The organism is Streptomyces sp. T39 (assembly GCF_008042045.1).
In the GTDB taxonomy this organism is placed as follows: domain Bacteria; phylum Actinomycetota; class Actinomycetes; order Streptomycetales; family Streptomycetaceae; genus Streptomyces.
Genome location: NZ_RDBP01000034.1, coordinates 12,526 through 67,019, shown reverse-complemented (window position 1 = coordinate 67,019; position 54,494 = coordinate 12,526). Strand labels below are relative to the sequence as shown.

The following is a 54,494-nucleotide window of genomic DNA, read 5'->3' as shown; positions in this document are numbered from 1 at the left end:
CCGGCGCACCCCGCCGGCCCGGCACGTCCCCGCGATGCGCCGGCTCTGCGCCGCGTCGGAGGGCGTCACCTCGTCGCAGGTGACCCGCCTGTGCCGCAGCGCCTACGGCCACTGACCGGGCGGTCGCCCTCCCGAGCCGGTCAGGCGGGCGCCGCGAGCGTGGCAAGCCCCGGCCCGTCGAGCTCGTCCAGGGCCACCCGCCGCCCGGAGACGGCCAGCAGCAGGGAGAGTGCGGGGCCGCGCACCTCGGGGCCGTCGCCGGCCAGGACCTCGGCGTCCGTCGCGATCAGCCGTACCCGGGAGGCCAGTTCCTTGGCCCCGCCGAACGACGCGGGGGTGCGGAGCTGCAGACGGAGCCCTCGTACCACCGCCTGCGGCGGATAGGCGCGGGTGAGGCCCAGCGGACGGCGGATGTCCTCCCCGTGCACGACCTCCTCGACGAGGCGGCTGTCGAGGGGCGCCGGGGGAGTGGACCTCCGCGACGCCACCCGCCGCAGCCGCTCCAGCGTCTCCCCGGGAGAGCCGGCGCGCTCCCGTTCCACGCCCCGTGCGTTCTGGCGGTCGAAGTCGAACCGGGCCCGGGCCAGTCCCGCCACGAAGCCGAGCCGTGTCGTGCGCGCCGTGTCGACGAGATGGGCGGCCACGTCGTGCACGGTCCACCCCGCGCACAGCGACGGCTGCCGCCACTGCTCGTCGTCGAGCCGGGCCAGGTCCTCGATCAGCGCCGCCCGCTCGGCGTGCACCATCGGCCATACGTCGTCGTTCACGGCTTCTCCTCGGCCCGCTTCCGGGCTCCGGGCGCGTCCCGGAGTCCGTACGAGGTGTGACCGGCCGCGCCGCCGGAACTCATCGGGCACCGCGCCCGTTCACCCGCCGGGGCCGCACCCGGCCGCGCCGCCATTCGCCGGGCCGCTCCCGCCGGCGTGCTCCGGCGCCGCGCTCCCGTCCGGCTACCCGTGCGGCCCGGGACCCCCCGCCCCCGCGACCACCATGCGCACGAGCAGCTCGTAGCTCTCGTCCAAGCTCTCCGGCAGCCCGAACGCGCCGTCGGTCTCGAGGACGGCGAAGCCGTGCACGGCGGCGCGCAGACAGCGGGCCATGTGGACGGCCGCCGAATCCGTCATGCCGTACGAACGCAGCGCGGCGCGGATGATGTCGAGCAGACGCTCCCCGGCCTCGGCCGTCCGCGGCTCGGGTGTCTGGAGCATCGCGGCGTAGCGGTGCGGCTCGCGGAGCGTGAAGGTCCGCCAAGCTCTCATGAAGGCGCGGAGCGCGTCCTCGCCCGCGCGGCCGAGCACGGCCCGTCCGACCTCGTCCGCCATGTCGTTCATGATCCGCGCCGAGACGAGGTCGCGGAGCTCGGCGAGGTTGCGCACGTGCTTGTAGAGGGAGGGGGTGGCGACGCCGGCCCGGCCCGCCACGGCCGAGAGCGTCAGGGCGGCGGGGCCCCCTTCGTCGACCGTCTCCAGGGCGAAGGCGACGACCGCGTCCGCGGACAGCGAGGCCCTAGGCACGGGAGGTGTCCTTCAGGAAGGCCAGGACGGCGGCGGCGACCTCGGCGGGGGCCTGGACGTGCGGGTAGTGGCCCGCCCCCTCGATCATCTCCAGCCGGCCGAGCCCGGAGGGCATCATCCCCACGATGCCCTCGCCCTCGGCCCTCGGGTCCGCCCAGTCGGGGTCCGCGGTGCCCTCGACGACCAGCGCGGGGCAGCGGATGTCGCCCAGCCGGGCGCCCGCGTCGGTGGGGGCGGACATGCCCATCCTGCTGACGACCGCCATCCGGCCCGGCCTGCGCAGATCGGCCTCCAGCGCGGCCACATGGGCGGCGTACCCCTCGGGCTTCGCTCCCGGGCAGGCGTGGTCCAGGTAGCGCTTCCACAGACCGACGCTGCGCAGCAGCCCCGTCCCCAGCAGGAGCGCCATGCCCTTGCGGTAGCGGGCGTCGGACAGCAGGGCGCGCGTGTCGATCTTCTGCGCGCGGGTGAACGGGCTGATCTCCACCACGGCGCTGACCAGCTCGGGCTCCTCGGCGGCCGCGACGGTGGCGGCGCCCCCGGCGAACGAGTGGCCCACGACGACGGCGGGGCCGCCCAGGTGGCGGATCACGGCGAGCAGGTCGGCGGCGGCGTCGGTGCGGGTGTAGGACGCCCAGCCGGTGCTGGACTCGCCGTGGCCCCGCTGGTCCACCGCGGCGACCCGGTGGCCGGCTTCCACCAGGAGGGCCCCCAGGGCGCGGAACGCGGCCCGGTTGTCGCCCATGCCGTGTGCGAGCACGATCAGCGGCCCCTCGCCGGTCACGTCGTACGCGAGCCGGCCGCCGTCGGTCTCCAGGAACTCGGTCATGATCCACCCCAGGGAGTCGATGTCCGCAAGTTAATGTTGTTAGCCATAAAGCTAAGGTCATTAGCCTCGGGTGTCAACGGTGCCACCGCGGCCGTCGCGGACGGTCCCGCGCACCGCACCCGGCGGCGTGCTCAGCGGGCGGGCGCAGGGCAGAGGGAGACGGTGCGGGCGTGGAGCGTGACACGCCCGCCCTTGAGGTCGGTGCGGGCGCAGACGACGAAGTCACGTGCCAGCACGTGCCGCTTGACGCGCTCCCCGGGATCCGTGTCCGGCGGCTGCCCCGCGGGATCGCCGAGCACGACGACCACGCGGGAGAGCGCCAGACGCCGCCCGATCTCCGTCGGCGCCGCCTCGACGCCCTGCAGCGTCCCCGACGCCGCGGGGGACCGCGCGAGCGCGATGTCGGTCGTCCCCCGGAGGCGGCCGGGGTACGACAGCGTCCACTCACGGCGCCTGGCCGGGGTGAACAGGACGGCGTCCGCGCCGGCCGACAGCCGTCCGGCCTCCTCCGCGATGGCCGTCACATCGTCCTTGCGGCTCTCCGGCGTCCTCATCTGCACACTGACCGGCAGCAGCGCCGCCCCGCACAGCAGGGCCGAGGCCCCCACGGCCACCGCCCGGGCGGCGCGGCCGCGCACCACCCGCCCCGCGGCGTCCGCCGCCCGTACGAGCGCCGTACCGACGAGCAGGGCGAGACCGATGTGGGAGTAGAGCACATAGCGGTCCACGTAGACCGGTTCGTGCACCCCGGCCGACAGCAGCACCGCGGTGGGCAGCAGCGCCAGCGGCAGGGCGAGCCGGCAGACGGTCGCCGTCCGCCCCGCCCGCCCCGCACGCCGGGTCAGCCACCATCGGCAGCCGAGGGCCAGGGCCGCGAACCCCGCGATCTCGCACCACTCGCGCAGGCTCGGGCCGCTGATCCAGGAGACCTGGCCCGACTGGGCCGTGCTCCACACGACCAGCGGCGCCAGGGCCACGACGACGGCCCCCGACGTGACGGCGAAGCACCGCCGCGTGCGGGAGGTCGCGTCGGGTGAGAGGAGGAGCGCGACGCCGTGGGCGAGCAGCGCGAGGACCGCGAACTCGTGCAGCAGCGACGCCGCCAGCACGACCGCCCCGTAACGGCACCAGCGGGCCACGGGCGCGTCCGGGCCCAGACCGGTGAACTGCCAGGTGGCCAGCGCCACGAGAGCGCACACCAGGGCGTAGGAGCGGCCCTCCTGGGCGTACATCTGCACCTCGGGCGTCACCGCGAACACCAGCCCGCTCACGACGCCCACCGCCGGGCGGGCCGACAGCCGCAGCCCGGTGGCGGCCACCAGCCCGGCGGCGACGGCGGTGGCCACCGCCGACGGCAGACGCAACGCGGGCAGACCGCCGTCCCACACCCCGAACAGGGCGTGCATGAGGAGGTAGTGGAGGCCGTGCACGGCATCGGCATGGCGCAGCAGGTCCACGATCTCCGGCACGCTCCGGTGCGCGACCTGGTACGTGACGGACTCGTCCCGCCACATGGTCCCCTGCCGGGTGATGCCCCACAGCCCGAGCGCCAGCCCGACAAGGGCCGGCGCGAGGACCACGCCCCGTCCCGCCGGCGGTGTCCACGGCGGCTCGCCCGGCACCGCCGTCGCGCGGGAGGGGTCGCGGTCCTGCTCCTGAAGCTCGATGACTCCTCCGTCGAACGGGCGCGCGGCCGCGCCTTCTCCGTGGCCGAATCACCCTATGCGAGCGGCGGTTGACGCACAGGCGTGCCGACCTCCGCGCGCCCGCAGTGGGCCCCGCTCACGCTCCTGCGGCGTCCGCCAGGATCGCCCGCAGCCGGGCCGTGCACTCGTCGACGAAGGCGGGGAACGTGTGCCGGTAGTACGCGATGCCGCTGACACCGACCGCGACGGCCCAGGCCCGCGCACGGGCACGGGTCGCGTCGTCGAGGCCGAGGGCGTCCCAGTACGCGTGCCGGGCCGCGGCCGGAAGGTCCCAGACCGTGGAGTGCTCGGCGTCCGGCAGGCCCACGGACAGTGCGCCGAAGTCGATGACGGCGTGCAGACGGCCTCCTCGTACGAGGAGGTTGGTCGGTTTCAGGTCGCCGTGCAGCCACACGTGCGGCGCCCGGGAGTCGGGCAGGTCCAGTGCGGCGGTCCACAGCCGTTCCAGCGTGTCGAGGTCGAGCCCGGTGTCCCCGCCGGCGCGGCACGTGCCGAAGTCGCGTTCCACCCACCCGGCACACGCCCCGAGCGTCCCCCCGCGGTACCAGGCGAGGTCAGCGGTACGGGTGGCCTCCATCAGGCCGATGGCGTGCAACTGGGCGACGAACGCGGCGAGATCGGCCCCGAAGGCGGCCCAGTCCCGGACGGTGCCCGGCCCGGCCTCCTCGCCGTCGATCCAGCGGTGGACCGACCAGGGCAGCGGATAGCCGGGGCCGGGCGCCCCGGCGTGGACGGGCTCCGGCACGGCCCGCCCGAGCAGGGGCGCGAGGCGGGGGAGCCAGTGCCGCTCCTTGGCAAGTGACCTCGCCGCCCCCGCGGTCCGCGGCAGCCGGACGAGCAGGTCGTCACCCAGCCGGTACATGGTGTTCTCCGTGCCCGCGCCCGCGGGCGACAGCGACAGCGCGGACCACTCCGGCCGCTGCGCGCGCAGGAGTTCGCGCACCAGCGCTCCGTCGACCGGGACCTCGTTCTCGTGCAGCATCACACGGTGAGTCTCGCGGGGACCGGCTCCCCGGGGCCACCGGGTTTCCGCCGCGCCCCCGGCCCGGAGCTCCCCGCTCGCCGCGCGAACCCGCTCACCGCGCGAACCCGCTCACCGTCCGAAGAGGAAGTACTCCGCAGGGACGAAGACCTCGTGCCCGGTCCGGAAGCGGACGCGCACCCCCGCGACCGTCCACACCGTGGACTCGACGCCCTCGACGGCGTGGAAGCCGCCGACCTCGACCCAGTGCCCGTAGGAGAGGCCGGGATCCCTGCCGATGACCAGCCGGTAGGTGTGCCGCCCCGACCGCGTGTACTCGTGCACCAGCCCCAGGAAGTGGCGCGACTCGTCCTCGTAGACCACCGAAGAGGGCGCCTCGGTCCGGTGCACCACCTCGTGACGGGGCCACCACATCACGGTCATGAACACCGCCGTCAGCAGGATGCCGCCCACCATCCCCAGCAGCACCCTGCCGACACCGTCCCACCGGTCCGGCCGCACGGCCCGACCGGCCGGCTCGGAAGTGATCGCGGTGATGACGGCCTCCCCGTTCGCACACACAGCTGACGGCGACGAGGACGCCCGGCCCCGCCCGGCGGTTCCCGCCGGGCGGGGCCGGGGGCCCACAGGGCGCCCGGGTCCCCGCGTCGTCGCCGACGCCTGCGCACCGGAGCCCTGTCCGCCTGCCCGGTGCGGCCCGGAGGCGGCCCCGGTCCGGTCCGCTCAGGGCGCCGTTCCCGTGCTGTTACCCTGGTCGGCAGCGAAGGGGAGTAGTCCCGAGAACCGCTGGTCGACACACTGGGTGCCCCTGGGTACCCCGGCCACCGGGCCGCCCGCACACGATGCGGGGGCGGACGAGACCTTCGGCCATGCATGATGCGGCCCCACCTGTGTGCGGGTCACTCCGTCGTGCCGGGCCGAGTGGTTCCTCCCGTCGCCCCTGGGTGCCGTACGAGCCGACGGCCCGGCCCCAGCAGAAAGCAAGGGAATGACCTTCGACCCCCTGGCGATCCTCACCGCCTTCGGGCTGATCTTCCTCGCGGAACTCCCCGACAAGACCATGTTCGCCTCCTTGGCCATGGGCACCCGGATGCGGCCGCTGTACGTGTGGTTCGGCACCTCCACGGCCTTCGTCGTGCACGTCGTCATCGCGGTCGGCGCCGGCAGTCTGCTCGGCCTGCTCCCCGAGATGGCCGTCAAGCTCGTCTCGGCGGCCCTGTTCGCGTTCGGCGCGTTCGTCCTGCTGCGGGGCGGGGACGACGAGGACGAAGAGGGCGGGGCGAAGACCGTCACCGGGTTCTGGCCCGTCTACACCACCGCCTTCACGGCCGTCTTCATCAGCGAATGGGGCGACCTCACGCAGATCACCACCGCCAATCTCGCCGCCACCAACGGCTGGCTGTCGACCGCGATCGGCTCCGCGCTCGCCCTGATGTCGGTCTCCGCCCTCGCCCTGCTGGTGGGCCGCTTCATCGCGCAGCGCGTTCCCCTGAGGACCGTCCAGCGCATCGGCGCCCTGTGCATGGCCGGACTCGCCGTCTGGACCCTCGTCGAGGCCTTCACCGTCTGACGCACCGGGCACGCACCGGGCACGCACCGCGCACGGCCGGCGCGCCCGCCGCCCCGCCGGGGGCGGCGGGTGCGGTGGCCCGCCCCGGCGGTCGCGGCGCAGCCTGGGACGTATGAGAACTGCGCCGATCATCGTGCACAGGCCCTCCGGGTCGGGGGGCCGGCGGGTCACCGTCCACACCCAGGGGCGCGACGAGATCCTCGGGACCGCCTACTCGGACCACGATCTGGTCGTGTTCCTGGAGGCCGCCGGGATCCTCGATCCGGAGACGGTGCTGGACGACCCGCGCTGGGTGGAGTGGCGAGGCGGCCGCGCACACCACTGGAGCGCTGCCTGATCCGCTCCCTCGCGGGCCTGGCACCGGCCCACCGGAGCCACGGCCGGCGACGGGCCCGCAGCGGGGCCCCACGGCGGTGCCGGGCGCGGCCCTCCGCGCACACCGGCCCGTGGCGGCGGGGGTCTACGCCGCGCGGAAACCTTGTGAGAGGCTGCTGATCATCGGGGCCGTGCGACACGGCCGTCGGGGACACGGCAGGGGGTTTCCATGATCATCGGTCGGCGCCGGCATGTGCTCAGGGGCGCGTTCGTGGCCACCGCCGCAGCGGTTGTCCTGGCCGCGACGGCCGTGAGCGCCCTCGCCGCGGGCGGGGCACCGGGCGGAGGGGCGGAGACCCCCCACTTCTCGATGAAGGGGGTCCACCGGCAGACCTCTGAGCCGTACCTGTACGTCCCCGACCGCGAGGGCGGCTTCGAACCCCGGGAGCACGTGGCCGTCGGCTACGGCACCTTCGCCGATTCGATCGACGTGGACAACGACGGGGACGGCTGGAGCGACGGCACCTGGAACCTGTACAAGGACGGGACGCTCGACTACGGCTGGACCGACGACCGGCTCGCGTACCACAGCAAGCAGGTCGGCACGGGCTGGGACGTCTACACGGCGGTCCTGTCCCCCGGGGACCTCGGCGGCGCCGCGGAGGCCGACCTCGTCGGCCGTGACGAGGACGGCGTCCTGTGGGTGCACCTCGCCCGCCCGGACGGCTCCCTCACGGCACGCACCCGTGTCGGCGGGGGCTGGGGCGTGTACACGCAGCTCGCCGGCCAGGGCGACCTCACCGGCGACGGCAGGGCCGACATCGTCGCCCGGGACGCCTCCGGCGTCCTGTGGCTCCACCCGGGCACCGGGGACCGCAAGGCCCCCTTCGCGCCCCGCACGCCCGTCGGCGGCGGCTGGAACGCGTACGACCGGCTGCTGTCGGTCGGCGACCTCGACGCGGACGGCACGGCGGACCTGGTCGCACGCAAGCCGAACGGCGAGCTGTACCGGTACCCCGGCACGGGCGAGGCCCCGGCCGTCCTCGGGAAGCCGGTCAGGATCGGCCAGGGGTTCCAGATCTACGACCTGCTCTAGCCGGCGCGGCGCCCGCCCCTGGGGACGCAGGACTACTTCGCCCGAATCCGGACACTGCATACGAGAGGCAGGCAAAGGGGGCGTTCCGGAAGGGAGCAGGTGAGGACATGTCCCACCAGTCGAAGTCATCCGATTCCTCGCACGGCGAGGGGCCGAGCAGGCACGGAGGCGCCCAGCACGGCTGGTCGCCGGACGTGGACGAGACGCGCCGGCAGGACAACCCGAGCGCCCACCGCTCCTTCCACCCGGAGCGGCACGCCCCGGAGAAGGGCCCCGGCAGGAAGGTGTCCGAGGAGGAGAGGAAGGGCGTCCCCGGGGACACCGTCCCGAGCACGAGCGAGCGCGGCGAGAACCAGGAACAGGGGTCCGGCGAGAAGGGCATGCACTCCACCGGGCGCCGCGGCCGCTCGCAGCGGCCCAGCGGGACGAAGGACGCCTCGGCGTCCACCGGCGTGGACCCCCAGGACCCGCCCGGCACACGCAGCGGCGGCTGAACCCCGCGCACCGGCGGGCCCGCATGCGCGCGGGCGGGCCGGGAACCCGGGAAACGCAAGCGGTCACAGCACCGGACGGAGCGATCACATCGGAGGCCGTCATGCCGGCAGGATCGAGCGCCAAGAGGGAACGGCAGTACGAGCACATCAAGGACAGTGCCGAGCAACGGGGCGAGTCCACCGGCCGCGCGAAGGAGATCGCCGCCCGCACGGTCAACAAGGAACGCGCCCGGTCCGGCGAGTCGAGGACCGCGAGCAGGACCTCGACGAAGGACCCGAAGTCGGCCTCGCAGCGCGGCGGCGAGCGCTCCCACCGGGGCGCCCAGGGCCCCACCAGGGACCAGCTGTACGAAGAGGCGAAGAAGAAGAACATCGAAGGGCGCTCCTCGATGAACAAGCAGGAGCTGCGCAAGGCACTCGGCCGCTGACCGCCCGGGTGCGGGGCCGATCGGCCGTCCCCGCACCCGGCGCCCGTTCCGCGACGCCGACGCCCGTCCGGGGCGCCGGCCCGGCGAAGGAGACCCCATGTCCGACGTGTACACGGGCCGGCGGGTGGCGGTCGTCACCGGGGCGGATTCCGGCATCGGCCGCGCCTGCGCCGTCCGGCTGGCCGCCCTGGGGATGGACGTCGGCATCACCTTCCACTCCGACGAACGAGGGGCGGAGGAGACCGCCCGCGAAGTGGGGGAGCACGGCCGGCAGGCCGTCGTCGAGCACTGCGACCTGACCGTCCTGCCGGACGCGGCGGACGTCGTGGACGTCTTCGCCCGCGAGCTGGGACGCGTCGACGTGCTCGTGAACAACGCCGGCACGGGGACGGCCACCCCGTTCCTCGACCTCGAACTCGCCACCGTGCAGCGGGTGCTGGACGTCGACCTCGTCGGGCCGCTGCTCTGCTCGCAGCGGGCCGCCCGGCACATGATCGAGCAGGGGGACGGCGGCAGGATCGTCAACATCACCTCGGTGCACGAGCATGCGCCCCGCGTGGGCGCCGCCCCCTACTGCGCGGCGAAAGGGGGCCTGGGCCTCCTGACCCAGGTGATGGCACTCGAACTCGCGGAACACGGCATCACCGTCAACGCGGTCGCGCCCGGGGAGATCGCCACGCCCATGACCGGACAGACCGACACGGACGTCCGCGGCGAGGAACGCCCCGGCGTGCCGCTGCGGCGCCCCGGCGACGCGCGCGAGGTGGCCTCGGTCGTGGCCTTCCTGGCCGGCGACGACGCGTCGTACGTCACCGGCGCCTCATGGCCCGTGGACGGCGGCATGCTCCGCATGGGCCCGATGGCGGGATCCCATCTCGGCGACGACACCTGGCGGACGCCGTAGGGAGGCCGTCGCGGCAGCCCCCGCCGGCCGGGGCGGGGCCGGCGCCCTCACCCCGCGGCTGCGCGACGACCTGCGCGCCCACCGCGACGACCTGGTGGCCATGCTCCGGATGTCCGCGGCGCCCGCGGCGCCCGCCCTGGTGCCGCGCCCGGAGGAACGCCACGAGCCCTTCCCGCTGACCGACATCCAGCACGCCTACTGGGTGGGGCGCGGCTCCGCCGTCGAACTCGGCGGCGTCTCCACCCACATCTACTTCGAACTCGAACGCACCGGACTCGACACCGACCGCCTGGAGCGCAGCCTGCGCGCGGTCATCGCCCGGCACGACATGCTGCGGGCCGTCATCGCGCCGGACGGCCGGCAGCGCGTCCTCGCGGAGGTGCCCGCCTACCGGCTGCCCGTCGCCGACCTCAGCGGGCTCGCCGAGGAGAAGCGGGAGCAGGAGATCCTGCGCACCCGGCAGGAGATGGACCACCAGGTGCTGCCGGCGGACCGCTGGCCGCTCTTCGACATCCGCGCCACCCGGCTCGACGCCGGACGGCTGCGGCTGCACATCAGCCTGGACACCCTGATCCTCGACGGCTACAGCATGTACCTGCTCTTCCAGGACTGGCGCCGCTTCTACGAGGACCCCCACTGGTCGCCCGAGCCGCTGGAGCTGAGCTACCGCGACCATGTGCTGGCGGAGACGGCGGCCCAGGACTCGGACCGCTACCGTGCGGCCGAGGCGTACTGGCTGGACCGTCTCGACAGCCTGCCCGCCGCGCCCGCGCTGCCCCTCGCCGTGCAGCCCGCCACGATCGGCCGTCCCGAGTTCTCCCACCGCGGGGGCAGGCTGGAGCCGGAGCGGTGGACGGCGCTGAAGGAGCGCGCCCGGCAGGCGGGGGTGACCCCGTCGGCCGTGCTCATGACCGCCTACGCCGACGTGCTGCGGACCTGGTCCACCGAGCCGGACTTCACCCTGGACCTGACCCTCTTCAACCGTCCCCAGTCCCACCCGCGGATGGGCGAACTCATCGGCGACTTCACCTCCGTGTCGCTCCTCGCGGTCACCGCACGGGCCGAGGAGTCCTTCGGCGACCGGGTGCGCCGTCTCCAGCAGCAGCTCATGCGCGACCTGGAGCACCCGGAGTTCAGCGGGGTGCGGGTGCTGCGCGAGCGGACCCGCCGGGGCGGCGGCGGCCCCGGCGCGTCGATGCCCGTGGTCTTCACCAGTGCCCTGGTGCTCGGCAGCGGGGGAGCGGACCCGTCGGAGGGCATCCGCTTCTTCGGCGACGAGGTGTACGGCATCACCCAGACCCCCCAGGTCTGGCTCGACCACCAGGTCACCGAGGAACGCGGCGCCCTGCTGTACAACTGGGACGCCGTCGAGGCGCTCTTCCCGGCCGGTCTGCTGGACGACATGTTCGCCGCCTACCGCACGCTGCTGGACCGGCTCGCCGCCGACCCGGACGCCTGGACCCGCACCGGCCCGGACGGCCGGCTTCCCGACTGGCAGCGCGCCGAGCGGGACGCCGCCAACGACACCGCCGAGCCGATCCCCGCCCGCACCCTGGGCGATCTCGTCGTCTCCCGCGCCCTCGGCCGGCCCGACGCGGTCGCCGTCGTCGACGAGCGCGGCTCCCACAGCTACGCCGACATCCTGGCCGGCGCCTCACGGCTGGCCCGCCGCCTCGTCCGACTCGGCGCGCGCCGCGACACCCTGACCGCCGTCGTCATGGAACGCGGCGCCGGGCAGGTCATGGCCGTGCTCGCCGTCGCCCTGTCGGGCGGCGCCTACCTGCCGATCAGCCCCGACTGGCCGGCTGCCCGGCGGCACCGGCTCATCGAACGCGGCGCGGCACGGATCGCCGTGACGGACCGCGCCGGCCGGGACGGGCTCGACTGGCCCGAGGGCGTCCACGTCGTCACCCCCGACGACCCCGAGGTGCGCGCGGCCGACCCGACGCCTCCCGAGGCCGGCGTCGCGCCGGGCGACCTGGCGTACGTCATCTTCACGTCCGGCTCCACCGGCGAGCCGAAGGGCGTGATGATCGACCACGGCGCCGCCGCCAACACCGTGCAGGACATCAACCGGCGCTTCGCCGTCGGCCCGGCCGACCGGATCCTCGCCCTGTCGGCCCTCAGCTTCGACCTCTCGGTGTACGACGTCTTCGGCGCACTGGCCGCCGGCGCCGCCGTGGTCTTCCCGTCCCCCGGCCAGGCACACGACCCGCTGCACTGGGACGCCCTCGTGCGCCGCCACGGCGTGACCGTCTGGAATTCGGTCCCGGCCCTGATGCAGGCGATGACCGAGGCCCGCGCCGCGGCGCCGGACGGGGCACCGGCCGGCTCCCCGCTGCGCCTGGTGCTCCTGAGCGGCGACTGGATACCCGTCACGCTCCCGGACGCGGTCCGCGCCCAGCACCCCGGGGCGCGGGTCGTCGGCCTCGGCGGCGCCACCGAGGCGTCGATCTGGTCCGTGCACCACCCCATCGGCGAGGTGCCGCCGGAGTGGACCCGGATCCCCTACGGCAAGCCGCTGGCCAACCAGACCCTGTACGTCCTCGACGCGCATCTGGCGCCCTGTCCGGTCTGGACCACCGGGGAGATCTGGATCGGCGGCAGCGGTGTGGCCCGCGGCTACTGGGCGGCACCCGAACTGACCGCCGAGCGCTTCGTCGTCCACCCGGCGACCGGCGAACGGCTCTACCGGACGGGCGATCTCGGACGCTACCTGCCCGGCGGGGACATCGACTTCCTCGGACGCGCCGACTTCCAGGTGAAGCTCAACGGCTACCGCATCGAACTCGGCGAGGTCGAGGCCGCGCTGCGCTCGGCGCCGGACGTCACCGAGGCGCTCGCCGGGGTGGAACGCAACCCCTCCACCGGGCGGCGCCAGCTCGTCGCCCACGTGGTGCGCCCCGCCGGGGCGCCCGGCACCGCGGACGCCGCCGCCGTCCGCGCCGCCGTGGAGAAGCTGCTGCCGGACTACATGGTCCCGCAGCACATCCTCTTCGTCGACGCGGTGCCGCTCAGCGCCAACGGCAAGGTGGACCGCTCCGCGCTGCCGGTGCCGTGGGCCTCGCTGGCGCCCGAGGAGCAGACCGCGCCCCGCGACGAGCTGGAGACGCGGCTGATGCGGATGTGGACCGAGGTGCTCGAACGGGAGGACTTCGGCGTCGACGACAACTTCTTCGAACTCGGGGGCGACTCGCTGCACGCCGTCCTCATCCTCACCAGGATCCGGGAGGAGATCGGGCTCTCGGACGACACCGAGGACGACCTGGGGCTGCTCTTCGAGTGCCCCACCATCGCCGAACTCGCCGGCCGGCTCGCCGCCGGGCGATGACGCCGTGCCGGACGACGCGACACAAGGGAGGGCGAACGCCGTGGACACCGTCGAGGGCCACTGGGACGAGGTGATCGTCGGCGCCGGCTCGGCCGGCGCGGCCCTCGCGGGCAGGCTGTCCGAGGACCCCGGCCGCCGGGTGCTGCTGCTGGAGGCCGGGCCCGACGGGCGGGTCGCCGGCTCCCCGGACAACCCGGTGCTGTCGGGGGCCAACTGGGACCATTCGGCGTACGTCGGCCTGCGGGGCGGCGACGGACGCCGCTACCCCTACGCCGTCGGCAGGGCCGTGGGCGGTTCCTCGGCCGTCAACGGTGCCCTCGCGCTGCGCGGCCTGGCGTCCGACTTCGACGCCTGGGCGGCCGCGGGCAACCCGGACTGGTCCTGGGAGAACGTGCTGCCGCACTTCGTCCGGCTGGAGGCCGACGCGGACTTCAAGGGTCCCGCCCACGGCGTCGAGGGCCCCGTGCCGGTCCGCCGGCTTCCCGAGGACGCCTACGGGCCGCTGTCCCGCGGCTTCCTCGCCGCCTGCCGCGACCTCGGCGTGCCGGCCGCCGCCGACCTGAACGACCCCGGCTGCACGGCCGGCGCCGGGCCGATACCGCGCAACGAGGCCGGCGGCCGGCGCGTGTCCACCGCCGAGGCCTACCTCGCGCCCGCCCGGTCCCGGCCGTCGCTCACCGTCGCGGCGGACTGCCAGGTGAACCGGGTCCTCTTCGACGGCGACACCGCGGTCGGCGTGGAGGCCGTGCGGGACGGGCGGCCCCTGCGCATCGGCGCGGACCGCGTCACGCTCTCCGCCGGGGCCGTCGGCACCCCCGCCCTCCTGCTGCGGTCCGGCGTCGGCCCCGCGGGCGACCTCGGCAGGCTGGGCATCCGCCCGGTGGCCGATCTGCCGGGCGTCGGCGCCAACCTCATGGAGCATCCGCTGGTCGCGCTGTGGGCGCTGCCCGCCGAAGGCGCCACCGGCGCGGGGGAGGCCATGCACCAGGTGCTCGCGCGGGTGGCGGACGCCGACGGCGTCCCCGAGCTCAACCTGACCCTGGTCAACGCCGTCACCGGCCTCGACGTGCCCGGGATGGCCGGCGTGCTGCGCGGCCGCACCGCCTTCTCGCTGCACGCCTCGCTGCTGTCGCCCCGCTCGCGCGGACGCGTCACCCTCGGTGCGCCCGACGGCCCGCCGGTGATCGAACTCGGGCTCGCCGGCGACCCCCAGGACGTGGCACGCCTGATGGCCGGCGTCCGGATGCTGTGGTCCGCCGTCACCGGCGAGCACCTCGCCCCGCTGACGGAACGTCTCTTCCTGTGGACCGACAGGACCGTCCGCGACGACGACCTGCTGCGGCGCGCGGTCACCCGCTTCGTCTGCCCGTCCTGGCACCCGGCGGGCACGGCCGCGATGGGCCCGGCCTCCCGGCGCGAGGCGGTCGTCGACCAACGGCTGCGGGTGCACGGGCTGAGCGGTCTGCGCGTGGTGGACGCCTCCGTGATGCCCACCGTCCCCGCGGCGCCGGTCAACCTCAGCGCCATCATGCTCGGCGAGAGGGCGGCGTCGTGGAGCCGCTGACGTCCCGCCCCGCCCCTGCGGCACGCGACCGCGGACGGCGGGGCGACTGGTGCGTGCGCTGGGCCGACTCCGGCGACGCCCCCCTGCGGCTCTTCTGCCTCCCGCACACGGGCGGCGGCGCCGCGCTCTACCGGCACTGGGCCGAGCGCCTCGCCCCGCGGGCCGACGTGCTGGCCATCCGGCTCCCCGGCCGGGAGAAGCGGTTCACCGAGATGCCCTACCGCTGCCTCGACGAGCTCACCGGCGCACTCGCCGACGCCGTCGAACCGCTGCTCGACCGGCCGTACGCCTGGTTCGGCCACAGCATGGGCGCGCTGATCGGCTACGAGATGTGCCGCCGGCTGCGCGACCGCGACGTCAGACCCCCCGAGCTGCTCATCGCCTCGGGCCGGCGTGCCCCCCATCTGCCGTCCCGGCAGCCCGCCGTGCACGCCGCGCCCCAGCGCGAACTCGTCGACCACCTGCGGGAGCTGAACGGCACCCCCGCCGCGGTGCTCGACAGCGCCGCGGCCCTGTCCGCGCTGCTGCCGATGGTGCGCGCCGACTTCGCCGTCTCCGAGACCTACCGGTGGCGGGCCGGACGCCCGCTCGACTGCCCCGTGGCCGTCTTCGGCGGCCGGGACGACCCGCTGGCGACGCCCGGCGAACTGGCCCGCTGGCAGCAGCACACCACCGCGGGGGCCGAGGTCCGGCTCTTCGACGGCGGTCACTTCTATCTGCACGAGGGCGCCCGGGAACAGGTCCTGTCCGCGCTCGCCGCACACCTGCCCGCGCCGAGCGGCGCATTCACCGGGAGGCAGCAGTGAACCCCACGGAACCCCACCGGACACCCGCCGCGCCCGCCGCGCCGGGGGACCCCTTTCCGCTGACCGATCTCCAGGCGGCCTACCTGGTCGGATCGAGCCCGCTCATGGAGCTCGGAGGATTCCGGCCCGTCCTGTACACGGAGATGGACGTCGTCGGCTTCGACCCCCGCGCCGCGAGCCGCGCCGTCGACCTGCTGATCGCCCGGCACGAACACCTGCGCACCGTGATGTCCGAGGAGGGGCAGCGGGTCCTCGGCCCCGGCGAGGTGACGCCGTTCCGGCTGCGCACCGCCGATCTGACGGCCCTGGCCCCGGCCGAGCGGGAGGCGGAACTCCGTCGCACCCGGGAGCGCATGCGCGACGAGGGCCCCGCGCCCACCGGGTGGCCGCTGTTCGAGATCACCGCCAACCGGGTGCGGCGGCACCGCACCCGGGTGCACTTCGCGATGAGTCTGCTGCTGCTCGACTCGGCGAGCACCCGCAGGCTCCAGGCCGAGTGGTGGGCGCTGTACCGCGATCCGGACGCCGAACTGCCGGAGGTGTCCGGCACGTTCCGGGAGAGCGTCCTCGCCCGCGCCGCCGACGAGTCCACCCCCGCGCACCAGGAGCACTGGCGCTACTGGGAGGAACGCCTCGACACACTGCCCGGCGCTCCGCGGCTGCCGCTCGCCCGCCCGGAGAGCAGCATCGCCTCGGCCCGCCTCACCCGCCGCTCCTGCGTGCTCGGCCCCGGCGAATGGCAGCGCCTGCGCGCCAACTTCCGCGCCCACCGCGTCCTTCCGACGACCGGACTGCTGCACGTGTACGCCGAGATCCTCGGCGCCTGGGCGGCGGAGCCCGGCTTCTGCGTGAACGTGCTGCACCAGAACTGGGTGACGCGCCGCCCCGAGGCGGCCGGGGTGGTCGGCCAGTTCAGCGCCACGCTGCCGCTGGAGGTGGACCTGACCCGGTCCCCGGACTTCTTCGCCCGCGCCGCCGCGCTGCAGAAGCGCCTGTGGGAGGACATGCGCCACTCCGACGTGAGCGCGATCCGGGTGACCCGCGAACTGGCCGCCCGGCGCGGCTGGACGTCGCGCGCCGCCCTGCCGTACGTCTTCAACAGCATGCTGGAGCCGGCGGAACGCCCCGCCGGGGGACGCGGTTTCTGCCGCACCGTGACCTCCGCCCTGCGCACCCCGCAGGTCCTCGTCGACCAGCAGGTCAAGGACGCCCCCGGGGGCGGAGTCGAGTGCGTCTGGGACACCGTCGACGAGGCGTTCCCCGACGGGATGGCGGACGCCATGTTCGACGCCTACCGGCGCATGCTCGCGCACCTCGCCGCCCCCGGCGGCGCCGACACCCCGCCCGAGGCGCCGGGCGCGGCCCACCGCGCACTGGTCGCGACGCTCAACGCGACCGGGGCCGAGCCCCCGGCCGGCCGGCTGGAGGACGGCTTCCTGCGGACGGCTTCCGCGCGGCCGGGCCGCCCCGCCGTGCTCACCGCGCACCGCACCCTCACCTACGGGGAACTCGAGGAGACGTCACGGGCGGTGGCCCACTGGCTCGCCGGCCGGGGCATCGGGCCCGGCGACACGGTGCCCGTGGTCATGGCCAAGGGGTGGGAGCAGGTCGCCGCCGTCCTCGGTGTGCTCCGTTCGGGCGCCGCCTACTGCCCCGTGGCGGCGGACCTGCCGCCGGCGCGGATCGGCCGCCTGCTGGACGCGTGCGCCGCACGGGCCGTGCTCGTCCAGTCCGGCACCGCGCCGGGGGCCGCGGTCCTCGGGGACCGGCCCGCCCTGCCCGTGGACCGGGTCGCCGCCGGCGGGCCGCCGCTCACGGCGCGCACCGGGGCGCCGGGCGACCTGGCCTACGTCATCCACACCTCGGGGTCGACCGGCGACCCCAAGGGCGTCATGATCTCGCACGGCGCGGCGCTGAACACCGTCGCCGACATCAACCGCCGGCTGCGCCTCGTCTCCGGCGACCGGGTCTTCGGCATCTCCTCGCTCAGCTTCGACCTGTCGGTCTGGGACGTGTTCGGCACCCTCGCCGCCGGCGCCGCCCTCGTGTTGCCGGAGGCCACCGGGCGCCCCGATCCCGAGGGCTGGGCACGGGCGGCCGCCGCGCACGGTGCGACCGTGTGGAACTCCGTCCCCGCGCTGGCCGAGATGCTGGTCGAGGTCCTCGCCCAGCCGCCGGCGGCGGACCTGCCGCCGCTGCGCGCCTTCCTGCTGAGCGGCGACTGGATCCCCGTCACCCTTCCCGACCGGATGCGCGCCCTGTGGGACGGCGTGCGGGTGCTGGCGCTCGGCGGGGCGACCGAGGCGGCCATCTGGTCCAACTGGTTCGAGGTGGGACGGGTGGACCCGTCCTGGCGCAGCATCCCGTACGGCACCCCGCTCGACGGGCAGACCATGCGGGTGCTCGACCACGACATGCGGGTCAGGGCGCCGTGGGCCACCGGCCGCATCCACATCGGCGGAGCGGGTCTCGCCGACGGGTACGCGGGCGACCCGGAGCGCACCGCCGAACGCTTCGTGCGCGATCCGCACACCGGTGAACGGCTCTACTGGACGGGCGACCTGGGCCGCTACTGGCCCGACGGCACCATCGAGTTCCTCGGCCGGGAGGACCGCCAGGTCCAGATCCAGGGCTTCCGCGTCGAGCCGGGCGAGGTCGAGGCCGCCGTGCGCAGCCACCCGGACGTCGCCGAGTGCGTGGTCTGCGCGGCGCCCTCGCCGGGCGGGGCGCTGCGTCTGGTGTCCCTGGTGGTGCCCGAGGAGGGCGCGGCCACCGACGCGCCGCGGATCCTGGAGCATCTGCGGGAGCGGCTGCCCGCCTACATGGTGCCCGGACAGCTGGGTGTCGTGGACCGGCTTCCGCTGACCGCCAACGGCAAGGTCGACACCGGCCGGATCGCGGCGCTGCTGTCGGCGCCCGCGGCGGGCGCCGCGGACGGACCGCCGCCGGACGACAAGGTCGTGCGCCGCCTCGCCGAACTGTGGGAGGAACTGCTGGACGTCGGCCAGGTGGGCCCGGACAGCGATTTCTTCGCCCTCGGCGGCAACTCGCTCCTCGCGCTGCGGCTGGTCAACCGGGTGCGCACCGAACTGGGCACGGCCGTCCCCTTCGGCAGGATCTTCGAGTCGCCCACGCTGCGCGCGTTCGCCGCGGCCGTGCACGAAGGCGCCGGACCCGCGCCCTGCGCGGTCACGCTCCACGAGGGCACGGGCCCGGCCGGCGCGCCGCCGCTCGTGCTGTTCCATCCGGTCGGCGGTTCGGTGGCCTCCTACCGGGATCTGGCACAGGTCTGGCCCGGTCCGGTGCACGCCTTCCAGAGCCGGATGCTCGTCGAGGGCTCCGGCGCCGCGGGCGACGCCGATCTGGAGACGATGGCCGCCGCCTATGTGCGGGAGCTGCGCGCGCTGGTGCCCGAGGGCCCGTATCTCCTGGGCGGCTGGTCGATGGGCGGGGTGCTCGCCTACGAGGCGGCCCGGCAGCTGACCGCCGAGGGCCACGACTGCCGTGTGGTGATGATCGACGCGCTGGTGGCCGAGGGCCGGCAGCCGCGCGGCGAGGCCGCACGGCTCGTCGAGTTCCTGGGGGACCTGGCGGGCGGACGTCCGCCGGCCGGGCTGGCCGCCGCCGTCCACGGGGCGGCCGGGGGAGACGTCCTCGGTGCGGCCAGGGCCGCGGCCGTCGCGCACGGGCTGCTCCCTCCGGAGGTCGACCGGGACCAGTTCGCACGGCTGGCGGGCGTCCACGCCCACAACCTGTCGGTGCTGGCCGCCTACCGTCCGTCCCCCTGCGACGTGCCCGCCCTGCTGTTCGTCGCGCGGGCCCGGCAGGGGGACGTGCACGAACCGGGGGCTCAGTGGCGGGCGCTGTGCCCGCGGACCGAGGTCGAGTTCCTGGACGGGGACCACTACTCGGTCGTCGCGGACGGAGGACTCCGGGCCGTCGGCGGGAGCGTCATCCGTTGGCTGGCCGGTACGGGGGATGCCCGGCACAGCGTCTCGGACGGGGGTTGACGCCGTTTCGCCGACGGCCCGGAGGGTCAGGGGGCCGGTGTCAGTACCGGCCCAGGGTGCCCCGCCGCCTGGCCACGTGCTCCAGCCGGCCGAAGAGGACCACGCCGACGCCGACCAGCAGGAGGGGCTGGAGGATCACCCACCACAGCCCCCAGCCGGTCTGGAGGTCCAGCAGGGAGTGGCCGCCGACCAGGATGTCGCGGATGGCCTCGATGCCCGGGGCGATCGGCACCAGCAGCCGGCTGAGGAACGCGGTGACGTCCGGCATGTTGTCCAGCGGGACGAAGGTGCCGCCGGCGATGAACCAGATCGCCATCGAGAACTGCGTGATGATCTCGATGCGCTTGAAGACCAGGGTCAGTCCGCACAGGATCAGCGCCAGCCCGCAGGTGCCGAGCACGATGGACGCCAGCGGCAGCAGGATCTGCAGGTCGAAGGGTGTGTCCCCGCCGCGTGCCTCGATGGTGATCACACCGACCACGAGCACCGACAGCGCGCTCGGCAGGGCCGAGACCACCGCGGCGACCTGTCGGCCGAGGATCAGCGTCCAGGACGGCAGCGGCGTCAGATAGGTCTGCTCCAGCACACCCGACTGCATGTCGCCGAGGTAGCTCCAGAAGGCCCGGTTCACCTGTTCGTGGATGAACGTCAGCGACACCATGCCGAGCAGTCCCGGCAGCAGCAGTTCGTCCTTCAGCTGGCCCTTCCCCATGAACAGGACGAGCAGCAGGAAGAAGATCGGGAAGGTGATCATCTGGATCACCACCTCGCGCCAGCCGGCGGCGAAGTTCAGCAGTCCCTTGTGCACCTCGTTCTTGAAGCCGTTGTAGTACGTGGCGGCGCCTGGCCGGCCGGCGGCCGGGGCCGGGCCGACGCGGTCGGCGATGGGAGTGAGCGTCGTCATGACAGGTCCCCGCTCATGTCAGTACTGGCCGAGCCGGCCGTCGCGGACGGCACGGCGTTGGTTACGGGCGAAGATCCACCCTCCGAAGAGGACGAGCGCGAACGTGTACGCCAGCAGCCACGGCAGCGTCCCGTCCGACCAGATGTCCCCGAGCGACGCCCCGTCGAAGAGGACCTTCGTCGTCGCCTCGATCCCGAGCGTGGTCGGCAGGAAGCGCGCCACCATCGCCAGCCAGTCCGGGTAGAGACCGAGCGGCATCATCGAGCCGTTCAGCAGGATGACGAGCGAGGTGAACAGCGAGTGCAGGGCGCCGACCATCGGCGAGTTGATCGCGATGGCGGCGAGCACGAAGGTGAACGCCAGCACGTTGACCACGACGAGCGCGTAGGGGATCAGCGCCGCGAGCTTCAGCGGGATCGTCACACCGGTCACCAGCATGGGCACCAGGGTGGCGACCACGGCGACCATCAGGCCCATCAGGGAGGCCGTGAACAGCCGCCCCATCATGAACACCCACGGGGGAGCGGGCGACATGTGGCTCTGGGCGTACGTCCCGCCGCGCTTCTCCTCGACCAGGTCCGCCACCATGACGAGGCTGCCGTAGTGCAGGAACCAGTAGCCGCTGATGGCGACCAGGGTCTCCGGGATCAGGTCGCGGCGCAGTTCGCCCTGGCCCATCACGTACTGCATGCCGAGGTACAGCACCGTGCTGATGGTCAGCATGATGATGTGGCCGACGGGGTGGGCGAGCTGGGACAGGAGACCCTTGCGGATCTCGGCGCCCAGCACGCTCATCCCGGTGCGCGGGGTGAGCTTCCAGCCGACCGCCGGGCGGGCGGCGCGCTGCGCGGGGAGGGGGGCGAGGCTAGTCATGGGCGGGCGCCTTGATGAGACCCATGAACACGTCCTCGAGGTCGGGTGCCACCTGGGAGAGCGACTGCACCACGGCGTGCTGCTCGCGGAGCCGGTCGACCAGCGTGTAGATCTCCTGGGGCTCGGCCACCCGGCCGGTGACGATCGTGGCGCCTTCGACGCTCTTGGCGGTGAAACCGGCCGGCAGCGAGAGCTCCGGCAGATCGCCCTCGACGCGGACCTCGTAGGCGTCGCGCTCGCGGAACTGCGACAGCAGCTGCTCGGTGGACATGTCGGCGATGACCTGTCCCTTGCGGATGACCGCCACCCGGTCGCACAGCTCCTCCACCACGTTCATCTGGTGGGTGGTGAGCAGGACCGTCTTGCCGCGCTCGCGTGACAGCGTGCGGATCCACTCCATGACGGTGCGGGTCGCCTCGACGTCCAGGCCGAGGGTGGGCTCGTCGAGCAGCACGATGGGCGGGTCGGCGATGAGCGCGGTGGCCACCGCGACCTTCTGCTGCATGCCGCGGGAGTAGCCGCCGACCTTCTCGTCCCGGCGGTCCCAGAGGTCGAGGCCCTTGAGCAGCTCCTCGGCGCGCACCTGGACGTCGGCGCTGCGCATGCCCTTGAGACGGCCGAAGTACTGGAGGTTCTGCCATGCGGTCAGGGTCCAGTAGACGTTCCGGGAGCCCTCCAGGACCGCGCCGAACTGCTGCATCGCGGCGGAGCGCTGCTTGGTGACGTCGTAGCCGTTCAGCAGGGTCCTGCCGGAGGTGGCGGACAGCAGTCCCGCCAGGATCTTGATCGTGGTGGTCTTCCCCGCGCCGTTGGGGCCCAGGAAGCCGAAGACCGTGCCGGCCGGGACCGACAGGGACACGTTGTCGACGGACGGCGTGTCGGACGAGCCGTACGTCTTGGTCAGCCCGCTGATCTCGATCGCGGGGGTTGCGGTGACGTCTCCCGGCCGGCCGGGGCCCGCCGGTGCCTGGGTCTGGGTACTCACATTCGCACCTTCATCGCGTTAACACTGCGCCGAAACGAGAACACTGTTCACTTTGCAGCTCGCTGTACTCTACTGTCAAGCATGTTCTCGCAGAGTGCTGCTCGTGGAATGCTGGGACACAGGTCGGAACCGAGTGACTGGGCAGGCGGATGGCAACGAACTGGCGTGAGAAGCGGCGGGCGTCCGCCGTGGCCGAGATCAAGGACGTGGCCAAGGAGCTGCTGGTCAAGGGGGGTCCGGGCGCGGTGTCCCTGCGGGCCATCTCACGCGAGATGGGCATGACGCCCTCGGCGCTCTACCGGTACTACCCGAGCCTGGAGGCGCTGCTCGCGGACGTGCGCAGCGACCTCTTCAAGGAGCTGGGCGCCGTCACCACCCTCGCCCGCGACGGCGTTCCCGGCAAGGACCCGCTGCCGCGCCTGCTGGCGATGGCCCGCGCCTTCCGGGACTGGGGGCTGGAGCACCGTGCCGAGTTCGGGCTGATGCTCGGACCGCCGCCCCCCGGCGCCGAACAGGGCGACTCGCCCGAGCCGGACTACGCGCCGGCCTGCGTGGGCGTGACCTTCCTCGGCGAGATCGCCGAGCTCGACCGGCGCGGCCAGCTGCGCACCCCGCCCGTCGAACTCATCGAGGACCGCCTCGCCCCGGGCCTGCGGGACTACCTGGAGGGACAGGAAGGGCTCCCCCTCCCGGTCATCTTCGCCTTCCTGGCCGCCTGGGCACGGCTCTACGGCATCATCGCCATGGAGATCTTCGGCCACATGGACTGGGCGGTGACCGACAGCGGCGCCCTCTTCGAGACCGAGCTCATCAACTTCGCGCAGCAGCTGTCGGGCACCGACTACGACGGCTCCTGAACCTCCCGGTCCAGCAGCCGCCGCGGCCGGTCCCTCCCGCGCCTACGCGGCGCCGTCGATGTGCGCCAGGATCTCGGCCGCGGCGCGCACCGCGCCGCCCGAGGCGAGGACATGGCTCTGCATGTCCCGGGTGGCGGCCGCCGCGGACTCGTCGGAGGTGAGGTCGAGCACCGCCGCGCGCACCGCCTTCGCGGAGGCCTCCTCCCTGCCGATCATCCGCCCCACGTTGAACTCCTCCAGCTGGCGCGCCAGTCCGTCCGCCGCCGCCAGCTGGGGCAGCACCACCAGCGGGGTGCCCGTGTGCAGCGCGTGCATCACGGTGCCCGTACCGCCGGAGCACACCATCAGCCGCGCGTGCTCCAGCACCGCCTGGAAGGGCACCCACGGATGCACCTCCACGTCCGGCGGCAGCGGCCCCAGGGAGGCCGTGTCGACACCGGGCCCCACCGCGACCACCACGTGCCACGGCAGGTCCTCGAACGCCTCGATGCACATCCGGAAGAGCTCCGGCTGCTGGTTGAAGCTGGTGCCCAGGGACAGCAGCGCCACCGGCTTCCCGCTCGCCGGCGGCTGCCAGTCGCCCTCCAGCGACTTGGTCCGCAGGCACGGCCCGACGAAGCGGAACCTGTCGTCGGTCTCGGCGTCGACGTACCCGAACCGCTTCGGATAGAAGACGATCTTCAGCGCCTCCGGGTCGCCCTTCAGCCCGTGGAAGCCGAACGCCGGGTCGACGCCGTTCATCGCGGCGAAGCGGTGCATCTCCGCGGTCAGTTCGGCATAGGCTGCGTCGCCGACGGCGGCCGGTGTGACGTGCTGGCTGACGCAGCCCACCGGGAACAGCCGGACCGCCGGGACCTGCCACTTCTCGGCCAGCAGCTCGCCGATCCACCGCACGTAGCCGTCGTAGACGACGGCGTCCGGGCGGTCGCCGGCGAAGTGCGCGTCGAACAGGGGCGTGGTGTGGATCCCCTCGCGCACGCCGCTCAGCAGGACCTTGGCCAGCCAGTTCTCGGTGCCGGCCGGGAAGTCCCGCTGCACGTCGATGGTGGATTCGTACGGGACGACGTCCGCGCCCGTGGACGCCACGTCGTCGGCGTGGGCCGCGGTCGCCGGATAGCTCACGCGGTGGCCCTGGCGCACCAGCTCCTCGACGACCGCGAGCGTGGGCATCAGATGCCCGGGGGCGGGGACGTTGAAGAAGGCGATGTGCCGCCTGCGACTGCTCACGGGGGGACCTCCCTCAGCCACGCCGGCCACGGATCGACACGAACTCGTGGCTGCGGACGACCATCGCCGGGTCGTGCATCGAGGCGAGGAACAGGTCGATGTCCGCGGCGTCGAAGCCCGCCTCGATCATGGCGTCGCGCTTCTGGCTGACGTTGTTCTCGAAGAGGCGGCAGCCGTGGCCGCCGCCCGTCCAGCTCTGGTAGTGCCACTGGGTGCGCACGTCGGTCAGCCCGGCGTCGAGCATGGTGGCGTGCACCTCGTGGCCCCAGGCGCCGTGCGTGTGACGCGCCGTCATCACGTCGTACAGGCCGTCCAGCACCCGCACGAACGCCTCCGCGTGCTTCTCGCTGGGCGCCGAGACGACCTTGGGTGCCGAGCGGACGAACTCGCCCAGCAGGAGCCAGCCGCCGGGCTTGAGGGAACCGGCCAGCTGGTGCACGAACTCCACCCGGTTCTCCAGGTGGTGGGTCAGCAGCCGGGCGTGCACCAGGTCGAACGGGCCCTCGGCGGGCAGCGGCTCACCCGTGCTCAGGTCCTGGGTGTATATGGAGACGTTGGGGGCGGGCGCCACCATGTGGGTGTCCTGGTCGACGGCGGCGACGCTGCCCGACTCGCCGGCGATCTGGGACAGCATCCGGGTCACCGAGCCGCCGCCCGCGCCCAGGTCGAGGAAGCGGCCGCCCGGGGCCGGTGCGATCTCGGCGAGTTCGGCGCGGGTGAAGGGGTCGAGGAACTCCTCCAGCGGGCTCAGCTGCGCGGGGACGTTGTGGAACACGTAGTCGGCGAGGTTGGTCATCGTTGTCCTTCGTCGTGGTAGGAACCGGCGTCGCGGTGCGGGGCGGATGGCGCTGCTGTCGGTGGTGCTGCGGGACTCAAGGGCTGAAGCTGAACAGCTCCTTGTCCCGGTAGGTCTCCTCGCGGCGCTTCATGGAACTGATCAGCGCGTCGCGGATCCGGCCCACCAGGGGGTTCGTGGTGTGCCCCAGCCGGGCGAGCAGCCGGGAGTGCTGGACGATCTTGTTGGCGCGACGGGACCTGACCCGCCCGTACAGGCGCAGCGCGGCCGGGACGTCCTGCTCGGCCAGCAGGCAGGCCAGCGTCGCGACGTCCTCCAGCGCCATGTTGGCGCCCTGCCCGAGCACCGGGCCGATCGGATGCGCGGCGTCCCCGAGCAGCACGAGCCGGCCGGTGTGGTAGCGCTTCAGCGGGGGGCAGTCGTGGACGTCGGTGACGACCATGTCCTCCAGCGCGCAGGAGGCGACGGTCTCCGGCAGCGGGGACGACCAGCCGCCCCACAGCTCCAGCAGGTCCGCCTTGGCCTGCTCCACCGGCTTGGCCGGCCAGACGTGCTCGGGGGAGTTCACCGTCGCGGTCCAGAACAGCCGGGTGTCGTCGAACGCCTCGGCGAAGAAGTGGCCGCCCGGGCCGACGAAGACGAAGCCGTCGCCGTGCTGCGGGGGCCGCTTGGAGATGCCGCGGACGGAGGTGAACCCGAGGTACCGCGGCGGCACCTCCCCCGCCACGATGCCGCGCAGGGTGGAGCGCACACCGTCCGCGCCGACGACCACGTCACCGGTGACGGTGCGCCCGTCGGCCAGGGTCAGGCTCGCGGTCCGCCCGTCGGTGGCCGCCCCGACCACGGCGGCCTGGTGATGCACCGTCACGGGCGCGGGGCCCGGGCGGCTCACCGCGTCGGCCAGGATCCGGTGGAGGTCGGCCCGGAGGATGCCGATCATGGGGGCGCCCCACTTGGCGGGGAAGTTACCGACCTCCCGGCTCTTCAGGAGTCTGCCCTCCGAGGACATGATGGGCATGTCGCCGGCGTGGCTCTCGCTGGACCAGCCGGCCCGGCGCACGGCCTCGCCGAGCCCGGCGCTGATCCGGTCCACCGATTTCACGCCGTTGGGCGTCAGTTCGATGCCCGAGCCGGTATTCCCGAAGCCTCTGGCGCGTTCGAAGACCTCGACGGCGATGCCGCGTTCGCGCAGGGCGACGGCGAGGGCGAGCCCGCCTATCCCCCCGCCGGCGACGAGTACTTTGATCGACTTCATTTCCGAGTCTCCCGAGCTGATGCCCCCGGCCCGGTCAAGAGCGGGGACGAGCTGTCTTCTGCCACGTTCAACACCACCGCCCGCCGGGGTGCGCAGGGCGGCGAATCGAGCCCGGACGTCCGTCCGGGAGGTAGTGGAGCGGCTTTTCCCGCGATTACCTGGTGCTGCGACGTACTTTCCCGGGAGAGGGGTGGCTCCCTTGTGTATTAAGGGGCATTTTCGCATGTGGCGGGCGGTGCGAGAATATCCCAAATTGCTTTGTCGGGCGGGTTGGTTCCGGTCTTGTGGGCCCTGCCGCGGCGCGGCTATCGTCACCAATTCCGAAGCGGCACAGATGAATTCCTGGACAATCCGCGGACCGAGGACGGGTGACGGAATGACGACATTGGCGCGGGCGGACGGCACGGAGGGCGCGGCGGAGCGCCGGCACTCCCTGCACGTGGCGCTCGACAAGGACGAGGCGGCGGCGGAACGCCTGCTGCTCGGCACCGTCGCCCCCTGGGCGGCCGCGCGCGAGGCGGCCGGTGACGTCGGCGGCTGGTTCGCCGAGCGGACGGACGAGGACGGCGGGCGTCTCACGGTCCACGTGTGGGCACCGGACGGCCGCGCCGTCGCGGCGCTCGGCGAGGCGCTCCGTGCCGCGGTGCCCGATCCGGCGGCCGTCGCCGAGGGCCCGGACGGTGTCCGGCCCGGCCCGGCAGCCGCCCTGTTCGGCGGCGACGAGGGGTTCGCCCGCTGCGTGCCGCACCTCGCCCGCACCGCGCGGACCGCCCTCGCCGCCCTGCGGGCCGCACCGTCGCGCGAGAAGCGCCTGCGTGCCGCGGCCGCGCTGCTGCTCGCCTCCGCGACGGCGGCCGATCCGGAGCCCCGGCGCGCGGCGTCCTGGCTGCGCACCCACACCTCCACCCTGGCCGCCGACCGGCACGCGGCGCGCAGCGGTGCGGAGCAGGACCACTTCCGCAACGAGGCCGAATGGCGGCAGCGGCACGCCGCCACCCGGGCCGAACTGGCCCTGCCCGGCACCACGGCCGGGGACTGGTACCGGGACCAGTGCGCGCTGCGGGCCGCCCTCGCGCCCGCGCACGAGGCGGGAGTGCTCACCGCCGCCCCCGGCGAGGTGCTGCGCACCTTCGCCCGGCTGCTGGCGAACCAGCTGGGGCTCACCGCGCAGGACGAGGCGTACGCCGCCTGGCTGGTGTCGATGGACCTGGTCTCCGGCGGTCCCCGGCTGCCCTACTTCGCCGACACCCAGGTGTCCCCGGACCGCCTGCTGCACGAGCACGGCAAGTTCTTCGGCGCCCGGCTCATGGACCAGCGCCCCGACATGCCCGGCGCGACGGCCGAGGGACGCCAGGAGCTCCCGGCGCCGCTCGCGCGCATCGCGCTGGAGCGCCCCGCCGTGCCGGGCGGCGCCCCGCCGTTCGAGGAGGTGCTGCTCGCCCGGCGCAGCGCGTACGGCACCTATCGCGGGCCGTTCACCCTCGGCGACCTGGGTGCCCTGCTCCACTTCTCGGCCGGGGTCACGGCGCACAAGACCATGCCCGGCGCGGACGCCTCGTACCCGGTCCGGCCCTATCCGAGCGGCGGCACCCGCTACCCCCTGCGCGTCCTGCTCTACTGCCACGACGTCGAAGGGCTGGAGCGCGGGACCTACCTCTACGACGCCGCCGGCCACGCACTGGAACTGATCGGCGACCAGGACATCTGCGCCGAGCTGATGCGGATGGCGCCCGCCACCGACCCGAGCGTGGTGTTCCCGCCGAAGGCCGGCGGGAACCTGCACGTCGACGACTGCCCGCTGTGGGTCTTCACGGTCGCGGACCTGACCTTCCAGAGGCTCCACTACGGCCTGCGCTCCTATCGTCTCGTCCTTCAGGAGAGCGGCCACCTCGCGCAGAACCTGGCGCTCGTCGCGACGTGGCTGGGCAAGTCGTCGGTGGGGATCGGGGGTTTCTACGACGACACGGTCAACGCGGCTCTCGGGCTCGACGGCGTCGACTCCTCCGTCGTCTACGTCCACCTCGTCGGCGTGGTGGAGCCCCCCTCCCCGGACTGACCCCGGCCCGGCCCGGGCGGCGGGGAGCCGCACCGAGGGCGGCACACGGACGGGACGGGTCCTCGGACTCGTCCCGTTCCCACGTGACCCCGGTCGCCAGAAGACGTTACTATATGAGGGCTCTAGTGTCTCCCTCTTGTGAATGGGGCAGGGGGGTCGGTGGCGCGCGCCGTGCGCCTGAGCAATCCAGGAGGCGACACCCTGCGTGACCCCTGTGAAGGTCGTGCACCGGCGGCACATCCGCCGTCGTTTTCCGGACAAGGGGGGTTCGCGATGAGCGCATGGACAGTGAACGGAAGACCGGGCACGCCGCGCAGGTCGGTCCTGCTCGGCATCGCCGCCGGGGCCGGCGTGGCCGCCACCGACGGCCTCGGACCGGCCGCCCGCCCGGCGGCCGCCGCAACGCCGAGGCACCACTTCGACTTCGACCGGGGCAACGCCGCGCTGGACGTCTTCGGGCCGGTCTCCGGCGGGCCCGCGCGGGCGGCCGTGGCACCGAGCGACGCCTCGCTGATCATCCGCTTCGCGAACCTGGTGGCCCACGCCTGGTTCGACGCGATCGCGCCGTACCACCCCACCGCGGTGGGCATCCACTCGGATCTCGGACGCCGTCCCGCCTCCGAGGCGGTCACCAACCGCAACAAGAACATCGCGCTGCTCTACGCCACGTACCGGATGTACGAGGTCCTGCTGCCGGGACACCGGCAGCTGTGGCGGGACACCATGGTCTCGGTCGGCATGGACCCCGACGACGCCCGGGAGAACACCGGGTCACCCGTCGGCATCGGCAACCTCGCGGCCCGGCACGTCCTGGAGAGCCGTCTGCACGACGGCATGAACCAGCTCGGCGACCACGGCGGCCGCGAGTACAACCGCCTGCCCTACGCGGACTACACCGGCTACCAGCCGGAGAACTCCGCCTACCGGCTGCGGAACGCGTCCCGGTGGCAGCCGCTCGTGGTGACCAAGGGCAACGGGGTCTTCCAGGTCCAGCAGTTCGTGACGCCCCAGCTCGCCCGGGTGCGGCCCTACTCCTACAGCGACCCGAGCGAATTCCGGGCGCCCGTCCCGCGGGCCAGCGACCACCACAACCGCGCCGAGTACCGGCGCCAGGTGGACGGCATCCTCGCCGCGTCCGCGAATCTGACGGACGAGCAGAAGATGAAGTGCGAGATGTTCGACGACAAGTTCATGAGCCTCGGCGCGGCCGTCGGCTCGGCGTCGGACAGGGCCGGCCTCGACCTCGACGGCTGGGTGCACCTGCACACGGTGGCCGACACGGCCACCTTCGACGCCAGCATCTTCGCCTGGTACAACAAGGTCGTCTACGACGCCGTCCGCCCGCACACCGCGATCCGCCACGTGTACGGACGCCGCCCCGTGCGCGCCTGGGGCGGCCCCGGCAAGGGGACCGTCTCCCTCCCGGCGGACCAGTGGCAGAGCTACCTGGGCACCCCCGACCACCCCGAGTACCCGTCGGGTTCCACCTCGCTGTGCGCCGCCGAGGCGCAGTCGGTCCGCCGGTTCCTGGGGACGGACGCGGTGGACATCAAGGTGACCCGGGCCGTGAACTCCTCGGTCGTCGAACCGGGAGCGACGCCCCGTCAGCCGATGGAACTCCACTGGACCTCCTGGACCGACTGGACCAGGGACTGCGGGCTCAGCAGGTTCTGGGGCGGTGTGCACTTCATGCCGGCCATCGAGGCCTCCTGGACCATGGGCCGCACGATCGGCGACCGGGCGTACGCATTCGTCCGCTCGCACATCGAGGGGGAGGTGTGACGGTCGGCGTCCGCACCCTGTGACGTGGCCCCGGCACGGGAGATCCGTGCCGGGGCTCCGGCCTGTCCGTGCGGCGATCCGGCCCATTTCCACAGCAACGCAGAAGCGCAGAGGCGTTCGGGGGGAGCCTTCGACCCGTGCTCACCGATGAGAAAGCAGAGGAAAGACAGACATGAACACCACCTTATGGATCGTCGCCGGAATCGTCGCCTTCCTGTTCGCCGCCGTCGGCCTGATGAAGGTCGTCACACCGAGGACGGAACTGGCGGCCGGCAACATGCCGTGGGCCGCCGACTTCTCCGACGGAGCGGTCAAGGGGATCGGCGCCGTGGAGGTGCTCGGGGCCATCGGCCTCGTGCTGCCCGCGGTCCTCGACATCGCCCCGGGCCTGGTGCCCGTCGCCGCCACGGGCCTCGCCGTCACCATGGCCCTCGCCGCGGTCGTCCACGTCCGGCGCAAGGAGGCGCCCGCCGTCGTGGTCAACCTCGTCCTGCTGGCGCTGGCGGCGTTCGTCGCCTGGGGCCGCTTCGGCGAGTACAGCTTCTGATCCGCCCGGCCGCACGGCAGCCCTGAAGGGCCGGTCCGGATGCGCGCCGCGCATCCGGACCGGCCCTTCAGGGCGCTCACGGGGCAGGCCCCGGGCCCGGCGTGGGATCGGGAAGGATCCGGACGCCGGGCCCCGGGAGGCGCCGGCCCCGCACCGGGCGGGCGGTCCGCGGGTGGCCCGTCCCGGCGGGTCAGGCCGCCCCTTCGCCGGGGAAGGCGAAGAGGATCGGCGGGTTGGACCAGCCCAGCGGATGCAGGGTCATCTGCACGATCGGGTCGGTGCCGGGCCCCACCTGCACCGGCCCCGCGGTGCCGACCAGCAGCTGGTGCGCGGTGCTCTCGCCGGCGGCGCCGGCGTGCGCGCCCTGGGCCACGGCGTGCACGTACCAGGTCCCCTCCGGGACACCGCCGATCCGGAACTGGCCCGAGTGCGCGACCACGGCGCGGGCCGCGGGGGTGCGTTCCAGGATGGGGCTCTCGAAGACGCCGATGTAGATGCCGGATGCGGTCCTGCCGGGCGACTTCACCACACCGGTGACACAGCCCTGTTCCTGCTCCCGCCGGGGCGCGGCCTCCGGGAGGAGGTCCATCTCCCGCTGCTCGGCGAGACCTTCGCCCGCGAGGGCGGCGCCCGGGTCGACGGGCGGGTTCTGGCCGTGCCCGGAGTGCCGGTACTGGGTGGGGGAGCAGCCCACGGACTCGCTGAATCGCCGTGTGAAGCTGCCGGTGCTGCTGTAGCCGACCTGGGCGCCGATGTCGCTCACGTTCAGGGAGGTCGTGAGCAGCAGGATCTTCGCCTCATGGAGACGTATCGCGCTGAGAAAACGGCCGGGGGTGACGCCGGTGATCCGCCGGAAGGAACGAAGGAAGTGGAACTTGCTCACCATCGCGGCGTGGGCTAACTCATCCAGCGTCAGCGGCTCGAAGTACCGTTCTCGAATCGTTTTCACTGCGCATTGTACTGCGTACTCCATGATGGCCCCCATGTGGATTCTTCTTTGTGGAAGTCCGTGGAACTCCGTGGAACAGGAGCGTCCGTGCGGCGCGATGTGTCGCGCGTAGACCCGGACGTGAGACGGCTCCGTGGGCATGATCTGCCGGGCCCCGGAAAACGTGGCGGAATGTCCGGGGCGGCTGTCTCTGCGGTGTGCGATCAACAGCGCGAAGGTGGTGTGACGCGATGGTTCTCACGTAGTGCGCGTGATTCTCGAAATCGGCTCACCGGCTGTGTCAGGGGTGAGATCCGCATCGGCTACGGTGGACTGCCCTTACCCAAAGAGCCTCGCAGACCCCGTCCGCCGTGTCTTCTTCATTCTTGCGGTTCCCCCCTTAGGGGTACCCCCTGCCGCAGCGGTATGGCGGGGATGTCGGATTTCGGTCCCGCCTGCCCTTCTGGGCCCCTTCGGGAATGTCCGCGCACCTTCGGGACGGTAAAGAGGTCCGGTTGTCCGGACGAATAGCGCGCCCTATTCGGGGATGCCGGCGACGGCGGACGCGGGCGGCGCGCGGTGAGTTCACCAAGACAATGCAAAAAAGCCCCCGCCCGCACGATCGAATCGTGCGGGCGGAGGCGGGAGCGCAGGTCCGCCGGCGGCCGGGCCGGCGGGCGGGTCAGACGACGGCCACGATCTCCGCGGACTCGGCGGTGGTGTCCGTGGTGAGCGCGAACGCCGCGCCCGCCTCGGGGATGGTGGGCGCCGCGGCCAGTGCCTTCTGCATGTGCTCGGCGGACTCCCAGTACCAGTGGTCGACCCAGGTGCCGTCCTCGAGGCGGCCGAGACGGGCCTCGGTGAGCCCCGGGTAGGACTCGCGGACCGCGGCGATGAGAGTGGCCCGCTTGTCGATCATCTCCGCGTCGTTGGCGGGGTCGGTCCTGAAGCGCGTGATCCGGACGACGGTCATGGCCAAGTCCCTCTCTAGAGTCACTGTCTCATGTCGGACTCTAGAGGTACACTACGCAAACAGGCAAGCCGTTCGGGAACCCCCGCGGTGACCAGCGGCTCCACAGATGTCGGCACGCTCCGCCCCCGGAGTCCGCCCGCCACGCGGTCCCGGCCCGGCAGGGGTGTGCAGGTGCGCGTACACCTCACGGGGAGTCCTGCATGCGGCCCGAGATCGAAAGCGTCGTCGAAGCGATACGTCACCGGTACGACGAGGAGCTGTCGCTCTGTGTCCTGGCGGACACGGCCCGGCTGAGCTCCTTCCACATGGCCCGGATCTTCCGCCAGGAGACCGGGCTGCCGCCGGCCCGCTTCCTGACGGCGGTCCGGCAGGAGGTCGCCAAGCGCAAGCTGCTGTGCACCTCCGACCGCGTCGCGGACATCTCCGTGCAGGTGGGCTACTCGAGCCTCGGCACCTTCACGACGCGCTTCACCAGGAGTGTCGGCGTCTCGCCGGGGCGCTTCAGACGGCTCGCCCAGCTGGGCCCCGCGGCCGTCGACTTCACCGCGGGCCGCAAGGACGACGCGCCTTTCGCCTACGGATCGTTCCGCGGGAGGATATTCCGCAGTGACGGCCAGGAGGACGAGCCGGTTTTCGTCGCCGCCATTCCCCCGCTCACCCGGCAGGAACGCCCCGCCCGCTGTTGCCGAATGGAACAGGGCACCGGGACATGGCGCATCGAATACGTTCCGGAAGGCCCGTGGCACATTCAGGCCGTGTCGCGCAGAGCGGGCGGCGGTAAACAGCCCATTGCCGTCGGCACGGCCGGCCCCTTCTACATATCGCCGGGTTCCACGGTGACCGTCGACCTCGTGCTGCAACCCCCCTCCCGGGTAAGGATTTTCGATGCCGAACGCGCCACGATCGGCGCCGCGCTCCCGGAACTCTTCGCCTCCTGACCCAATCCGCGGCGGCTGAGCAACCCTGGAGAAGACATATTCGGGGCGGAGTGCCGAGAATGTGCCGGGCGGTGCACTCGCACCGCATTTGCTGTCTTTTTGGGGAGGGCACGTGGGCGTCATCGGCGGACACGCGGTGATCATCGGAGGGTCGATCGGCGGCCTGGTCGCCGCCCGCACGCTGTCCAGCAGGTTCGAATCGGTCACGGTCCTCGACCGCGACACGCTCCCCGAGACGGCCGCGGACCGGAAGGGCGTGCCGCAGAGCCCGCACGCCCACGCGCTGCTCATCAGCGGGCGCCGGAAGCTCGACCGGCTGTTCCCGGGCCTCACCGACGAGCTGATCGCGGGCGGCGCGGTGCCCTTCGACCCCGGCTACGACCTGCTCTTCCACCAGATGGGCGCGCTGCGCACCCGGTTCGAGAGCGGCCAGCTGGGCATCAGCCTCACCCGCGCCTACCTGGAGCACACCGTCCGCCGCCGGGTGGCGGCCCTGCCGAACGTGGAGATCCGCGACCGGACCGCCGTCAACGGCCTGTTCGGTGTGTCCGGCCGGGTGCTGGGCGTCGAACTCGACGACGGCTCCCGGCTCGGCGCCGAACTCGTGGTCGACGCCACCGGCCGCAGCGCAGGACGGACCGACCGCTGGCTGGAGGAGCTGGACTGCCCCGCGCCGAAGACCACCACGGTCAAGATCGACGTCGGCTACACCACCCGCGTGATGCACCGCCAGGGCGGCGAACTGCAGGACGACGCCCTGCTGTTCCTGATGTCCGCGGTGCCGCCCCACGACAAGCGCGCCGCCGCGATCTTCGCGGTCGAGGGCGACCGCTGGATCGTCACCCTCGGCGGGTGGCACCGGGCGCACGCCCCGGTCGACCCGGAGGGGTTCGCCGCCTTCGCCGACGGGCTCCCCACCTCCATCGTCTCGGACCTGCTGGCCCGCACCAAGCCGGTCGAGGACGGGGACGCCGAGCGCTTCACCTACCCGGCCGCCCGCCGGCGCTGGTTCGAGCGCCTGAAGAAGGTCCCGGAGGGCTTCGTCGCCCTCGGCGACGCCATCTGCAGCTTCAACCCCCTGTACGGCCAGGGCATGACCGCGGCCACCCTGGAGGCCGTCGAACTCGCCCGCTGCCTCGACCGGCACAAGGCCGCGACCCCCGCGATGGCGCGCCGCTTCTACCGCGCGGCGTCCCGGGTGATCGACACGCCGTGGCAGATGTCGACCAGCAGCGACTTCATGTACCCCGAGACGGTCGGGGCCAAGGGAGTGGGGACGGACCTGCTCAACCGCTACGTGCGCCAGGTCATGCTCGCCAGTCATGTCTCGGTGCCCGCGCACCGCGTCATGCTGGACGTGCAGCACCTGCTGGCGAAGCCCGCCGCCGTCGTCCGCCCCGACCGGGTCGTCCGGTCGCTGATCGCGGCGCGCCGCTCACCGGCGGCCGGCCGGGGGACGGCCCTTGACTGACCGCCCGCCCCGCCGGGGTCCGCACGCCTGCGGCCCCCGGGCGGGGGCGTCCGCCGGGGCCGGCGGCCGGCAGTCATACTTGCCTGGTCTGCCGGTGCGGCGGCGACCGGCCCGGCGGTCCTCCGCCCCCGACCCCGTGGCGCCGGACGCCGTAGCAGTGACGAGGAAGTGATCGACGATGGTGAGCAAGTCCCCCGGCCGCCGGCTCAAGGCGCAGCAGACCCGGAACCGGATGCTGGAAGCGGCGATGAAACTGTTCGTCGAGCACGGCTACGGCGCCACGACGATCGACTCCATCGCCCGTGAGGCGAAGGTCGCCGTGCAGACGATCTACTTCTCGTTCGGGAGCAAGCAGCAGATCCTCAAGGAGCTCATCGACGTCCACATCGCGGGTGACGAGGACCCGGTGCCCACCCTGGAACGGCCCCAGGTGGTCGAGGCGCTGGAGGCCGAGGACCCCCGGCAGCAGCTCCGGCTCCAGGTGCATCTGACGCGCGTCGTCTACGAACGCGTCGGCCCGCTGCTGGAGGTGCTGCGCAACGCGGCGACGACCAGCGGCGACGGGGCCGAGCTCTGGGAGGCGAACAAGCGTCAGCGACAGGTCGTCCAGCGGCGCTTCGTCGAGTCGCTGGTCGCCAAGAAGGCGCTGCGCGAGGACCTGTCGGTCGAGCGGGCCGTCGACATCTCGTACGTCCTCCTCGGACCGGAGCTGTTCCATCTGCTGGTGACCGAACGCGGCTGGACGCCCGAGGAATGGGAAGAGTGGGTGTACGAGGGCCATTGCCATCATCTGACCGGCGCCCGGGAATGATCCCGCCGGCGGCCGGCCCCGGCCGGCCGCCACTGCCCGGTCGGCAATTGCCGAACGCCCCGGTGTGAGCAATCTGGGAGACGCCACAAGGGCGCGGACTGCGAGAAAATCAGGCACCACGAAATGTGATGCCGCAGTCCCGACCTAGTCCCCGAGAGTTGCTGATGAATGCATCAATGGGTGATTCACCATCCGTGCCGTCAGCTTTCCGGCACTGGTTCGAGGACGCCCGCAGGAGCATCTCCACCCATGTCGAGCGGGTCCCGCTGGCCTCGGTGAGCGGCTGGCACTGCGACCCCGACGCCCCGGCCCTGACGCATCACAGCGGCCGGTTCTTCTCCGTCGAGGGCATCCGGACCCACCATGTGGGCGGCCCCGTCGAGCGCTGGGACCAGCCCGTCATCAACCAGCCGGAGACGGGAATACTCGGAATTCTCGTACGCCGCGTCGACGGTGAACTCCACTGCCTGATGCAGGCGAAAGCCGAGCCCGGGAACATCAATGGGCTCCAGCTTTCCCCCACGGTTCAGGCCACCCGGAGCAATTTCACCGGTGTGCACCGCGGAAAAGCGGTTCCCTATCTCCGGTATTTCCGTGAGACCGCCGGACACCGGATCATCGCCGATTCCCGGCAGTCCGAACAGGGATCCTGGTTCCTGCGCAAGCGGAACCGCAACATGATCGTCGAGACCCGGGACGCGGTCGAGGCGGCGGACGGGTTCCGCTGGATGCCGCTCGGCGAACTGCTCGGACTGCTCCGCTTCGACGACCTGGTCAGCATGGACTCCCGCAGTGTGCTGGCCTGTCTGCCGTTCCCGCCCGCGTCCGCCGCCACGCCCCCGGACCGCTCCGGCACGGCCGGCATCCTCAGCTGGATCACCGAGGCCCGCAGCCGGATCGAGGTCACCACCGAACGCCTGCCGCTGCCCCGGCTGGAGGGCTGGCGGCGCGACCCGCTCGCCATCGCCCACGAGAGCGGCCGCTTCTTCGACGTCATCGGGGTCCGGGTGAAGGCCGCGGGCCGCGAGGTCGCCGAATGGTCCCAGCCGATGATCGCCGCCCACGGGCCCGGCCTCGTCGCCTTCCTCGTCACCCGCGTCGACGGCGTGCTGCACGTGCTCGTCCAGCAGCGCGTCGAGCCGGGTTTCGTGGACGTCGTCGAGCTCGGGCCCACCGTGCAGTGCACCCCGCGCGACCACGAGGCGGCCTCCGGCGGCGAACGGCCGCGCTTCCTCGACGAGGTCCTCGGCGCCGGGCCGCAACGGACCCTCTTCGACACCGTCCTGTCCGACGAGGGAGGCCGGCTGTACCACACCCGCAGCCGGCACCTGATCGTCGAGACCGGACACCTGCCGGAGCCGCCCGGCTACCGCTGGACGACGCCCGCCCAGCTGTCCGCGCTGCTGCGCCACAGCCACTACGTCACCATGCAGGCGCGCAGCCTGCTGGCCTGTCTGCACGCCCTGGAGCACCCGGCGTACGGCGCGGGGGAGTCCGGGCGGGGGGAGTCGTCATGACCACCACGGCACAGCGCCACGGCGCACCGGAGCGCGACCCGCACCGTCCGCTCGACGTCGTCGTCCTGGGCGCGTCCGGATTCGTCGGCTCCGCCGTGACGGCCGCCTTCGCCGGGCGGCCCGTGCGGCTGCGCGCCGTCGCCCGGCGCCGCAGCAGCGTCCCCCTCGCCCCGGGGGTCACCGCGGACGTCCGCCTGGCCGACCTCACCGGCGCCGGGGAGCTGGCCGCCGCGGTCGCCGGCGCGGACGTGATCGTGCACCTCGTGATGCACAGCGGCGGCTGGCGCGCCGCCGAGAGCGACCCGGCGGCCCGCGCGGCCAACGTCGGCGTCATGGAGGACCTCTGCGAGATCCTGCGCGCCGAACGGCGCGACGGCCCGCCGCCCCTGGTCCTCTACGCGGGTGCCGCCTCCCAGGTCGGCCTGACGCCCGACCGGCCCATCGACGGCAGCGAGCCCGACGTCCCGCACACCGCCTACGACGAGCACAAGCTCGCCGCCGAGCGGATCCTGATGGACGCCACCGCGGACGGCGCCGTCCGGGGCGTCAGCCTGCGTCTGCCGACGGTCTACGGATACGTGGACGCCCCCCACGGCGCCGACCGCGGGGTGGTCTCCTTCATGGTGCGGCGCGCCCTCGCCGGCGAACCGCTCACCCTCTGGCACGACGGCAGCGTCAAGCGCGACCTCGTCCATGTCGAGGACGTGGCCCAGGCGTTCGTCGCGGCACTCGGCCACGGCGACGCGCTGACCGGACGCCACTGGCTGCTCGGCGCCGGCCGGGGCGACCCGCTCGGCGAGGTGTGCCGCACCGTCTCCGGGCTGGTGGCGGCGCGGCTCGGCCGGCCCCCGGTGCCGGTCGTCTCCGTCGAGCCGCCGCCGACCGCGCCCGCGACGGACTTCAGCAGCGTCACCATCGACTCCTCCGCGTTCCGTGCCGTGACCGGCTGGCAGCCGGTGACCGGGCTGCGCGCCGGTCTGGAGCGGACCGTGGCCGCCCTGGCCGACACCATGACATCCGAGTGAGGGGACGACCGTGTACGGACCGGAGTTCGCCGAGATCTACGACCTCGTGTACACACTGCGCGGCAAGGACTACCCGGCGGAGAGCGCGTACGTCGCCGGGCTGATCCGCGAACGCGTGCCCGGGGCGTCATCGGTCCTCGACGTCGCCTGCGGCACCGGCGGGCATCTGCGGCACTTCCTCGGCATGTTCGACCGGGCCGAGGGCGTCGAGCTGTCCGACGCGATGCTCTCCGTCGCCCGGGACAGGCTGCCCGAGGCGGGCCTCCACCACGGCGACATGCGCGACTTCGACCTCGGCCGCACCTACGACGCCGTGGTGTGCCTGTTCGCCGCCGTCGCCCACCAGGACCCGGCCGAACTCGGGGGCACCATGCGCTGTTTCGCCCGCCATCTGCGGCCCGGCGGCGTCGTGGTCGTCGAACCGTGGTGGTTCCCCGAGACGTTCACCGACGGCTACGTGGCGGCCGACGTCCTGCGGCCCGACCACCGCACCGTCACCCGGCTCTCCCACACCACCCGCGAGGGCGACGCCTCCCGCATGGACGTGCACTACGTCGTCGCCGACCCGAAGACCGGGGCGCGGCACTTCACGGAGTCCTACGTCCACCAGCTCTTCCCGCGGGCGCTGTACGAGCGGACCCTGCGCGACGCGGGGCTCACGCCCGAGTTCATCGAAGGCTCCCAGTCCGGCCGTGGCCTGTTCCTCGGCGTGAAGGAAGGAACGGACCGCCCGTGACGACCAGAGTGTGGGACTACCTGGAGGAGTACGCCGCCGAGCGGAAGGACATCCTCGACGCCGTCGAGACCGTCTTCTCCTCCGGCCGGCTCGTCCTCGGCGCCAGCACCCACGGCTTCGAGAGGGAGTTCGCCGCCTACCACGGCATGCCGCACTGCGTCGGCGTCGACAACGGCACCAACGCGATCAAGCTGGCGCTCCAGGCCCTCGGCGTCCGGCCGGGCGACGAAGTGGTCACCGTCTCGAACACGGCGGCGCCCACGGTGGTCGCCATCGACTCGGTGGGCGCGAAGCCGGTGTTCGTGGACGTCGACCCCGACACGTACCTGATGGACACCGCGCAGGTGGCCTCGGCCGTCACGGCACGGACCCGCTGTCTGCTGCCGGTCCACCTCTACGGGCAGTGCGTCGACCTGGCACCGCTGCGGACGGTGGCGGCCGAGCACGGGCTGGCCCTGCTGGAGGACTGCGCCCAGGCCCACGGGGCACGGCACGACGGCGTCCTCGCGGGGACCACGGGTGACGCCGCGGCCTTCTCGTTCTACCCGACCAAGGTCCTCGGGGCCTACGGCGACGGCGGCGCCGTCCTGGTGCGCGACGACGACACCGCCGGGCGGCTGCGCCGGCTGCGGTACTACGGCATGGAGGAGCGCTACTACGTCGTCGAGACCCCGGGCCACAACTCCCGGCTCGACGAGGTCCAGGCCGAGATACTGCGCCGCAAGCTGCCCCGCCTCGACGCCTACGTCGCCGCCCGGCGCGCGGTCGCCGAGCGCTACGCCGCGGGCCTGGCCGGCACCGACCTGGTCCTGCCCGCCCTCGCCCCCGGCAACGACCACGTCTACTACGTGTACGTGGTGCGCCACCCCGAGCGGGACCGGATCCTGGCGGCCCTGCGGGAGCACGACATCGACCTCAACATCAGCTATCCGTGGCCGGTGCACACCATGTCCGGCTTCGCCGGCCTCGGGGTGCCGGCCGGCTCGCTGCCCGTCACCGAGTCACTGGCCGGCCAGATCTTCTCGCTGCCGATGTACCCCTCGCTCGCGCCCGCCGTGCAGGACCGTGTGATCGGCGTCCTGCGCGAGGTGCTGGCGGCGCTCTAGCCGCGACAGCCGCCACCGTCCCGCCCCCTCCCGTCGGCGACCGCGACGGGCCCGTGCCCCGGAGGAGCCATGGAAATACGCGAACTCGCCGTCGAGGGAGCCGTGGAGTTCACCCCGACGGTCTTCCCCGACGAACGCGGCCTGTTCGTCTCGCCGTTCCAGTCGGCGGCGTTCGAGAAGGCGGTGGGACACCGGCACTTCCGGGCGGCCCAGACCAACCACAGCCGGTCCGCGCGGGGAGTCGTCCGCGGGATCCACTACACGGCGACGCCGCCGGGCACCACCAAGTACGTCTACTGCGCGCGCGGCGCGGCCCTCGACATCGTCGTCGACATCCGCGTCGGATCCCCGACCTACGGGAAGTGGGACGCCGTCCTGATGGACCAGGTCGACTTCCGGGCGATGTACTTCCCCGTCGGCGTCGGCCACGCCTTCGTGGCGCTGGAGGACGACACGGTCATGTCCTACATGCTGACGAGCAGCTACGTCGCCGCCGACGAACGGGCGCTCTCCGTCCTCGACCCCGCGCTGGGGCTGCCCCTCCCGGACGGAATCGAGCCGGTCATGTCCGAGCGCGACACCGCCGCGCCGACCCTCGCCGAGGCCCGCGCGGCGGGCCTGCTGCCCGACTACGCGGCCTGCCGGGCACTGTCCCGGTGAGCAGACACCCCATGCCCGGCCGCGGGGACCCGGCCCGGGCCGGACACCACCCCTCGGAGGACTCCATGGCGACCCGCAGGACTGTGCACACGCCGGTCAGACGCAGGGGGGTGACCGCCGCCGAACGCTCCCCGGCACCCGACATCGCGCGTGGCTTCATGCTGCTGCTCATCGCCCTGGCCCACGCACCCATGTACGTGACGGGCAGCGACCCGGGCCCGGTGACCCACCCGCAGGGCGGTGACGCGCTCGACCGCACGATCACCTTCCTCGGCCTGGACCTCGTCGACAACCGGGCCTATCCGATGTTCGCCGCCCTCTTCGGCTACGGCATGGCGATGCTCGTCATGCGGCAGCAGGCAGCCGGCACCTCCGCGAAGGCGTCCGGCCGGCTGCTGCGCAGGCGCGGACTGTTCCTCGTCCTGTTCGGCTTCGTGCACTTCGTGCTGATCTTCCCCGCCGACATCCTCGCGCCCTACGGAGTCGCCGCCCTGCTGTTCGGCTGGCTGCTCACCCGCGGGGACGGGGCGCTGCGCAGGGGCATCGTCATCAGTGCGGCCGTCGGCGCGGTCACCGCCGTCCTGCTGTCGGTGGCCGTGGCCGTGGAGCAGACCGAGGACGCGGCGGCCGTGCGCGGCACGGTGTGGGCCGACGACTACGTGGCGGCGCTCGGCGAGCGTCTGGCACAGGTGCCGTTCGCCTCGCTCCACATCCTGCTCGGCTGGCCGATCCCGGCCGCGATCCTGGTCGGCGCGTGGGCCGCCCGCAAGCGGTACCTCGACGACCCGGTCGCCCACCGGGCGCTGCTGCGGCGGGTCGCCGTGTGGGGCGGCACGGCCTCCGTGCTCGGCGGCGTGCCGCTCGCCCTCGTCGGCGCGGGCACATGGCGGGCGGACGACCTGGCCACCGGCCTGGTGACGGGCCTGCACGTGGTCACCGGCTTCGGCGGCGGCCTCGCCTACGCGGCCCTCTTCGGGCTCCTGGTGGCCCGGCTGCGGGACCGCGGGCTGGAGCCCGGGCCGGTGAGCCGCGCGCTCGCCGCGGTCGGCCGCCGGTCCCTGACGAGCTATCTGCTCCAGTCCGCGCTGCTCGCACTGGTCCTCGCCCGCGTCGCCTTCGGTCTGGGCGACCACATCCACGCCACCGGCGCGGCCGCGGTCGCGGTGGCGGTCTGGCTCACCGTGGTGGCCGTCGCCGTCGCACTCGAACGCGCCGGACGCCAGGGCCCGCTGGACGCGCTGATGCGCCGCCTGGTCTACGGCCGCGGGCGGACGGCCCCGCCGGCCGCGCCGGCCGCGGAGCCCGTGTCGCGGTCCGCCCCCGGGACGGGGGCCGCCTCGTGAAGGCCCTCGTCCTGGCGGGGGGCACCGGCACCCGGCTGCGTCCCTTCAGCCACACCATGCCCAAGCAGCTGATCCCGATCGCCAACAAGCCGGTGCTGGTGCACATCCTGGAGGACCTGAGGGCCCAGGGCGTCACCGAGACCGGGATCGTGGTCGGGGGCTACGCGAAGGACATCGCCGAGGCCCTCGGCGACGGCGGCGCCCTCGGCCTGCGGATCACCTACCTCCCGCAGGACGCGCCCCGCGGCCTGGCCCACGGGGTGGCCGTCGCACGGGACTTCCTCGGCGACGACGACTTCGTGATGTACCTCGGCGACAACATGCTGCCGCAGGGCATCGGCGGCATCCTCGACGACTTCCGGGCCCGTCGCACGCCCGCGCGGGTCGCCGTCCAGCCGGTCGGCGACCCGCGTGCGTTCGGCGTCGCCGAACTGGACGCCGAGCGCCGGGTCGTACGGGTGGTGGAGAAGCCGGCCCGGCCGCGCAGCGACCTGGCGCTCATCGGGGTGTACGTGTTCACGGCGCGCATCCACGAGGCCGTCGCCGCGATCGGGCCGAGTGCCCGTGGCGAACTGGAGATCACCGACGCCCTCCAGTGGCTGATCGACCGCGGGGACGAGGTCCGCGCCTCCCGCTACACCGGCTACTGGCGGGACATGGGCAGCGTCGACGACATGCTGGAGTGCAACCGGGAGATGCTGCGCACGCTCACCCCCGGAGTCGAGGGCACCGTCGACGGCACCAGCCGGATCACCGGCGCCGTCCGGCTCGGGGCCGGCAGCCGCGTCGTCGGCTCGACCGTCACCGGACCGGTCAGCATCGGCAGCGGCACCGTGGTCGAGGACAGCGTCCTCGGCCCCGACACCACCATCGGCGACGGCTGCGTGGTGACCGGCTCCGAGGTGTCGTTCTCCATCGTGCTCGACGCCGCGACCGTCGACGGCGTCGAGGGGCTGCACGGCTCGGTGATCGGCCGGGCGGCCCAGGTGATGTCCTCCGGACCGGAACGGCGGCACCGGCTGATGGTCGGCGACCACGCCAGCGTCCGCCTCCAGACGACCTGATGAGGCTGACCGGATGAGAATTCTCGTGACCGGCGGAGCCGGGTTCATCGGCTCCGCCTACGTCCGCGCCCTGCTCAGGGGCGAGTACCCGGGCTACGAGGACGCCCACGTCACCGTGCTCGACCTGCTCACCTACGCGGGCAACCGCGGCAACCTGCCCGCCTCGCACCCCCGGATGAGATTCGTCCGGGGGGACATCTGCGACGCGCCGGCCCTGCTCGACCTGCTGCCGGGACACGACGCGGTGGTGCACTTCGCCGCCGAGTCCCATGTCGACCGGTCCCTGTCCGCCCCCGCCGCGTTCGTGCGGACCAACGTGGCCGGCACCCAGACGCTGCTGGAGGCGTGTCTGCACGCCGAGGTGCCCCGGGTGCTCCATGTGTCCACGGACGAGGTGTACGGCTCGATCGACGACGGTTCGTGGACCGAGGAGTGGCCGCTGGACCCGAGTTCGCCCTATGCGGCGACCAAGGCCGGCAGCGACCTGGTCGCGAGCGCCTACTGGCACTCCCACGGCCTCGACGTGTCCGTGAGCCGCTGCTCCAACAACTACGGGCCGCACCAGCACCCGGAGAAGCTCATCCCGCTCTTCACCACCCGGCTGCTCGCGGGGGAGAGCGTGCCGCTCTACGGTGACGGCACCAATGTGCGCGAGTGGATCCATGTCGACGACCACTGCCGGGCGTTGCAGCTGATCCTCGCCAAGGGCCGTGCCGGAGAGGTGTACCACGTCGGCGGCGGCACGCCGCGGACCAACTGGCAGGTCACCGAGCGGCTGCTCGACCTCTGCGGCGCGGGCCTGGACCGGGTCCGCCCGGTCGCCGACCGCAAGGGCCACGACCGGCGGTACTCCCTGGACGGGACCAAGCTCCGCGAGGAACTGGGCTTCGAGCCCGTCGTGCCCTTCGAGGAGGGCCTCGCCGAGACGGTGGCCTGGTACCGCGACCACCCCGGCTGGTGGGACGCACAGGACCGCCGCGCCCCGTGACGGGAGAGCAACACGGGAGATGCCACCGTCCGAACGCCAGTCCACAATCATAGGGACGGCGGAAATCATCCCGGACGAAAGGAATGGCGTGCCGGACGGAGAGAATGAGTCGGCCCGTACCGCGGCCCGGCCATTCTCCCGGAACTCCGGTTCGTCGTGACCCCGGATATCTCCTGCCTTTGCGCTGCTCTTGTGCGGCGTGAATTGCGGACACCGTCCTCACCTCACCGCCGCCCCCGTGCGCGGTGCGGCGGGTCCGTCATGTCCTTCCTGGTCAGACCCGGACGGGTAGCCGCGGCATGCCTGCGCTGCCGCCCCGCCCGGGGTCCACGGCCTGTGAAGCAGTCTCTGAACTGAAATCCAGAGATAGTCCAGAAGACCTTTATGGGCCACACGTCAGGCTCTGAGGAATGCCGGTGCGAGCTCCGCGCAAAGCGGGCACGTCTGTCGAAGCAAGAAGGGAAGTGTCATGTCGTCGACTCTTCACGGAGTACCTGACGAATACGACGTCATCGTGATCGGTGGGGGGCCGGCCGGCTCGACCACCGCGGGACTTCTCGCGAAGCGCGGACACCGCGTCCTCGTCCTCGACCGCGAGCGGTTCCCCCGCTACCACGTCGGTGAATCCCTCATCCCGGCCTTCATGCGCCCCATGGAGGAACTGGGCATCACCGAGCGCATGGACGCCCGCGGCTTCGAGCGCAAGTACGGCGGCACGCTCGTCTGGGGCAACGCCCAGGTGCCGTGGAACTTCTCGTTCATCGAGGGCGGCAGCCACGAGTACGCGTACCACACCCGGCGGGCCGACATGGACTCGCTGATCCTCGACCGGGCCCGTGAACTGGGCGCGTTCGTCATCGAGGAAGCCACCGTCAAGGAGCCCATCGAGACCGAGGGCCGCGTCACCGGCGTCCGCTACACGCTGCGCGGCACCGACGGCTCCTACGAGGCCCGCGCCAAGCTGGTCATCGACGCCTCGGGCCAGGCGCGCCTCCTCAGCCGCCGCTACGCCGACATCACCTGGCACGAGGAGCTCCGCAACGTCGCCGTCTGGACGTACTTCGACAACTGCGAGCGGCTCGGCGGCGACGAGTACACCAACATCCTCATCGAGAGTCTCGACGACGGCTGGTTCTGGGCCATCCCGATCGACAAGGGCACGGTCAGCGTCGGCTACGTGACCCGCTCTGCGGACGCCGGCAAGGACGGCCAGTCCCTGGAGGACCTCTTCAAGGGCGAGGTGGAGAAGTCCACCAAGCTGAAGAAGATGCTGGCGGGCGCCAACCAGTCGGCAGGCTGGCGCACGGCCCGCGACTGGTCGTACACCAGCCAGAGCTTCAACGGCAACGGCTGGGTGTGCGTCGGCGACTCCGCCGCGTTCGTCGACCCGCTGTTCTCCACCGGTGTCGCGCTGGCCACGCTCGCCGGCAGCACCCTGGCGAAGATCGTCGACCAGATCATCCAGCACCCGGAGATCGAGGAGCAGGCGCTCAAGCGGTACGTCACCGCCTACCGGGCCTTCTTCGACGAGATCCGCGTCTTCGTCGAGCGGTTCTACGACCGCACGAAGTACAAGGAGTTCTACCACAGCCTCGCCACGGAGATGGTCGACCCGGACCGCGAGCGCACGCCCTCCTCGAACTTCGTGCAGCTGATCTCGGGGCTGAGCGGCAAGCACCCGATGCTCACCCTCCAGATCGACGACCTGATCGGGCAGGGCACCGAGGCCGCCGAGAGCTGACCACCCGCCCCCACGAGACAAGGACGGGCAGGATGCCGCCGTCATGAGCAGTCATCAGATCACGTTGCTCTTCATCGACCTCGGGCTGATCCTCTTCCTCGCGAGGGCTCTCGGCCATCTCGCGGCCCGGGTGAACCAGCCGGCCGTGGTGGGCGAGATCGTCGCGGGCATCCTGCTCGGGCCGACCCTGTTCAACGGGGCGATATCCGATCTGCTCTTCCCCGCGGACATCCGTCCGCTGCTCACCGGGATGGCGGACGTCGGCGTGGCACTCTTCATGTTCACGGTCGGCATGGAGCTGGACCGTGCCACGCTGCGCGGCAGGAGCCGGGTGACCGGCGGAGCCGTCACCGGCTCCACGGTGGTCCCGTTCCTGCTCGGCATCGGGCTCGCCTTCTACCTGATGCGCACCCACGAGGTGACGAGCACCGCCGCGTTCGTGGTGTTCATCGGTCTCTCCGTCTCGGTGACGGCCTTCCCCGTGCTCGCCAGGATCCTCACCGAGCGGGCTCTCAGCAGGACGACGATCGGCGGCATCGCCCTGGCCACGGCCGCATCCGTGGACGTCGTCGCCTGGACCGCTCTCGCGGCGGTCCAGGCGTCGGTCGGCGGCGGCGGCGACCACTGGCGGGTGGCGCTCGCCGTGCCGTACGTCCTCGTCACCCTGCTCGTGGTGCGGCCCCTGCTGCGCCGGGTCTTCGTCAGGAACGGGGAGGCCGTCCCCTTCGCGCCCTGGCACCTCGCCCTCGTCCTCATCGGTGTCCTTCTCTCCGCGGCGGCCACCGAGGCGATGGGGATGCACTTCATCTTCGGCGCCTTCCTCTTCGGCACCGTCATGCCGAGGGAGAAGACCCTCCTCGTACGCAGCGAGATCGAGGACCGCATGGGGCAGGTCACCTCCCTGCTGCTGCCGGTGTACTTCGTGGTGGCCGGGCTGAAGGTCGACCTCGGCTCCATGAAGGCCTCCGACTTCGCCGAGCTGGGACTGATCATGCTCGTCGCGGTGATCGGCAAGTTCGGCGGCACCTACGCCGGCGCCCGGACCCAGGGGCTGCCACCGCGCCCGTCGGCGGCCCTCGGCGTCCTGATGAACACCCGCGGACTCACCGAACTGGTCATCCTCGGCGTCGGACTCCAGCTCGGGCTGCTCGACGCCGATCTGTACTCCCTGATGGTCGTCATGGCGGTCGTCACCACGGCCATGACCGGTCCGCTGCTCTCCCGCATCTACCGCAAGCCGGTCGAGGTCCCCGACCCGGAGGGCACCGCGGAACCGGAACGCGTGACCTCGTCGGCAGGATAGGAGGAGAGGAACACATGCGGCTGATAGGGCTGGACCGCGAGCTGTCCGAGCTGAACGATCTCCTCCACGCCTGCGCACGCGGCGACGGCGGCGGCGTGGCGATGATCGGCGGCGCCATGGGCTGCGGCAAGACGGAGCTCCTGACGGCGCTGAAGGGTGCGGCACGCGAGGGCGGCTTCGCGGTCCTGGACGCCGTGGGCTCGTGGCCCGAGCGCCTGTCGCCGGGCAGCGTCCTGGCGCAGCTGCTGCGCTCGGCCGGAGCCCCCGGCCCGGCCGCGGTCCTCCTCGACCGGCTCCGCGGCACCTGCGAGGACGTCACCGGAGCCGCCGGCGACACCCCGCTCACCCTCGACGCCGACACCACCGACGTGCTGCACGAACTCTGCGCCGAGGTGGTCCGCTCCGCCGAGGACGTGCCCGTGCTGCTGTGCGTCGACGACGTGCAGTTCACCGACTACCTCACCCTGCACTGGCTGTTCCATCTGATCCGGCAGCTGCGCGGGGCCCGGGTGGTGCTGGCGCTCACCGAATGCCCGCTGTCCCGCCCGGCGCACCCGCAGCTGCACGCGGAGCTGCTGCGCCAGCCCCGCTACCGCAGTGTGAACCTCGGGCCGCTCTCCCTGACCGAGACCACCGCACTGCTGGCACTGCACCGCGGCGCACCGCCGGACCCCGTCTTCGCGGAGCGCTGCCACCGGGTCAGCGGCGGCAACCCCCTGCTCGTCCGGGCACTGCTGGAGGACTCACGGCAGGCGTCAGACCCGGGCACCGTCGTCGTCGCGGACACCTACGGCGACACCCTGCTCAGCTGCCTGCACCGGGGCCGCCCCGCGCTGCTGCGGCTCGCCCAGGCACTCGCCGCGCTCGACGGGGACATCCACGCCCCGGCCCTCCTCGCCCGTCTCACCGGGCAGGAGCCCAGCGCCGTGGTCCGCGGCACCAGGGAGCTGGCCGCCGCCGGCTTCCTGGACGGGATACGCCTGCGGCATCCCGTGGCCGCCCAGGCGGTGCTGGAGGGGCTGAGCGCCGCGGAGCGCGCCGCACTCCACCGGCACGCCGCCCTGATGTGCTACGAGGAGGGCGTCGCCGCCACCCGCACCGCCCGTCACCTGCGCAACTGCGACGACGACGGGTCGCTCACCTGGGCCGTGCCGGTCCTGCGCGACGCCGCCGAACGCCATCTCAACGGCAACCGTGTCGCCGAGGCCCACTCGTGCCTCGAAGCCGCCCTGCGCCTCGGCACCGACGACGGCGAACGCGTCGGTCTGCGCGCCCTGCTGGCGTCGACCGCCTGGATGCTCAACCCGTCGATCAGCACGCCCCACCTCGGCGAGCTGGCCATCGCCCTGCGCGACGGCCGGCTGCCCGCCCGGCCCACCCTGATGCTCGCCAAGTACCTGCTGTGGCACGGCAGGTTCGACGAGGCGGTGGGCGCCGTGGCGCAGCTGGACGACACCGACGAGCTCCGGGACCCGGGGTACGCGGCCGAGGTGCGCGCCACCTGGAAACTGCTGTCCGTCACCTACCCGGTCGTCCAGCCCCCGCCGCCGCTCGGCTCCACGGCGGCCGGCGACCCGCGCCTGCTGGGCGTCACCGCGCTCTCGCAGGTGCTCGCCCAGGGGCCGGACGACGGAGCGGTCGCCGACGCCGAGAGCGCGCTGCGCGCGATGCGGCTCGGCAAGCACACCCAGGAGTGGCTGATGTGCGCGGTGGCCGCCCTGTCGTTCGCCGACCGGCCGGAGGCCGCCGCCCGCTGGTGCGACCACTGGCTGGAGGAGGCGCGGGCCCGCAAGGTGCCGCTCTGGGCTGCCGAGTTCGCCTCGCTGCGGGCGGGCATCGCGCTGCGGCAGGGCGACCTGTCGCACGCCCGCCTGCTGTCCGAGGCGGCCCTCGCCCAGGTCCCGGCCGACAGCTGGGGCGTGTGCATCGGAGGCCCGCTGGCCAACCTGGTCCAGGCGGCCACCGCCGCCGGGGACTTCGGCGCCGCGGCCGAGTACGTCGCCCAGCCGGTGCCCGAGGGGATGTTCTCCAGCCGCTTCGGGCTCTACTACCTGCACGCCAGGGGCTGTTACCACCTGGAGACGGGACGCCCCTACGCCGCGCTCGACGACTTCAGCCGCTGCGGCGAGCTGATGACCCAGTGGGGCCTCGACCAGCCGACGCTGGTGCCGTGGCGCAGCAGCGCCGCCCGCGCCCATCTCGCCCTGTCCGACCCGCGGCCCGCGCGGGAGCTCGCGCACCAGCAGCTCGCGCTCGCGGGCGAGCGCCCGACCCGGGCCCGCGGCATCTCCCTGCGGGTCTGCGCCGCGGTCGCGGAGGAGGGCCGTCGGGGGCGGCTGCTGGAGGAGGCGGTCGAGATCTTCCGCGCCTGCGGCGACCGCTTCCAGCTCGCGGGCGCCCTCGGCGAACTCGCCGACGAGTACACCGAGTCGGGGCACACCGCCCGGGGGCTCGCCGTGCTCAAGGAGTCGGAGCGCCTGCGGCGCGAGTGCGGCGTCGGCAGGCCCGCCCCGGTCGTCCACGGCACGGCGGGGGTCGCCGAGCCGGACAGCGCGGCGTTCGCCCTGCTGAGCTGGGCCGAACGCCGGGTCGTCGCGCTCGCCGCGCACGGCAGGACCAACCGGGAGATCGCCGGGGCCCTGACCGTCACCGTCAGCACGGTGGAGCAGCACCTCACGAAGGCCTTCCGGAAGCTCGGCATCCGGACTCGGAAGGAACTGCCGAGAACCTACTTCCTGGGAGCGGCAGCGAGATGAGCAGGCACCTTTTCCTATCGACGAGAGACAGGTGAGCGGCGTGCCGCGCAAGGACACGAAGAAGACACCCGAGAACCAGTACGACGTGGCGATCCTCGGCAGCGGCATGGCCGGCGGCATGCTGGGCGCGGTCCTCGCCCGCAACGGCGTCAAGGTCCTGCTGCTGGACGCGGGCACCCACCCCCGCTTCGCGGTGGGCGAGTCGACGATCCCGTACACGTCCGGCATGACCCGGCTGATCGCCGACCGTTACAAGGTTCCCGAGCTGAAGGCCCTCTCCAGCTTCAAGGGGATCCGCAAGGAGGTCTCCCGCAACTGCGGACAGAAGCAGAACTTCGGCTTCGTCTACCACCGCGAGGGGCGTGCCCAGAACCCGGCGGAGGTGAACCAGCTGGTCGTCCCGTCGGCCATCAGGACCGAGACCCACCTCTTCCGGCAGGACATCGACGCCTACCTCTTCCACCTGGCCGTCAAGTACGGAGCCGTGCCGCAGCTGGCCACCCGGATCGCGGACATCGAGATCGACCCGGACAGCGGGGCGGTGCTGCGCACCGAGAGCGGCAAGGAGTTCCGGGCGAGCTACGTCGTGGACGGCAGCGGCTTCCGCTCACCGCTGGCCGAGAAATTCGGCCTGCGGGAGACGCCCACCCGGGCGCGCACCCACTCCCGCAGCATGTTCACGCACATGGTCGGTGTGAAGCCCTACGACCGCTCGCCCAACGGACGTCAGCACAAGCAGCCGAACCCCTGGCACAACGGCACCCTGCACCACGTCTTCGACGGCGGCTGGCTGTGGGTCATCCCGTTCGACAACCACGAGGACTCGCTCAACCCCCTGTGCAGCGTGGGTCTGACCTACGACCCGCGGGCCTTCCCCAAGGGCGATGCCACGCCGGAGCAGGAGTTCGACGACTTCCTCAAGCGGTACCCGGAGATCGCCTGGCAGTTCCAGGGCGCCAAGGCGGTCAGGCCGTGGGTGTCCACGGGGCGGCTCCAGTACTCGGCGAAGCAGGTCGTGGGGGAGCGGTTCTGCCTGACGTCGCACGCGGCCGGCTTCATCGACGCCCTCTACTCACGGGGCCTGACCAACACCATGGAGCTGGTCAACGCGCTCGGCTGGCGTCTGATCGCCGCCTCACGGGACGGCGACTGGTCGCTGGAGCGCTTCTCCTACCTGGAGAACCTCCAGCAGGGGCTGTTCGACTTCCACGACAACCTGGTCTACAGCTCGTTCGTCGGCTTCCGCGACTACGAGCTGTGGAACGCCGTCAACCGCACCTGGATGCTCGGCACGATGCTCGGCAACGTCATGCTGGAGGACGCGTACTACCGGTACGACACCACCGGCGACGAGAAGGTCTTCCTCGACCTGGAGCAGAGCAAGCACCCCGGCTCCCCGCTCCCGGTCAGTGCCGGATTCAATGAGATGGGAATTCTCACCCGGGATCTCTGCCAATCCGTCGAAGAGGGGACCATTTCCCCGGGTGACGCAGCGAAGCGCATTCTCAAGCACATCGAGAATGCCGACTTCATTTCGCCTTCGTTCCGTCTCGGTGAAGAGCCGACCCGTTGCTTCGCCATGAGTCCGGCCAAGATGGCGATGAATGCCGTCTGGTCCCGCAGGGAGGCTCCCCCGGAGATCGGCCCGCGCATGATCAACGCCAGCAAGGGGCTGGTCAGGACCCGCTTCCGCGGCTGAGCCCACCCCACGGCGGTCCCCCTCCGGACCAGCCGGCCAGACCCTTAGGGGCCCCCGGGAACACCCCTGAAATGTCAGGGGTGTTCCCCTGATTATGGGCAGTTGTAGGTTCGGACGGATTGCTTCGGTATTCGGTTGCGAGACGAGAAGGCGACGGCACATGGACGCGATTGCAGACCGTGACCCGGCGAATCTTACGGCCATTGTCGGCATGGCCGGCAAGTTTCCGGGTGCGCCTGATCTCGACAGTTTCTGGACTCTGTTGATGGACGGCGTGGACGCGATAGGCCCCGTCCCCGCCGACCGCTGGGACAGCACCGCGCAACTCGACCCCGAGAAGGAGATCCAGGCCGTCGGCGGCTTCATCGACGGTGTCGACCGCTTCGACGCGCAGTTCTTCGGCATCTCGCCCCGTGAGGCCGAGGCCATCGACCCGCAGCAGCGGCTGATGCTGGAGGTCGGCTGGCGCGCGCTCGAGGACGCGGGCCAGCGGGCCGACGCGCTCGCCGGCACCCGTACCGGCGTCTACGTCGGCGCCTCCTGGCACGACTACGAACTGCTGCGCAAGGACCGCGACGCCCGGCCCACCCCGCACAGCCTCGTCGGCAACGCCCTCGACGTGATCGCGGCCCGCCTGTCGTACTTCCTCAAGGTCCGCGGCCCCAGCATGACCGTGGAGACCGGCTGCTCGTCCTCCCTGGTCGCCCTCCACCTCGCCTGCCAGGCGCTGCGCGACGGCGAGATCGACGCGGCCGTCGTCGGCGGCACCAACCTCATCCTCGACCCGCATGTGACCGTCGGGCTCACCCACTTCGGCGGACTCTCCCCGGACGGACGCTGCAAGACCTTCTCCGCGGCGGCCAACGGCTTCGTGCGCGGCGAGGGCGTCGCCGCCCTCTACGTGAAGACGCTCGCCCGCGCGCTGGCCGACGGCGACCGCATCCACGGCGTCGTCGCCAACACGGTCGTCAACAACGACGGCGGCGGCGAGAGCCTCGTCACGCCGAGCCCCGCCGGGCAGGAGGACCTGCTGCGCCGTGCCTACCGCACCGGGGCCGTGCCGGCCGGCGCCCCGGACTACGTCGAGGCCCACGGCACCGGCACCGGCCGGGGCGACCCGATCGAGGCCACCGCCATCGGCCGCGTCCTCGGCGGCGACCGCGACACCCCGCTGCTCATCGGCTCGGTGAAGACCAACATCGGGCACCTGGAGGCCGGCGCCGGACTCGCCGGCCTCATGAAGAACCTCCTCGCGCTGCGCCACCGCGTGCTGCCGCCCAGCCTCCACTCCGCGGAGCTCAACCCGGCCATCCCCTTCGACGACATCAACGTCCGCGTGGTGCGCGAGGCGACACCCCTGCCGCCCACCGGGCCGCTGTGCCTCGGCGTCAACTCCTTCGGCTGGGGCGGCACCAACGCCCACGTCGTCCTCCTGAGCCCGCCCGGGACGGAGCAGGCGGCAGCCGCCGACGAGGGTCCCGCGACCGGACTGCCCGCCGTGCTGCCGCTCTCCGCCAAGGACGACGTCGCCCTCGGCCGGCGCGCCGCCGACCTCGCCCCGCTCGTCCCCGCCACCGCGGAAGGGACGGCCGCCCAGGCCGGCGCCCTCGCCTGGCGCCGCGACCACCACCCCCACCGCGCCGCCGTCGTCGCCACCGACGCCGACACCCTGCGCACCGCCCTGACCGCACTCGCCGAGGCCCCCGACGGCGAGCCGGAGGCACCCGGCCTCGTCACCGGCAGCGCCGTGCCGGGCGGCGGCACCGCCTTCGTCTTCCCCGGCCAGGGCTCCCAGTGGACCGGCATGGGCACCGGGCTGTTCCGGGACAGCCCGCTCTTCGCCGACGTCGTCACCCGCTGCGCCGACGCCCTGCGCCCGCACACCGACTGGAACCTGCTCGACATCTTCTCCGGCCGCGCGGACGACACCTGGACCCGGCGCATCGACATGCTCCAGCCCACCCTGTGGGCCATGTCGCTCGGACTCGCCGAACTCTGGCGCGCCGCCGGCATCGAGCCGGACGTCGTCCTCGGCCACAGCCAGGGCGAGATCACCGCCGCCACCGTCGCGGGGATCCTCTCCTACGAGGACGCAGCCCTGGTGATGGCCCGGCGCAGCGCCATCGCCCGCCGCACCTCCGGCCAGGGCCGCATGCTCGCGGTGGACCTCGACCGGGACGCCGCACTGGCCGCCCTGGAGGGCTTCGAGGACAGCGTCTCCCTCGCCGTCCACAACGGCCCCCACTCCTGCGTCCTGTCCGGCGAGAAGGAGGCCGTGCTCACCCTCAAGGAACTCCTCGACGCCGAGGGCACCTACTGCCGGCTGGTCAACGTCGACTACGCCTCCCACAGCCCCCAGATGGACCCGCTCCGCGAGGACCTGCTCGCCGCCCTCGCACCCGTCCGGCCCCGCGAGGCGCGCATCCCGCTGATGTCCACCGTGCGCCGCACCCGCCTGGCCGGCCCCGAGATGGACGCCGCCTACTGGGTCGAGAACCTGCGCAGCCCCGTGCAGTTCGCCGACGCCATGCAGGCCGTCCTCGACGACGGCATCACCCATGTCGTCGAGATCAGCCCCCACCCCGTCCTCGCCCCGGCCGTCGA

44 protein-coding genes are annotated in these 54,494 nt (G+C 72.8%); 30 read left to right on the top strand and 14 right to left on the bottom strand.

Annotated features, from left to right (window positions below; genetic code table 11):
* Positions 1-140: 140 nt before the first annotated feature.
* The 6 genes from EAO77_RS22330 to EAO77_RS22305 all read right to left on the bottom strand — a co-directional run bounded on the left by EAO77_RS22330 (position 141) and on the right by EAO77_RS22305 (position 5,532).
* Positions 141-746: a maleylpyruvate isomerase family mycothiol-dependent enzyme gene (locus tag EAO77_RS22330; protein WP_147990091.1), complete on the bottom strand. Its 606-nt coding sequence runs from the start codon at positions 744-746 to the stop codon at positions 141-143.
* Positions 747-950: 204 nt separating this feature from the next.
* Entirely contained in the window at positions 951-1,514 is a 564-nt protein-coding gene (locus EAO77_RS22325) for a TetR/AcrR family transcriptional regulator (RefSeq protein ID WP_147990080.1), read from the bottom strand.
* Positions 1,507-2,343 carry an alpha/beta fold hydrolase gene (locus EAO77_RS22320; protein WP_147990079.1) on the bottom strand — a complete coding sequence of 279 codons (837 nt, stop codon included), beginning with the start codon at positions 2,341-2,343 and terminating at the stop codon, positions 1,507-1,509. Before EAO77_RS22320 ends, EAO77_RS22325 begins: the two co-directional genes overlap by 8 nt.
* 131 nt (positions 2,344-2,474) lie before the next feature.
* Complete coding sequence (locus EAO77_RS22315; RefSeq protein ID WP_261994102.1) at positions 2,475-3,923, bottom strand: glycosyltransferase family 39 protein; 1,449 nt, start codon at positions 3,921-3,923, stop codon at positions 2,475-2,477.
* A gap of 202 nt (positions 3,924-4,125) precedes the next feature.
* Positions 4,126-5,034: an aminoglycoside phosphotransferase family protein gene (locus EAO77_RS22310; RefSeq protein ID WP_147990078.1), complete on the bottom strand. Its 909-nt coding sequence runs from the start codon at positions 5,032-5,034 to the stop codon at positions 4,126-4,128.
* Positions 5,035-5,142: 108 nt separating this feature from the next.
* Positions 5,143-5,532, bottom strand: a complete 390-nt coding sequence (locus EAO77_RS22305; RefSeq protein WP_261994101.1) for a hypothetical protein — start codon at positions 5,530-5,532, stop codon at positions 5,143-5,145.
* Between the two features lie 487 nt (positions 5,533-6,019).
* On the opposite strand from EAO77_RS22305, the gene EAO77_RS22300 reads away from it, so the two are divergent.
* From EAO77_RS22300 to EAO77_RS22255, 10 genes are all read left to right on the top strand, one after another.
* Positions 6,020-6,601, top strand: a complete 582-nt coding sequence (locus EAO77_RS22300; RefSeq protein WP_147990077.1) for a TMEM165/GDT1 family protein — start codon at positions 6,020-6,022, stop codon at positions 6,599-6,601.
* Positions 6,602-6,713: 112 nt separating this feature from the next.
* Complete coding sequence (locus EAO77_RS22295) at positions 6,714-6,938, top strand: hypothetical protein (protein ID WP_147990076.1); 225 nt, start codon at positions 6,714-6,716, stop codon at positions 6,936-6,938.
* Between the two features lie 207 nt (positions 6,939-7,145).
* Positions 7,146-8,012, top strand: coding sequence for an FG-GAP repeat domain-containing protein (locus tag EAO77_RS22290; protein WP_147990075.1), 867 nt, complete (start codon positions 7,146-7,148; stop codon positions 8,010-8,012).
* Positions 8,013-8,119: 107 nt separating this feature from the next.
* Positions 8,120-8,506, top strand: coding sequence for a hypothetical protein (locus EAO77_RS22285; RefSeq protein ID WP_147990074.1), 387 nt, complete (start codon positions 8,120-8,122; stop codon positions 8,504-8,506).
* Between the two features lie 101 nt (positions 8,507-8,607).
* The gene (locus tag EAO77_RS22280; protein WP_147990073.1) at positions 8,608-8,934 is read left to right on the top strand and encodes a plasmid stabilization protein; all 327 of its coding nucleotides are present in this window, start codon (positions 8,608-8,610) and stop codon (positions 8,932-8,934) included.
* Between the two features lie 97 nt (positions 8,935-9,031).
* A complete protein-coding gene (locus tag EAO77_RS22275) occupies positions 9,032-9,838 on the top strand; it encodes an SDR family oxidoreductase (RefSeq protein WP_147990072.1) in 807 nt (268 codons plus the stop codon).
* Between the two features lie 109 nt (positions 9,839-9,947).
* Positions 9,948-13,169: a non-ribosomal peptide synthetase gene (locus EAO77_RS22270; RefSeq protein WP_187283361.1), complete on the top strand. Its 3,222-nt coding sequence runs from the start codon at positions 9,948-9,950 to the stop codon at positions 13,167-13,169.
* 40 nt (positions 13,170-13,209) lie between these two features.
* A complete protein-coding gene (locus tag EAO77_RS22265) occupies positions 13,210-14,733 on the top strand; it encodes a GMC family oxidoreductase (protein ID WP_187283360.1) in 1,524 nt (507 codons plus the stop codon).
* Complete coding sequence (locus tag EAO77_RS22260; RefSeq protein WP_147990069.1) at positions 14,721-15,539, top strand: thioesterase II family protein; 819 nt, start codon at positions 14,721-14,723, stop codon at positions 15,537-15,539. The genes EAO77_RS22265 and EAO77_RS22260 overlap by 13 nt, the downstream gene beginning before the upstream one ends.
* Entirely contained in the window at positions 15,536-19,549 is a 4,014-nt protein-coding gene (locus EAO77_RS22255) for a non-ribosomal peptide synthetase (protein WP_147990068.1), read from the top strand. The genes EAO77_RS22260 and EAO77_RS22255 overlap by 4 nt, the downstream gene beginning before the upstream one ends.
* A gap of 40 nt (positions 19,550-19,589) precedes the next feature.
* Here EAO77_RS22255 and EAO77_RS22250 read toward each other — a convergent pair whose 3' ends face one another.
* The 3 genes from EAO77_RS22250 to EAO77_RS22240 are packed head-to-tail and all read right to left on the bottom strand — an operon-like array spanning position 19,590 to position 22,311.
* Positions 19,590-20,453: an ABC transporter permease gene (locus EAO77_RS22250; RefSeq protein ID WP_147990067.1), complete on the bottom strand. Its 864-nt coding sequence runs from the start codon at positions 20,451-20,453 to the stop codon at positions 19,590-19,592.
* 18 nt (positions 20,454-20,471) lie between these two features.
* The gene (locus EAO77_RS22245; protein ID WP_222723692.1) at positions 20,472-21,326 is read right to left on the bottom strand and encodes an ABC transporter permease; all 855 of its coding nucleotides are present in this window, start codon (positions 21,324-21,326) and stop codon (positions 20,472-20,474) included.
* On the bottom strand, positions 21,319-22,311 hold the full coding sequence (locus tag EAO77_RS22240; RefSeq protein ID WP_147990066.1) for an ATP-binding cassette domain-containing protein: 993 nt from the start codon (positions 22,309-22,311) through the stop codon (positions 21,319-21,321). Before EAO77_RS22240 ends, EAO77_RS22245 begins: the two co-directional genes overlap by 8 nt.
* A 149-nt stretch (positions 22,312-22,460) precedes the next feature.
* Between EAO77_RS22240 and EAO77_RS22235 the strand changes: the two genes are divergently transcribed.
* Positions 22,461-23,168 carry a TetR/AcrR family transcriptional regulator gene (locus EAO77_RS22235; protein ID WP_147990065.1) on the top strand — a complete coding sequence of 236 codons (708 nt, stop codon included), beginning with the start codon at positions 22,461-22,463 and terminating at the stop codon, positions 23,166-23,168.
* 42 nt (positions 23,169-23,210) lie between these two features.
* On the opposite strand, the gene EAO77_RS22230 is transcribed toward EAO77_RS22235, so the two are convergent.
* From EAO77_RS22230 to EAO77_RS22220, 3 genes are all read right to left on the bottom strand, one after another.
* Positions 23,211-24,395 carry a macrolide family glycosyltransferase gene (locus EAO77_RS22230; protein ID WP_147990064.1) on the bottom strand — a complete coding sequence of 395 codons (1,185 nt, stop codon included), beginning with the start codon at positions 24,393-24,395 and terminating at the stop codon, positions 23,211-23,213.
* Between the two features lie 13 nt (positions 24,396-24,408).
* Positions 24,409-25,191: a class I SAM-dependent methyltransferase gene (locus EAO77_RS22225; RefSeq protein ID WP_147990063.1), complete on the bottom strand. Its 783-nt coding sequence runs from the start codon at positions 25,189-25,191 to the stop codon at positions 24,409-24,411.
* A gap of 76 nt (positions 25,192-25,267) precedes the next feature.
* Positions 25,268-26,446: an FAD-dependent oxidoreductase gene (locus EAO77_RS22220; protein WP_187283359.1), complete on the bottom strand. Its 1,179-nt coding sequence runs from the start codon at positions 26,444-26,446 to the stop codon at positions 25,268-25,270.
* 376 nt (positions 26,447-26,822) lie between these two features.
* Here EAO77_RS22220 and EAO77_RS22215 point away from each other — a divergent pair, with 376 nt between their 5' ends.
* From EAO77_RS22215 to EAO77_RS22205, 3 genes are all read left to right on the top strand, one after another.
* Complete coding sequence (locus EAO77_RS22215; protein WP_147990061.1) at positions 26,823-28,502, top strand: SagB family peptide dehydrogenase; 1,680 nt, start codon at positions 26,823-26,825, stop codon at positions 28,500-28,502.
* Between the two features lie 273 nt (positions 28,503-28,775).
* Complete coding sequence (locus EAO77_RS22210) at positions 28,776-30,284, top strand: vanadium-dependent haloperoxidase (RefSeq protein WP_147990060.1); 1,509 nt, start codon at positions 28,776-28,778, stop codon at positions 30,282-30,284.
* Between the two features lie 172 nt (positions 30,285-30,456).
* Positions 30,457-30,831, top strand: a complete 375-nt coding sequence (locus EAO77_RS22205) for a DoxX family protein (RefSeq protein ID WP_147990059.1) — start codon at positions 30,457-30,459, stop codon at positions 30,829-30,831.
* 190 nt (positions 30,832-31,021) lie between these two features.
* Here the strand turns inward: EAO77_RS22205 and EAO77_RS22200 are convergent, their stop codons facing one another.
* Both EAO77_RS22200 and EAO77_RS22195 read right to left on the bottom strand, forming a co-directional pair.
* A complete protein-coding gene (locus EAO77_RS22200; RefSeq protein WP_261994104.1) occupies positions 31,022-31,804 on the bottom strand; it encodes a helix-turn-helix transcriptional regulator in 783 nt (260 codons plus the stop codon).
* A 637-nt stretch (positions 31,805-32,441) separates the two neighbouring features.
* Positions 32,442-32,732, bottom strand: coding sequence for an antibiotic biosynthesis monooxygenase (locus EAO77_RS22195; RefSeq protein ID WP_147990057.1), 291 nt, complete (start codon positions 32,730-32,732; stop codon positions 32,442-32,444).
* A gap of 200 nt (positions 32,733-32,932) precedes the next feature.
* Between EAO77_RS22195 and EAO77_RS22190 the strand changes: the two genes are divergently transcribed.
* The 16 genes from EAO77_RS22190 to EAO77_RS22115 form a co-directional block, all read left to right on the top strand.
* Positions 32,933-33,670: a helix-turn-helix domain-containing protein gene (locus EAO77_RS22190; protein WP_147990056.1), complete on the top strand. Its 738-nt coding sequence runs from the start codon at positions 32,933-32,935 to the stop codon at positions 33,668-33,670.
* A gap of 112 nt (positions 33,671-33,782) precedes the next feature.
* On the top strand, positions 33,783-35,141 hold the full coding sequence (locus EAO77_RS22185; protein ID WP_147990055.1) for an FAD-dependent oxidoreductase: 1,359 nt from the start codon (positions 33,783-33,785) through the stop codon (positions 35,139-35,141).
* Positions 35,142-35,319: 178 nt separating this feature from the next.
* The gene (locus tag EAO77_RS22180; RefSeq protein ID WP_261994100.1) at positions 35,320-35,952 is read left to right on the top strand and encodes a TetR/AcrR family transcriptional regulator; all 633 of its coding nucleotides are present in this window, start codon (positions 35,320-35,322) and stop codon (positions 35,950-35,952) included.
* Between the two features lie 176 nt (positions 35,953-36,128).
* Positions 36,129-37,469: an NDP-hexose 2,3-dehydratase family protein gene (locus EAO77_RS22175; protein WP_261994099.1), complete on the top strand. Its 1,341-nt coding sequence runs from the start codon at positions 36,129-36,131 to the stop codon at positions 37,467-37,469.
* A complete protein-coding gene (locus EAO77_RS22170; RefSeq protein WP_147990053.1) occupies positions 37,466-38,494 on the top strand; it encodes an NAD-dependent epimerase/dehydratase family protein in 1,029 nt (342 codons plus the stop codon). The genes EAO77_RS22175 and EAO77_RS22170 overlap by 4 nt, the downstream gene beginning before the upstream one ends.
* A gap of 10 nt (positions 38,495-38,504) precedes the next feature.
* On the top strand, positions 38,505-39,230 hold the full coding sequence (locus EAO77_RS22165) for a class I SAM-dependent DNA methyltransferase (RefSeq protein WP_147990052.1): 726 nt from the start codon (positions 38,505-38,507) through the stop codon (positions 39,228-39,230).
* Positions 39,227-40,336: a DegT/DnrJ/EryC1/StrS family aminotransferase gene (locus tag EAO77_RS22160; RefSeq protein ID WP_147990051.1), complete on the top strand. Its 1,110-nt coding sequence runs from the start codon at positions 39,227-39,229 to the stop codon at positions 40,334-40,336. Before EAO77_RS22165 ends, EAO77_RS22160 begins: the two co-directional genes overlap by 4 nt.
* Positions 40,337-40,405: 69 nt before the next feature.
* Positions 40,406-40,996 (top strand): dTDP-4-dehydrorhamnose 3,5-epimerase family protein, encoded by a 591-nt coding sequence (locus EAO77_RS22155; RefSeq protein ID WP_147990050.1) that lies wholly within the window; start codon positions 40,406-40,408, stop codon positions 40,994-40,996.
* On the top strand, positions 40,993-42,339 hold the full coding sequence (locus EAO77_RS22150; protein WP_222723690.1) for a DUF418 domain-containing protein: 1,347 nt from the start codon (positions 40,993-40,995) through the stop codon (positions 42,337-42,339). Before EAO77_RS22155 ends, EAO77_RS22150 begins: the two co-directional genes overlap by 4 nt.
* Positions 42,336-43,403 carry a glucose-1-phosphate thymidylyltransferase gene (locus EAO77_RS22145; RefSeq protein WP_147990049.1) on the top strand — a complete coding sequence of 356 codons (1,068 nt, stop codon included), beginning with the start codon at positions 42,336-42,338 and terminating at the stop codon, positions 43,401-43,403. The genes EAO77_RS22150 and EAO77_RS22145 overlap by 4 nt, the downstream gene beginning before the upstream one ends.
* Positions 43,404-43,416: 13 nt before the next feature.
* Positions 43,417-44,391 (top strand): dTDP-glucose 4,6-dehydratase, encoded by a 975-nt coding sequence (rfbB, locus tag EAO77_RS22140; RefSeq protein ID WP_147990048.1) that lies wholly within the window; start codon positions 43,417-43,419, stop codon positions 44,389-44,391.
* Positions 44,392-44,860: 469 nt separating this feature from the next.
* Positions 44,861-46,132, top strand: coding sequence for an NAD(P)/FAD-dependent oxidoreductase (locus EAO77_RS22135; RefSeq protein WP_147990047.1), 1,272 nt, complete (start codon positions 44,861-44,863; stop codon positions 46,130-46,132).
* 43 nt (positions 46,133-46,175) lie between these two features.
* Positions 46,176-47,435, top strand: a complete 1,260-nt coding sequence (locus EAO77_RS22130; RefSeq protein ID WP_147990046.1) for a cation:proton antiporter — start codon at positions 46,176-46,178, stop codon at positions 47,433-47,435.
* Between the two features lie 14 nt (positions 47,436-47,449).
* Complete coding sequence (locus tag EAO77_RS22125; RefSeq protein ID WP_147990045.1) at positions 47,450-50,191, top strand: AAA family ATPase; 2,742 nt, start codon at positions 47,450-47,452, stop codon at positions 50,189-50,191.
* A 40-nt stretch (positions 50,192-50,231) separates the two neighbouring features.
* Entirely contained in the window at positions 50,232-51,890 is a 1,659-nt protein-coding gene (locus tag EAO77_RS22120; protein ID WP_261994098.1) for an NAD(P)/FAD-dependent oxidoreductase, read from the top strand.
* 211 nt (positions 51,891-52,101) lie between these two features.
* Positions 52,102-54,494: type I polyketide synthase (locus EAO77_RS22115; RefSeq protein ID WP_147990084.1), on the top strand; the 2,393-nt coding region annotated here is incomplete at its 3' end.

What these genes read in the sequence shown, in the direction of transcription:
- EAO77_RS22330 (WP_147990091.1), bottom strand. Translation starts at nt 746, where the DNA reads ATGGTGCACGCCGAGCGGGCGGCGCTGATCGAGGACCTGGCCCGGCTC.
- EAO77_RS22320 (WP_147990079.1), bottom strand. Translation starts at nt 2,343, where the DNA reads ATGACCGAGTTCCTGGAGACCGACGGCGGCCGGCTCGCGTACGACGTG.
- EAO77_RS22300 (WP_147990077.1), top strand. Translation starts at nt 6,020, where the DNA reads ATGACCTTCGACCCCCTGGCGATCCTCACCGCCTTCGGGCTGATCTTC.
- EAO77_RS22295 (WP_147990076.1), top strand. Translation starts at nt 6,714, where the DNA reads ATGAGAACTGCGCCGATCATCGTGCACAGGCCCTCCGGGTCGGGGGGC.
- EAO77_RS22290 (WP_147990075.1), top strand. Translation starts at nt 7,146, where the DNA reads ATGATCATCGGTCGGCGCCGGCATGTGCTCAGGGGCGCGTTCGTGGCC.
- EAO77_RS22285 (WP_147990074.1), top strand. Translation starts at nt 8,120, where the DNA reads ATGTCCCACCAGTCGAAGTCATCCGATTCCTCGCACGGCGAGGGGCCG.
- EAO77_RS22280 (WP_147990073.1), top strand. Translation starts at nt 8,608, where the DNA reads ATGCCGGCAGGATCGAGCGCCAAGAGGGAACGGCAGTACGAGCACATC.
- EAO77_RS22275 (WP_147990072.1), top strand. Translation starts at nt 9,032, where the DNA reads ATGTCCGACGTGTACACGGGCCGGCGGGTGGCGGTCGTCACCGGGGCG.
- EAO77_RS22270 (WP_187283361.1), top strand. Translation starts at nt 9,948, where the DNA reads ATGTCCGCGGCGCCCGCGGCGCCCGCCCTGGTGCCGCGCCCGGAGGAA.
- EAO77_RS22250 (WP_147990067.1), bottom strand. Translation starts at nt 20,453, where the DNA reads ATGACGACGCTCACTCCCATCGCCGACCGCGTCGGCCCGGCCCCGGCC.
- EAO77_RS22245 (WP_222723692.1), bottom strand. Translation starts at nt 21,326, where the DNA reads ATGACTAGCCTCGCCCCCCTCCCCGCGCAGCGCGCCGCCCGCCCGGCG.
- EAO77_RS22235 (WP_147990065.1), top strand. Translation starts at nt 22,461, where the DNA reads ATGGCAACGAACTGGCGTGAGAAGCGGCGGGCGTCCGCCGTGGCCGAG.
- EAO77_RS22225 (WP_147990063.1), bottom strand. Translation starts at nt 25,191, where the DNA reads ATGACCAACCTCGCCGACTACGTGTTCCACAACGTCCCCGCGCAGCTG.
- EAO77_RS22220 (WP_187283359.1), bottom strand. Translation starts at nt 26,446, where the DNA reads ATGAAGTCGATCAAAGTACTCGTCGCCGGCGGGGGGATAGGCGGGCTC.
- EAO77_RS22215 (WP_147990061.1), top strand. Translation starts at nt 26,823, where the DNA reads ATGACGACATTGGCGCGGGCGGACGGCACGGAGGGCGCGGCGGAGCGC.
- EAO77_RS22210 (WP_147990060.1), top strand. Translation starts at nt 28,776, where the DNA reads ATGAGCGCATGGACAGTGAACGGAAGACCGGGCACGCCGCGCAGGTCG.
- EAO77_RS22205 (WP_147990059.1), top strand. Translation starts at nt 30,457, where the DNA reads ATGAACACCACCTTATGGATCGTCGCCGGAATCGTCGCCTTCCTGTTC.
- EAO77_RS22200 (WP_261994104.1), bottom strand. Translation starts at nt 31,804, where the DNA reads ATGGAGTACGCAGTACAATGCGCAGTGAAAACGATTCGAGAACGGTAC.
- EAO77_RS22195 (WP_147990057.1), bottom strand. Translation starts at nt 32,732, where the DNA reads ATGACCGTCGTCCGGATCACGCGCTTCAGGACCGACCCCGCCAACGAC.
- EAO77_RS22190 (WP_147990056.1), top strand. Translation starts at nt 32,933, where the DNA reads ATGCGGCCCGAGATCGAAAGCGTCGTCGAAGCGATACGTCACCGGTAC.
- EAO77_RS22180 (WP_261994100.1), top strand. Translation starts at nt 35,320, where the DNA reads ATGGTGAGCAAGTCCCCCGGCCGCCGGCTCAAGGCGCAGCAGACCCGG.
- EAO77_RS22175 (WP_261994099.1), top strand. Translation starts at nt 36,129, where the DNA reads ATGGGTGATTCACCATCCGTGCCGTCAGCTTTCCGGCACTGGTTCGAG.
- EAO77_RS22170 (WP_147990053.1), top strand. Translation starts at nt 37,466, where the DNA reads ATGACCACCACGGCACAGCGCCACGGCGCACCGGAGCGCGACCCGCAC.
- EAO77_RS22155 (WP_147990050.1), top strand. Translation starts at nt 40,406, where the DNA reads ATGGAAATACGCGAACTCGCCGTCGAGGGAGCCGTGGAGTTCACCCCG.
- rfbB (WP_147990048.1), top strand. Translation starts at nt 43,417, where the DNA reads ATGAGAATTCTCGTGACCGGCGGAGCCGGGTTCATCGGCTCCGCCTAC.
- EAO77_RS22135 (WP_147990047.1), top strand. Translation starts at nt 44,861, where the DNA reads ATGTCGTCGACTCTTCACGGAGTACCTGACGAATACGACGTCATCGTG.
- EAO77_RS22130 (WP_147990046.1), top strand. Translation starts at nt 46,176, where the DNA reads ATGAGCAGTCATCAGATCACGTTGCTCTTCATCGACCTCGGGCTGATC.
- EAO77_RS22125 (WP_147990045.1), top strand. Translation starts at nt 47,450, where the DNA reads ATGCGGCTGATAGGGCTGGACCGCGAGCTGTCCGAGCTGAACGATCTC.